39 protein-coding genes (1 of these 39 only partly in view) are annotated in these 57,671 nt (G+C 65.0%); 27 read left to right on the plus strand and 12 right to left on the minus strand.

The features are described from left to right. Positions 1-11: 11 nt before the first annotated feature. From kbl to tdh, 3 genes are all read right to left on the minus strand, one after another. Positions 12-1,211: a glycine C-acetyltransferase gene (gene kbl, locus KR767_RS14765; RefSeq protein WP_166949579.1), complete on the minus strand. Its 1,200-nt coding sequence runs from the start codon at positions 1,209-1,211 to the stop codon at positions 12-14. 85 nt (positions 1,212-1,296) lie between these two features. Then, positions 1,297-4,881 (minus strand): DUF748 domain-containing protein, encoded by a 3,585-nt coding sequence (locus tag KR767_RS14770; RefSeq protein ID WP_250876802.1) that lies wholly within the window; start codon positions 4,879-4,881, stop codon positions 1,297-1,299. Between the two features lie 142 nt (positions 4,882-5,023). After that, positions 5,024-6,058: an L-threonine 3-dehydrogenase gene (gene tdh, locus KR767_RS14775; protein ID WP_250876803.1), complete on the minus strand. Its 1,035-nt coding sequence runs from the start codon at positions 6,056-6,058 to the stop codon at positions 5,024-5,026. A gap of 160 nt (positions 6,059-6,218) precedes the next feature. Between tdh and KR767_RS14780 the strand changes: the two genes are divergently transcribed. Then, positions 6,219-8,372: a S46 family peptidase gene (locus KR767_RS14780; protein ID WP_250876804.1), complete on the plus strand. Its 2,154-nt coding sequence runs from the start codon at positions 6,219-6,221 to the stop codon at positions 8,370-8,372. 111 nt (positions 8,373-8,483) lie between these two features. After that, entirely contained in the window at positions 8,484-10,646 is a 2,163-nt protein-coding gene (locus KR767_RS14785) for a S46 family peptidase (RefSeq protein WP_250876805.1), read from the plus strand. Positions 10,647-10,745: 99 nt separating this feature from the next. On the opposite strand, the gene KR767_RS14790 is transcribed toward KR767_RS14785, so the two are convergent. The 5 genes from KR767_RS14790 to KR767_RS14810 form a co-directional block, all read right to left on the minus strand. Further along, positions 10,746-10,925 (minus strand): hypothetical protein, encoded by a 180-nt coding sequence (locus KR767_RS14790; protein ID WP_166949253.1) that lies wholly within the window; start codon positions 10,923-10,925, stop codon positions 10,746-10,748. A 184-nt stretch (positions 10,926-11,109) separates the two neighbouring features. Then, a complete protein-coding gene (locus tag KR767_RS14795; protein ID WP_250876806.1) occupies positions 11,110-11,493 on the minus strand; it encodes an immunity 22 family protein in 384 nt (127 codons plus the stop codon). 170 nt (positions 11,494-11,663) lie between these two features. After that, positions 11,664-11,867 (minus strand): hypothetical protein, encoded by a 204-nt coding sequence (locus KR767_RS14800; RefSeq protein WP_208392587.1) that lies wholly within the window; start codon positions 11,865-11,867, stop codon positions 11,664-11,666. Positions 11,868-12,013: 146 nt separating this feature from the next. Further along, a complete protein-coding gene (locus KR767_RS14805) occupies positions 12,014-12,430 on the minus strand; it encodes an HIT domain-containing protein (protein ID WP_250876807.1) in 417 nt (138 codons plus the stop codon). After that, positions 12,427-13,107 (minus strand): dienelactone hydrolase family protein, encoded by a 681-nt coding sequence (locus KR767_RS14810; protein ID WP_250876808.1) that lies wholly within the window; start codon positions 13,105-13,107, stop codon positions 12,427-12,429. Before KR767_RS14810 ends, KR767_RS14805 begins: the two co-directional genes overlap by 4 nt. Positions 13,108-13,232: 125 nt before the next feature. Between KR767_RS14810 and rimO the strand changes: the two genes are divergently transcribed. After that, positions 13,233-14,555 carry a 30S ribosomal protein S12 methylthiotransferase RimO gene (gene rimO / locus KR767_RS14815; RefSeq protein WP_250876809.1) on the plus strand — a complete coding sequence of 441 codons (1,323 nt, stop codon included), beginning with the start codon at positions 13,233-13,235 and terminating at the stop codon, positions 14,553-14,555. A 3-nt stretch (positions 14,556-14,558) separates the two neighbouring features. Continuing rightward, on the plus strand, positions 14,559-15,359 hold the full coding sequence (locus tag KR767_RS14820) for a DUF3025 domain-containing protein (protein WP_250876810.1): 801 nt from the start codon (positions 14,559-14,561) through the stop codon (positions 15,357-15,359). 286 nt (positions 15,360-15,645) lie between these two features. Here the strand turns inward: KR767_RS14820 and typA are convergent, their stop codons facing one another. Then, positions 15,646-17,493: a translational GTPase TypA gene (gene typA / locus KR767_RS14825; RefSeq protein WP_250876811.1), complete on the minus strand. Its 1,848-nt coding sequence runs from the start codon at positions 17,491-17,493 to the stop codon at positions 15,646-15,648. Positions 17,494-17,618: 125 nt separating this feature from the next. Beyond that, a complete protein-coding gene (locus tag KR767_RS14830) occupies positions 17,619-19,811 on the minus strand; it encodes a pilin (RefSeq protein WP_250876812.1) in 2,193 nt (730 codons plus the stop codon). 145 nt (positions 19,812-19,956) lie between these two features. Between KR767_RS14830 and KR767_RS14835 the strand changes: the two genes are divergently transcribed. From KR767_RS14835 to KR767_RS14850, 4 genes are all read left to right on the plus strand, one after another. After that, complete coding sequence (locus KR767_RS14835) at positions 19,957-21,699, plus strand: D-(-)-3-hydroxybutyrate oligomer hydrolase (RefSeq protein ID WP_250876813.1); 1,743 nt, start codon at positions 19,957-19,959, stop codon at positions 21,697-21,699. Positions 21,700-21,824: 125 nt separating this feature from the next. Continuing rightward, positions 21,825-22,331 (plus strand): peptidylprolyl isomerase, encoded by a 507-nt coding sequence (locus KR767_RS14840; protein WP_250876814.1) that lies wholly within the window; start codon positions 21,825-21,827, stop codon positions 22,329-22,331. Between the two features lie 227 nt (positions 22,332-22,558). Continuing rightward, positions 22,559-23,758 (plus strand): pyridoxal phosphate-dependent aminotransferase, encoded by a 1,200-nt coding sequence (locus tag KR767_RS14845; RefSeq protein WP_166949603.1) that lies wholly within the window; start codon positions 22,559-22,561, stop codon positions 23,756-23,758. Positions 23,759-23,795: 37 nt separating this feature from the next. Further along, positions 23,796-24,782: a malate dehydrogenase gene (locus tag KR767_RS14850; RefSeq protein WP_166949605.1), complete on the plus strand. Its 987-nt coding sequence runs from the start codon at positions 23,796-23,798 to the stop codon at positions 24,780-24,782. A 185-nt stretch (positions 24,783-24,967) separates the two neighbouring features. Here KR767_RS14850 and gnd read toward each other — a convergent pair whose 3' ends face one another. Further along, on the minus strand, positions 24,968-25,972 hold the full coding sequence (gene gnd, locus KR767_RS14855) for a phosphogluconate dehydrogenase (NAD(+)-dependent, decarboxylating) (RefSeq protein ID WP_166949607.1): 1,005 nt from the start codon (positions 25,970-25,972) through the stop codon (positions 24,968-24,970). A gap of 220 nt (positions 25,973-26,192) precedes the next feature. On the opposite strand from gnd, the gene KR767_RS14860 reads away from it, so the two are divergent. Genes KR767_RS14860 through KR767_RS14870 form a run of 3 tightly spaced genes read left to right on the plus strand, consistent with a single transcriptional unit; the run spans position 26,193 to position 30,649 of the window. Continuing rightward, positions 26,193-28,127, plus strand: coding sequence for a M1 family metallopeptidase (locus tag KR767_RS14860; protein ID WP_250876815.1), 1,935 nt, complete (start codon positions 26,193-26,195; stop codon positions 28,125-28,127). A 7-nt stretch (positions 28,128-28,134) separates the two neighbouring features. Continuing rightward, entirely contained in the window at positions 28,135-28,773 is a 639-nt protein-coding gene (locus tag KR767_RS14865) for a Pr6Pr family membrane protein (protein WP_250876816.1), read from the plus strand. Positions 28,774-28,816: 43 nt separating this feature from the next. Beyond that, on the plus strand, positions 28,817-30,649 hold the full coding sequence (locus tag KR767_RS14870; RefSeq protein ID WP_284732848.1) for an ABC transporter ATP-binding protein: 1,833 nt from the start codon (positions 28,817-28,819) through the stop codon (positions 30,647-30,649). Between the two features lie 216 nt (positions 30,650-30,865). Here KR767_RS14870 and KR767_RS14875 read toward each other — a convergent pair whose 3' ends face one another. Next, on the minus strand, positions 30,866-31,744 hold the full coding sequence (locus tag KR767_RS14875) for a LysR substrate-binding domain-containing protein (protein WP_166949615.1): 879 nt from the start codon (positions 31,742-31,744) through the stop codon (positions 30,866-30,868). A 97-nt stretch (positions 31,745-31,841) separates the two neighbouring features. Here KR767_RS14875 and KR767_RS14880 point away from each other — a divergent pair, with 97 nt between their 5' ends. The 16 genes from KR767_RS14880 to treZ form a co-directional block, all read left to right on the plus strand. Further along, a complete protein-coding gene (locus KR767_RS14880) occupies positions 31,842-32,744 on the plus strand; it encodes a DMT family transporter (RefSeq protein WP_166949617.1) in 903 nt (300 codons plus the stop codon). Positions 32,745-32,810: 66 nt separating this feature from the next. Next, positions 32,811-34,448 carry a serine hydrolase gene (locus KR767_RS14885; RefSeq protein WP_250876817.1) on the plus strand — a complete coding sequence of 546 codons (1,638 nt, stop codon included), beginning with the start codon at positions 32,811-32,813 and terminating at the stop codon, positions 34,446-34,448. A 221-nt stretch (positions 34,449-34,669) separates the two neighbouring features. Then, positions 34,670-36,340, plus strand: coding sequence for an asparagine synthase B (gene asnB / locus KR767_RS14890; RefSeq protein WP_250876818.1), 1,671 nt, complete (start codon positions 34,670-34,672; stop codon positions 36,338-36,340). A gap of 224 nt (positions 36,341-36,564) precedes the next feature. After that, positions 36,565-37,690, plus strand: a protein-coding gene (gene prfB / locus KR767_RS14895; protein ID WP_166949623.1) for a peptide chain release factor 2 whose coding sequence is annotated in 2 segments (ribosomal slippage) — positions 36,565-36,639 and positions 36,641-37,690 — 1,125 coding nt in all. Because the reading frame shifts where the segments join, the coding sequence is not laid out codon by codon here. A 58-nt stretch (positions 37,691-37,748) separates the two neighbouring features. Beyond that, positions 37,749-39,281 (plus strand): lysine--tRNA ligase, encoded by a 1,533-nt coding sequence (gene lysS, locus KR767_RS14900; RefSeq protein WP_166949625.1) that lies wholly within the window; start codon positions 37,749-37,751, stop codon positions 39,279-39,281. Positions 39,282-39,308: 27 nt separating this feature from the next. Continuing rightward, on the plus strand, positions 39,309-39,608 hold the full coding sequence (locus KR767_RS14905) for a YciI family protein (protein ID WP_250876819.1): 300 nt from the start codon (positions 39,309-39,311) through the stop codon (positions 39,606-39,608). After that, complete coding sequence (locus KR767_RS14910) at positions 39,605-39,868, plus strand: BolA family protein (RefSeq protein ID WP_166949628.1); 264 nt, start codon at positions 39,605-39,607, stop codon at positions 39,866-39,868. The genes KR767_RS14905 and KR767_RS14910 overlap by 4 nt, the downstream gene beginning before the upstream one ends. A 202-nt stretch (positions 39,869-40,070) precedes the next feature. Then, complete coding sequence (smc, locus tag KR767_RS14915) at positions 40,071-43,571, plus strand: chromosome segregation protein SMC (RefSeq protein ID WP_250876820.1); 3,501 nt, start codon at positions 40,071-40,073, stop codon at positions 43,569-43,571. A gap of 26 nt (positions 43,572-43,597) precedes the next feature. Then, positions 43,598-44,641 (plus strand): cell division protein ZipA, encoded by a 1,044-nt coding sequence (zipA, locus tag KR767_RS14920; RefSeq protein WP_250876821.1) that lies wholly within the window; start codon positions 43,598-43,600, stop codon positions 44,639-44,641. Positions 44,642-44,644: 3 nt separating this feature from the next. Beyond that, positions 44,645-45,280, plus strand: a complete 636-nt coding sequence (locus KR767_RS14925; RefSeq protein WP_250876822.1) for an FMN-binding negative transcriptional regulator — start codon at positions 44,645-44,647, stop codon at positions 45,278-45,280. 359 nt (positions 45,281-45,639) lie between these two features. Then, entirely contained in the window at positions 45,640-45,909 is a 270-nt protein-coding gene (locus tag KR767_RS14930) for a hypothetical protein (RefSeq protein WP_250876823.1), read from the plus strand. Positions 45,910-46,488: 579 nt separating this feature from the next. Further along, the gene (locus KR767_RS14935) at positions 46,489-49,758 is read left to right on the plus strand and encodes a maltotransferase domain-containing protein (protein WP_250876824.1); all 3,270 of its coding nucleotides are present in this window, start codon (positions 46,489-46,491) and stop codon (positions 49,756-49,758) included. Between the two features lie 3 nt (positions 49,759-49,761). Then, complete coding sequence (gene treS, locus KR767_RS14940) at positions 49,762-53,088, plus strand: maltose alpha-D-glucosyltransferase (protein WP_250876825.1); 3,327 nt, start codon at positions 49,762-49,764, stop codon at positions 53,086-53,088. Beyond that, positions 53,085-55,271 (plus strand): 1,4-alpha-glucan branching protein GlgB, encoded by a 2,187-nt coding sequence (gene glgB, locus KR767_RS14945; RefSeq protein WP_425602682.1) that lies wholly within the window; start codon positions 53,085-53,087, stop codon positions 55,269-55,271. Before treS ends, glgB begins: the two co-directional genes overlap by 4 nt. Before the next feature lie 11 nt (positions 55,272-55,282). Next, positions 55,283-57,394 carry a glycogen debranching protein GlgX gene (gene glgX, locus KR767_RS14950; protein ID WP_250876826.1) on the plus strand — a complete coding sequence of 704 codons (2,112 nt, stop codon included), beginning with the start codon at positions 55,283-55,285 and terminating at the stop codon, positions 57,392-57,394. Beyond that, positions 57,391-57,671, plus strand: partial view of a malto-oligosyltrehalose trehalohydrolase gene (gene treZ, locus KR767_RS14955; protein ID WP_250876827.1) — the start only. The gene runs 1,471 nt beyond the window's last position; 281 of the gene's 1,752 nt are visible here — the first part of the coding sequence; it begins with the start codon at positions 57,391-57,393; its stop codon lies beyond the right edge, outside the window. Before glgX ends, treZ begins: the two co-directional genes overlap by 4 nt.

A 57,671-nucleotide genomic window follows, 5' to 3' on the forward strand; every position in this document is an offset into this window, starting at 1 on the left:
CAAGGTGATGGTCAGGCCTTCAGGATGCCCAGCTTCTTGCCTACCTTGGTAAACGCCGCAATGGCCTTGTCGAGATGCTCGCGGGTGTGCGCTGCGCTCATCTGCGTACGGATGCGGGCCTTGCCCTGGGGCACCACCGGGAAGAAGAACCCCGTGACATAGATACCCTCGTCAAGCAGTTCAGCAGCCATCTGCTGCGCCTGCTTGGCGTCGTAGATCATCACCGGAACGATCGGATGCTGGCCCGGGCGGATGTCGAAACCGGCTTCGGTCATCTTCTCGCGGAAATAGCGGGTGTTTTCCTTCACTTTCTCGCGCAGTTCGCCAGCGGCGGCCAGCATGTCGAACACCTTGGTGCCGGCAGCCACGACGTGCGGGGGCAGCGAGTTGGAGAACAGGTAAGGACGCGAGCGCTGGCGCAGCATCTCGATCACTTCCTTGCGGCCGGTGGTGAAGCCACCGAGCGCGCCGCCGAGGGCCTTGCCCAGGGTGCCGGTGATGATGTCGATCTGGTCGAGCACGCCATGTACTTCAGCCGAGCCGCGACCGGTATCACCGAGGAAGCCGGTGCAATGGCATTCGTCGATGTGGACGAGCGCGTTGTACTTCTTCGCCAGGGCGACGATCTCGGCCAGCGGCGCGATGAAGCCATCCATGGAGAACGCACCGTCGGTGGTGATCAGCTTGGTGCGGGCGCCGGCAGCATCGGCGGCCTGGAGCTGGGCTTCGAGGTCGGCCATGTCGCAGTTGGCGTAGCGGAAGCGCTTGGCCTTGCACAGGCGGATGCCGTCGATGATGGAGGCGTGGTTGAGGGCGTCGGAGATGACGGCATCCTCTTCGCCCAGCAGCGGCTCGAACAGGCCGCCGTTGGCATCGAAGCAGGCGGCGTAGAGGATGGTGTCCTCCTTGCCGAAGAAGTCGGCGATCTTCTTTTCCAGTTCTTTGTGGAGGTCCTGCGTGCCGCAGATGAAGCGCACGCTGGCCATGCCGAAGCCGTGGGTGTCGAGTGCGTCCTTCGCTGCCTGGATCACGTCGGCGTGATCGGCCAGGCCCAGGTAGTTGTTGGCGCAGAAGTTGAGGACCTTGCGACCGCCCTCCAGTTCGATCTGGGCGGACTGGGGCGAGACGATGATGCGCTCGCTCTTGAACAGGCCCTGTTCACGGATGGATTCGAGTTCGCTGGCGAAACGCGTCTGGCCGGGGTAGGTCATGGTGCTGGGTCCGGGAGGGGTGGAAGACTCCCGATTGTGAGGCCTTTGCGCGCCCGGGAAAACCTTCGGGCGCGCATGGACGGTCTCAGTGCAGGCCGAAATCCACCCGGGTGGTCTTGCCGGCGTCGTCGATGCCCTTGGCATCGGTCTTGGGCGCCACCACGAAGACGCGCTTGTCGTCGACCTTGCCTTGCAGCCACTGGCGGACGGCGTTGGCCCGGCGCTCGGCGAGATGGCGCAGGGCGTCGGCATCCACCGGCATGTTCGTTTCCATCAGCGTGCGCATTTCCTCCGGCGGTTGCGACTTGGTCAGGCCGATGAAGTTTTTCGGCTTGGGGAACGAGGCATGCCGGTAGGCGCGTTCGAGATATTTCGCCTGTTCGTCGGCGGTGGGCGGCGTGGTGTCGTCGCCCTTGTCCTTCACCTGCTCGTCGTGGACGAGGTTATCGACCATGACCTTGCGCAGGCCGGTTTCGTCCTTTGCAGGATCGACGCGGCCGACGATATCCAGGCTGATCGAGGGTTTCTGGCTGAGTACCTTCACGATGTCGGCGAGCTTGGCCTGGCCGGCGGCATCCAGCACGTCGGAACCCGGAGCGAATTCCACGTAACCCAGGTCTTCCCGGCCGCCGCCGATGGAAGCGAGCAACCGGAACGGCGAGGTGACCGCCTTCACGATGAGGTTGCCGATGGCGCGCCAGACCAGCCCGCTCAGGCTGAACTGCGGATCATCGAGTGAACCGCTGACGGGAATGCGCACATCGATATGGCCCTGGGTGTCTTTCAGCAGGGCAACGGCGAGCTTGACCGGCAGATGGCTGATGCCCGGGCCTTCGATGCGGTCGCCGAAAGTGAGCTGGTCGATGAAGATGTGGTTTTCAGCCGTGAGCTTGCGCTCGTTGAGCAGGTAGTGGACATCGACGTTGAGGCGACCCTTGGTGATCGGGTAGCCGGCGTACTTGCCGGAGTAGGGCGACAGGTTGGCGAGCTGGATGCCTTCGGCCTTCGCGGTGATGTCGAGGAAGGCCACGGGTGTCAGCGGATTGATCGTGCCGCCGATATCCACGGGCGCGTTGCCGTCGAGCTGGCCTTGCAGGGTGATGTCGGCGGGCGTCGTGGCCGTGTCGGTGCCGAAGCCGCCGATCTTGCCGGTGAGGTCGGTGACGTCGGCGGTGTAGTTCGGCTTGATGAAGTTGTCGGTGTAGTTGAGGTTGCCCTTGGTCAGGCTGATGCGGCCGATGTGGACATCGGCAGGCGGCGCCTGCACGGCCGGGGTTTCTTCTTTCGGCACGGCAGGTGCGGGCGTGGCCTGCGCCTGTGTCACCGATACGGCACCCTGGGTTTCCGGATGGGCCACGACATCCTGGAGGTTCAGGCGACCGTTCGCGTTGACGATGACACGTGCATAGAAATCGTCCAGCGCGAGGCCGCCGATGGCGACATGGGGTACGTCGTCGCCGAAGCGCAACGTCATGCCCGATGCATTGAGCGAGGACCAGCGCAGGAAGTCGTCGTCGGTAACCTTGTCGAGCACGCGCACCCGGCCCAGCGTGGCATTGCCTCGGTAGGCAAGCAGGGGTGACTGGGTGCCGCGATCGGTGTACCGCACTTGTCCGTCGAGACTCAGCAATCCGCTGCCCACGCGCACGTTCAGGGGCACGGTTACCAGCGACTGGAGCGGCGCAACATCAAGGCGCGTGGTGTTGATGCGCAGGTCTGCATCCAGCGGCTGCGGTTTCACGTCACCGCTGACGCTGAAATCGCCTTTGCCCAAGGCGCCCTTGAGGTCGAGCTTGACGGCCTTGCGCATGTCGTCGGACAGGCCGTCGATGCCAAAGGCTTTGGCTTGCAACGTCACGCCGTCGCGCCTGCCGGGGGCGCGCGCGTCGTGCAGGACCACGGTGCCGTCACTGAGCCCGACGTGGGCGATGCTCCAGCGCCAGGCGGAACCATTGGCTGCCGGTGCACGCGCCGCAGGCCTGGCGGGCGGCGGCATGATGCCGGTGATATCCAGGTTGCCGTTGGCCAGGCGTTTCAGGTCGAGCGTGAGTCCGTCGAGCAACAACTGATCGACGCGCGCCTCACTGGTGGCCAGATCGACCAGCGCGATCTTTGCGGTCAGTGATTTCCAGGCTACGGGCGAAGCGCTGCCGTTGTGGGGAACCAGCTTGAATCCGTCGAGGGAGGCGTCCGCCCTGGTGATGCGGATGGCAACGGCATCGTGCCAGTCGAAGTTCAGTTCACCCCTGGCGCCCACGGAGCCACCGGTGATGTCGGCGGCGAGCAGCGGCGGCGTCAGCGGCATGAGCGCCGCCAGCGACACGTTTTTCAGATCCAGCGAGCCGGCATAGCGTTGGGCGGCGAGATCGAGCTTGCCCTGGGTGGCGATGGCGCCACCTGCGAGCCGTGCCTTGACGTCGAGCTGGGCTTCCGGCGCCTTGACCGTGCTGAAACTGCGCAGCGTGCCCTGCAACTGGTCGAGGACCAGGTGGGCGGGCGAGGGGGCGGCGAGGTCCGCGTATTCGATACGCGCATCGTCGAGAGTGAGCGTATCGATCCTGACATCCGTGGGCTTTGCGTCCGGAGTGGGCGGCGAGGGTGGCCCCGTCAGTGCGTCGAAGTTGCTCTTGCCGCCGGGCAGGCGGGCGTAACGAAGCGAAAACCCATGCAGTGCAACCTGTCCGAGGCGGTAGCGCGACGTCAGCGGTTCGAGGGCGGTGAGGCCCAGCTCACCATGGCCGAGCCCCAGCAGGGCGGAGCCGTCCTTGCCGGTCACGCGCAGGTCGTCGACGACGAGGCGGCCATCGACGACGATGCGCGGCTGGGTCTTCGTCATCTGGAAGTGCACGCCCACGCGACCGGACAGCTTGCCGTCGGGCACGGCGACCGGAAGATCCACGGGCACGAAGCCGAGGTAGCGCGGCAGTTCGAGGCGATCCAACCGCAGGTCGAGCACGGACTCACGGCTATCGGCGAAGGGCTTGGTCTGTCCTTGCAGACGCAACGGACTGCCGTCCACGCTCATCGTGAGCAAGGGCTGCACGTAGATGTCGGCGTCGCTGGGCAGGTTGGCGATGAAGGGCACGCCCAGTTCGATGGCGTCGAGCTTGTGGGTGGCATCGAGCACGCGGTCGTCGAAGTCCACGCGGCCGCCGTGCACGGCGATGTTGGACAGGGCGAAACGTGCCGGATCGGAGGGCCTGGCATCTGCCGGCGTGGCAAAGCGCTCGACGATGTCCGTGAAGTTGAAGCGCTGCGGCGCGCTGCGCTGGATATGGACGTAGGGCTGGTCGAGCGTCAGCGAATCCAGGATCGGTGCCAGCCGGAACACGGAACTCCAGGAGGCATTGGCGGTGAGCTTGCCGATATCCACGAAGGACGTCTTTGCGTCCTTCTCGCCGATATGCAGGCGTTCGACGGTGAGCCTCAGGGTGAACGGATTGAGGCTCACCCGCTCCACGGTCACCGGACGATCCATGGCAGCGCCAAGGCGGCTGGCCAGTTGCGAGCGAATAAGAGGGGGCGCGGCAAAGAAGCCGAGCAGGCCGAAAACGACCAGCGCAATGACAACGCCAAGAGCGATGCGCCGGCTTCGGCGCGAGCGATAGACACCCAGGGCGGCATCGCGCCCTTTCCGCCAGTGGATGGTCCGTTTCCTGGGTGTGTCCATGGTGAAGCCCCTCGTGTCCGTGGCCCCTGGCGGCAGTGTAATCCCTGCCAGGGCTGAAAAGAGGGGCGATAGTAAACAGCCCCGCTGAAGCGGGGCTGTAAGCCGCGACTCAGGAAGCCGCGGCGGGGGAGGGATTACGCCCTCAGGTCCAGGAGCAGACCACCTTGCCGCAATGGCCGGCGTCCATCAGGTCGAAACCCTTCTGGAAGTCGTCGATGGCGATCTGATGGGTGAGCACCTTCTGAAGCGGGAAGCCGGTGAGCACCATCTGGGTCATCTTGTACCAGGTCTCGTACATCTTGCGGCCGTAGATGCCCTGCAGGGTGAGGCCCTTGAAGATGACCTTGTCCCAGTCGATGCCGGCGCCGCGCGGCATGATGCCGAGCATGGCGATCTTGCCGCCGTGGTACATGCACTCGAGCATGTCGTTGAAGGCGCGCGGGTTGCCGCTCATTTCCAGGCCCACGTCGAAGCCTTCGATGTGCAGATCCTTCACGACGTCCTTCAGCGACTGGTTGGCCACGTTGACCACGCGGGTGGCGCCCATGTCGGCAGCCAGCTTCAGGCGGTAATCGTTGACGTCGGTGACCACCACGTTGCGGGCGCCCACGTGCTTGGCGATGCCGGCAGCGATGATGCCGATGGGACCGGCGCCGGTGATGAGCACGTCTTCGCCGATCAGGTCGAATTCGAGGGCGCAGTGCGCGGCGTTGCCGTAGGGGTCGAAGAATGCAGCCAGCTCCGAGGGGATCTGGTCGGGGATCGGCCACAGGTTGGAGGCCGGCATGGTCATGTATTCGGCGAAGGCGCCGTTGCGGTTCACGCCGATGCCCACGGTGTTCGGGCACAGGTGCTGGCGGCCGGCACGGCAGTTGCGGCAGTGGCCGCACACGATGTGGCCTTCGGCGGAGACGCGGTCGCCCACCTTGTAGCCGGTGACGCCCGGGCCCATCTCGACGACGCGGCCGACGAACTCGTGGCCGATGGTGAGGCCCGGCTTGATGGTGCGCTGGGACCACTCGTCCCATTTGTAGATGTGCAGGTCGGTGCCGCAGATCGCGGTTTTCTCGAGCTTGATCAGCACCTCGTTCGGGCCGACCTGCGGTACCGGCACTTCTTCCATCCAGATGCCCGGTTCGGCCTTGCGCTTTACCAGCGCCTTCATCGTCTGCTGCATGGTCGTTCGTATTCCGTGGGAGGGAGGGTCCGCGACGCGAACCAAACCGGCATTATAGGCGTGCCGGAAGCGCCTATCTTGTGCGCTGCGCCATTGCCAGCGAACGCCCACCCCTCTATGGTCGCAAGGATTTGCGAACCAGACAGGGGTCCCCTACACGATGCGAATCCGCACGATGATACTCAGCGCCGCGATGGCACTTGCCCTCGATGCCAAGGCCGACGAAGGCATGTGGATGCCGTCGCAGCTGCCCAGCATTGCGAAGAACCTCAAGGAAGCCGGCTTCCGCGGCGATGCCCGTGACCTGGCCGACCTGACCCGCGCACCGCTCAACGCCGTGGTGCGCGTCGGCGGCGGTACTGGCTCCTTCGTGTCCGACGATGGCCTGGTGGTCACCAATCACCACGTGGCTTTCGGCGTGATCCAGTACAACTCGCGCCCCGACCGCGACCTCATCACCAATGGCTACGTCGCCGCCGACCGGGCGGCCGAGCTGCCGGCCAACCCGGACTATCGCCTGCGCGTCACCGTCGGCTTCGACAAGGTGACCGAGCGCATCCTCGCCAACGCGAAGGGCAAGACCGGTCGCGCGTACTACGATGCCGTGGACGCCGCCAGCAAGGCCCTCGTGGCCGAGTGCGAGAAGGACGAGGGCGTCCGTTGCAGCGTGGCCAACATGTTCTACGGCCGCGACTTCTACCTCGTGAAGCAGCTCGAACTGCGCGACCTGCGCCTCGTGTACGCACCGCCGCGCGCCATCGGCAACTACGGCGACGAGATCGACAACTTCGTGTGGCCGCGCCATGCCGGCGACTTCACCATCCTGCGCGCCTATGTCGGCGCCGATGGCAAGCCGGCCGACTACTCGCCGGACAACAAGCCCTACCATCCGCCGTCGCATCTGAAACTCGCCACCGAAGGCGTGGCAGAGGGCGATTTCGTGATGCTGGCCGGTTACCCGGGCATCACCTACCGTCATCGCACGGCCGCCGAATTCGCCGACCAGGTGCAGTGGCGCCTGCCGACCACGGTCGCGGTGATGAAGGAACTGCAGGACATCATCGAAGCCCAGGGCAAGACCGACAAGGAAGCCGGCATCCGCTACGCCTCGCAGCTGCAGTCGCTGAAGAACGGCATCAAGCGATTCAGCGGCGAGTTGGAAGGCCTGGAACGCAGCGACGCCGTCACCACGCGCCGCGAAGACGAAACCGCGATGCTGGCCTGGCTGGCCACGCGCCCCGAAGCGAAGACGCTCAAGCCACAGATCGACCAGGTCATGACGCTGATCGCCCAGGGCAAGGACACGCGCGAGCGCGACCTGCTGCTGGCGGTGCTCAACACCCAGACCCAGCTGCTGCGCGGCGCACTTGCGATAGACCGCCTGTCCATGGAGCGGCCGAAGGCCGATGCCGATCGCGAATCCGGCTACCAGAAGCGCGACGAGGAACTGATCCAGAGCCAGCTGAAGCAGATCCAGCGCCGTTACGATCCGCGCGTGGAGAAGGCCTTCGTCACGGCCCTGATGACGCGCTACCAGAAGCTGCCGGCCTCGCAGCATCTCGCCGAGGTCGACAAGGTCTTCGGTCGTACGCCGGACGAACTGGCGAAGGCACTCGATGCCATCTATGCCGGCACGAAGTTCAGCGACGAAGCCGAGCGTCTGCGTCTGTTTGGCGCATCGCCGGCCGAAATCGAAAAGAGCAACGATCCGCTGCTGGTGGCCGCACGCACGCTGCGCCCTGCCTTGCTGCGCACGGATGAAGAGCGCAAGAGCCGTGACGGCGACCTGCTGCGCCTGCGCCCGGCCTACATGGAAGCGCTCATCGGTTACCGCGAAAAGCAGGGCCGGGCCGTGTATCCGGATGCCAACTCCACGCTGCGCGTGAGCTACGGCAAGGTCACGCCGCTGATCGCCCGCGATGCCGTGGCCTACGCGCCGCTCACCACCGTGAAGGGCATCGTCGAGAAGAACACCGGCAAGGCACCGTTCGATGCGCCGAAGCCGCTACTCGACGCCATCCGCAAGGGCGACTTCACTGGCTATGCCGACCCGAAGACGGGCGACATGCCGGTGGACTTCCTCAGCAACCTCGACACCACGGGCGGCAACTCGGGCTCGCCGGTGCTGAACGCGAAGGGCGAGCTGGTGGGCCTCAACTTCGACAGCAACTGGGAAGCCGTCAGCGCCAGCTGGATGTACGACCCGCGCTACAAGCGGGCCATCCACGTGGACATGCGCTACATGCGCTGGCTGATGGACAAGGTGTACCCGTCGCCGGCCCTGCTGCGCGAGCTGGGTGTTCCCGGCAAGTGATGCCGCAGCATGACCTCCGGCACATCCGTGCCGGAGGTCACTGCGCCACTGTTACTGTGTAACGGCATGCCCAGGGGCAGAGCCGTTGTCGTTCCTCCAGGAGAATCCTCAATGCGTCGACTCGCACTGGCCACCGCCCTCGCGGCGGGCCTCGTCCCCGCCGCCCATGCCGTCGAAGGCATGTGGCAGCCCGCCCAGCTCCCCAAGATTGCCGGCACGCTCAAGCAGCACGGCCTGAAGCTCGATCCCTCGACGCTCACCGATCTCACCGCCTACCCGATGGGTGCCATCGTCAGCCTCGGCGGCTGCACGGCCTCCTTCGTGTCGCCGGACGGCCTGGTGGTGACCAACCACCATTGCGGCTACGGCGCGCTTCAGTACAACTCCACCAAGGAAAAGAACCTCATCGAGCAGGGCTTCCTCGCGAAGAATTTCGCGGAAGAGCTGCCGGGTTCGCCGGACATGCGCGTGTTCGTCACCGAGGAAATCCGTGACGTCACCAAGGAAGTGAACGCCAAGGTCACGCCGCAGCTAAGCGGCAAGCAGCGCTACGAAGCCATCGACCTGGCCAAGAAAGAGCTGGTGAAAGGCTGCGAGACCGACGGCTACCGCTGCGACGTCTACACCTTCCATGGTGGCTACAGCTACCAGCTGATCAAGCAGATGGAAATCAAGGACGTGCGCCTGGTCTACGCGCCGCCGGAATCCATCGGCAAGTTCGGCGGCGACGTCGACAACTGGATGTGGCCGCGCCACACCGGCGATTTCAGCTACCTGCGCGCCTACGTGTCGAAGGACGGCAAGTCTGCCACGTATTCCAAGGACAACGTGCCGTATCACCCGAAGCACGTCATCAAGGTGAACCCGGAAGGCCTGGAAAACGGCGACTACGTGATGGTCGTGGGTTATCCCGGCCGCACCAACCGCTACCGCCTCGCGCAGGAAGTGAAGAGCTCCATCGACTGGGTGTATCCGACCCAGATCCAGCTCTACAAGGAGCAGCTCAACACCATCGCCGAGAACGGCAAGGCCAATCCGGACGTGACGGTGAAGTACGCCAGCATGGTCGCCGGCCTCAACAACTACCTGAAGAACTTCGGCGGCCAGCTCGAAGGCCTGCGTCGTGCCGACGCGGTGGCCGTGAAGCAGAAGCAGGAAGCCGATCTGGACGCCTGGCTGAAGAAGCAGGGCGGCGCCGAGAACCAGGCGCTGATCAAGGACATCGCCGAGCTGAAGTCCAAGCTCACCACCTACCAGGGCACCCGTGAGCGCGACGCCGATCTGTCGCTCATCTCGCGCACCCAGCTGTTCTCCAGCGGCGTGCGCCTGGCCAAGCTGGCGCAGCAGCGCACCAAGCCGGACATGCAGCGCGAGGCCGGTTACCAGCAGCGCGACGAAGTGCGCATCGAAGGCGCGCTCAAGCAGATGGAGCGTCGCTACGACGCCAAGACCGACCAGGACCTGCTCACCAACGCCCTGGTGCGCTACGTCACCCTGCCGAAGGACCAGCGCCTGCCGGGCCTCGACAACTGGCTGGGCAGCGCCAACACCCGTCCGGCGATCCAGGCCAAGGTGGCCGACCTCTACAAGGGCAGCAAGCTGGGCGACACCGCCGAGCGCCTGAAGTGGTTCAAGGCCGACGACAAGGCCATCGCCGCCAGCGACGACAGCATGCTGAAGCTCGCCAACGCGCTGTTGCCTGACCTGAAGAAGATCGAAGACCAGCAGGACGCCCAGGAAGGCGAACTGGCCCGTCTGCGCCCGCGCTACATGCAGGCGATCATTGCGTGGAAGGAATCGCAGGGCCTGCCGGTCTACCCGGACGCCAACAGCTCGCTGCGCGTCACCTTCGGCAATGTGCAGGGCGTGGCTCCGCGTGATGGCGTGAGCTACTCGCCGTTCACCACGGTGGAAGGCATCGTCGAGAAGGACACCGGCGAAGAGCCGTTCAACGCACCGAAGGCCGAGACCGACGCCATCAAGGCGAAGGCGTTCGACTCGTACGCCTCGAAGAAGCAGGGCACGCTGCCCGTCGACTTCCTGGCCGACCTCGACATCACGGGCGGTAACTCCGGTTCACCGGCGCTGGATGCCGAAGGCCACCTCGTGGGCCTGGCCTTCGACGGCAACTGGGAATCGGTGAGCGGCGACTGGCTGTTCAACCCGAAGCTCAACCGTTCGATCCAGGTGGATGTGCGCTATATGTTGTGGGTGATGCACCACCTCGATCACGCCGATAACCTGTTGAAGGAAATGGGCGTTCCGGCTAAGTGAGATGGCGGGCAGGGTGCGAGGATCGCACCCTGCTCCCGGGCAAAAAAAACCGCCGGGTTGTCGGCGGTTTTTTTTATGGCCAACGAGGCGATGGCATTGTCAGAAGATGAGTCCCATGAGCTTTACGAAGCCAACCGCAGCAGCAAACAGGCCGGCTGTGGCAACGAATGGATACCAGCGGGCTTCAGCGTTGATCTTCGCCGTTTCGGCCATCAGCTTTCCGATTTCGGCTCGGATTTTCTCTCGCTCGTCGCGGGTCATGGTCTGGGCGTCGGTCATCGGTTTTGTCCAAGCCTATCACTATCGAAGCGGCGAGTTGCCGGGAGTTGCTGCCTGCGAAGCAGCACTATCGCCACGATAGTGGCCGACTATTGCCGTGTCTTTCGGCCAATGGCTCGTGTGTCCGTAAGAGGCGTTAATCACGTCATTGCGCCAAAGCCGACAAAACGCAAAGTTCAGGCTGTCAGATGCTGTATCCGATGGCGCCGACGTACACGAGTTCGAATCCTTCATACGTCACTGAACGAGGCTGGGCTATCTGTTCGGTGTTGATGAAAAGCAGTGTGTTTGCATCATCCAGCCCCTTTGAGCGAGCGGCTTCGCACAGGGCCGCAGACCATTCCGAGGCATAGGAATGCGGTGCGAAGAATTCCTCAAGTGATGCCCCGGAAGAACGCTCGCCGGTCTCCATGAAGTCGTGATCGCAGAATCGCTCGCCCTGCGATGCATAGAAGGCGGAGATGGGCTCGTCGTCATCCCGGTCGTAGTGCTCGGCAAGAAATTCGTTGAATCGTGCCGTATCCGTTACGCGGCCAAGATAGAAGTGGGAGGTTTCCCGGGTGCGCATGCGATTCCCCGTCGCGATGATGCTGCATCGCCATCATCCATTTCATCCACAGCCCGTGTGGATAGTCGCTGCATAACATTGTGGATAACCCTCTCCGGGCCTTGTGCGGCAACGGCTCGGGTTGGTGTGGTCAATGTTTTACCAGCAGGGCGCGACGGATGACTCTGCGATTAGAGCAACTTCACGATGATCGCCGCGGCAACGCCCAGGGCGCTTACGACGATCGCTCCGAAGGCGACCGCTGGGTAGTACTTCTGCTCGGCCTGGATCTTTGAGGTTTCAGCGCTGATCTTCATGGTTTCTGCCATGAGCTTGCTGATGTTGGCGCTGATCTGAAGACGGTCGATGTCGCTCATGGTTCTGGCCTCGGCCATGGATGCGCTCCTAGGTTAGCACTGTTGGATCGGTCCGGTGCCGGGGTGACCCGACACCGGATGGCAGTTCCCGAGAGTACATTTCCGGCCGTGAAGTGGCTTTCGGCCGAATGCCTCGATCCCCGTAAGGATTAGGCCCGACAGATTCAGAGCGGAGCCAGCAGCGAGCGCAACGTCTTCAAGCATTCGTCCAGTGCGGTGTCCGCATGCGGCTCGGCCTTGCCGGAGCCCCACACGGGGCCGGGCCACGCAGCGTCGCCTTCCGTGCGGGCCACCACGTGCACATGCAACTGCCGGACGATATTGCCCAGTGCACCGATGTTGAGCTTGTCGCAGGGGGCGACGGCACGTAGCGCGGCGCCTGCCGCATCCACCTCGCGCCAGAGAGTGGCGCGATCGGACTCGGAAAGATCGGCAACCTCCACGAGTCCGGGCTTCCTCGGTACCAGCACCAGCCACGCAAAGCGCGCATCGCGCATCAGCAGCACGCGACACAGCGGCAGGTCGCCGACGACGACGGTGTCGCCGGCTAGCCTGGGGTCCAGGTCGAACGCCGTGTTCACGCGAGTTCGGTCTCGAAGAAGGTGCGGGTGCGTTCCCACGCGATCTTCGCGCTGGCTTCGTCATAGCTGGCGCGCACGTCGCAGTTGAAGCCATGGTCGGCCGGGTAGACCCAGGTATCCATTTCCGGCTTCAGTTCGCGATGCTTCTCGACCATCTCCGGGGGAATGGAGTGGTCGCGCTCGCCGAAGTGGAAAATGACATTGGCCTTGGCCTTCTCGGCCAGGAAGGGCACGTTGCGCGAACCGTAGTAGCTTGACGAGGGCAGGCCCAGGCGCAGGGCGGCAAGCAGGGCGACGGTGCCACCCCAGCAGTAACCCACCGTACCGACCTTCACCTTGAAGTGGTGGGCGAGGTACTTCGCTGCCACGTCCACATCCTGGGTGGGACGCAGCAGGCCGAGTTCGGAGATGTACTTCACGCCCCGGGTCATGCCTTCCTGGTCGTAGCCCAGCTCCACACCCTTCTGCACGGGGTCGAACAGGGCGGGTGCGATGGCGACGAACCCCTCGGCGGCGAAGCGGTCCGCCACGCTGCGGATATGGGCATTGACGCCGAAGATCTCCTGAATAACGACGATGCCACCGCGCACTTCCACGCCCTTGGGCGGTTCGGCGAGGTAGGCGTCCATGTGTTCGTGGTGGGGGCGAGAGGTGTCGAGGGAGAGGGTGTGGCCCATGGGGAATCTCCGGCGGGGTGAGAAAGCCTGAAGGTTACCCGGCTTCACGGGTGGTCGTCCCGCCTCGGCGGGGGGATGCCGGACCGGCTATAATGCGCGGTTTCCCCGCTCCGGTACCCACGGCAATGTCCCAGGCCGCTCAGACCCAGAAAATCGGCTTCGTCAGCCTTGGATGTCCAAAGGCTCTTGTCGATTCAGAACGCATCCTCACCCAGCTCAAGGTCGAGGGCTACGAGATCGTGCCGAGTTATGGCGCGGCCGATGCCGTGGTGGTGAATACCTGCGGCTTTATCGATTCCGCGGTGCAGGAGTCGCTCGACGCCATCGGCGAAGCGCTTCACGAGAACGGCAAGGTGATCGTCACCGGCTGCCTCGGCAAGCGCCAGGAGCTGATCCGCGAGAGCTACCCTGACGTGCTGGCCATTACCGGTCCGCAGGATTACGCCTCGGTGATGAGTGCCGTGCACAAGGCGCTGCCGCCGGCGCGTAACAAGTTCCTCGACCTGGTGCCGGACACGGGCGTCAAGCTCACGCCGAAGCACTATGCGTATCTCAAGATTTCCGAGGGCTGCAACCACCGTTGCAGCTTCTGCATCATTCCTTCCATGCGTGGCGATCTTGTCAGCCGCCCGGTCGATCAGGTGCTGATCGAGGCCGAGAAGCTGGTTAAGGGCGGTGTGAAGGAGCTGCTGGTGATCTCGCAGGATACCAGCGCTTACGGCGTGGACGTGCGTTACGCCGAGCGCGAGTGGCGGGGCAAGCAGTACCGTACGCGCATGACCGAGCTTTGCGAGGGTCTTTCCGAGCTGGGCGTGTGGACGCGTCTGCATTACGTCTACCCGTATCCGCATGTCGACGAAGTGATGCCGTTGATGGCGGAGGGCAAGATCCTTCCGTACCTCGACATCCCGTTCCAGCACGCCAGCCCGCGCATCCTCAAGTTGATGAAGCGCCCGGGCAACGTGGACAAGACGCTGGAGCGCATCCAGAACTGGCGTCGTTCCGTGCCGGATCTCACCATTCGCAGCACCTTCATCGTTGGTTTCCCGGGTGAGACGGATGCCGAGTTCAACGAGTTGCTCGATTTCCTTCGCGAGGCCGAGCTGGATCGCGTCGGTGCGTTCGCCTATTCGCCGGTGGATGGCGCCAAGGCCAACGAGCTGCCGGGCCAGATCGACGAAGAGCTGAAGGAAGATCGCCTGGAGCAGTTCATGGCGGTGCAGGCCGAGATCTCGGCGGCCAAGCTCCAGCGCAAGGTGGGCAAGACCATTCGTGTGCTCGTCGATGAGATCGATGCCGACGGTGCGTGGGGTCGCTCCAGTGCCGATGCGCCGGAAATCGACGGTGCCGTGCGCATCGATGACGGCCAGCTGCTGAAGCCTGGCCAGTTCGTCGACGTGGTGGTGGAAGAAGCCGACGCCCACGACCTCTACGGTCGCCTGGTCTGACCCATGCGGTACGTGGCGCCCACACGCGAGGCGCTGGATCGCAGCGTGCTCGCGGTACCGCCGCTGGCGTACTGGGATGAATTCAGGCCGTTCGTCGAAGGTGACGAATGGCCTGAGGTTTCCGCACTGAATGCGCTCTGGCCTGCGGGCGTGACGACGCGCTTCGTTACGCAGGATGCCACCTTGCTGGCGGATGGCCTGCATTACGAGGAGCGCATCGCGCAGCTCGGCGCCGTCGCAACGCGTGCCGCCAACTGGCATGACCTGTTCAATGCCTTCGTCTGGCTGCGCCATGGCGCGATCAAGCGTGCGCTCAACGCACGGCAGGTGAGCGAGATCGAACGCATGGGGCCCCGTGAACGTTCGCGGCCGCAGTGTGCGCTCACGCATTTCGACGAAGCCGGGATGATCGTCAGTCTTCGTGATCCGGCGATGCTGGAGGCGTGGAATCGGCATGACTGGTTCTGCCTGTTCCGGACGCATCGTGAGGCGTGGCTGTCGGGTGAGGCGCGTGTCGAGGTGTTCGGGCATGCGTTGCTGGAGCATGCGTTGACGCCGGAGAAATTGCTGGTGGGCAAGGCGTTGGTCGTCATGGGGGATGACGCTGCGGAAGTTTGCGCGAGGGCGATTGCTTCCGGGGCGGTGCTTAATGATCCGCAGGAATTGCGGCCGTTTCCGGTGTCGGGGGTGCCGGGGTGGCATGTGGATACCGATAGTGATGCGTTCTACTTCTCTGCGCCGTGTTTCCAGCCGCTGAGGGCGGGGCGCACATATCCCGCACCACTTGCCGGCATCTGCTGGTAACACCTGGGCCGTCATTCCTGCGAACGCAGGAATCCAGTGCGATGCAGTGGGTTTTCGCGATGGCGTGGCCTGCTTGGCTTCTTGAGTGCACATCGATGTGGCGTTCGGCCATGCTGGTGAACTGGGGCGCTGGGTTCCAGCGTTCGCTGGAACGACGGTGTCGGGGGTCCAAGGTGTCGGGGTTACCAAGGTGTCGCGGTTATCAAGGTGTCGGGGTTATCAGCTTGCGGACATAAAAAAACGCCGCTCTTTCGAGCGGCGTTTTTTATTGCATCGTCAGCGGAAATCAGCTGCCGCGCGATGCCTTCTTGCGGTCGGCTTCCGTCAGGTGCTTCTTGCGCATGCGGATTTCCTTCGGCGTGACTTCGACCAGCTCGTCGTCGTCGATGAAGTCCAGTGCCTGTTCCAGCGTGAACTTGGTGGCCGGGGTGAGCTGGATCGCGTCGTCCTTGCCGGAGGCGCGCATGTTGGTGAGCGGCTTCGGCTTGATCGCGTTGACGGTGAGGTCGTTGTCCTTCGCGTGGATACCGATCAGCTGGCCTTCGTACACCGAGTCGCCTTCGGCGGCGAACAGCTTGCCGCGTTCCTGGAGGGGTCCGAGCGAGTAGGCCGGGGTGTTGCCCGGGGCGTTCGCGATCATCACGCCGTTCTGGCGCTTGGCGATCGGAGCCGGGGTATACGGACCGTAGTGCTTGAACACGTGGAACAGCAGGCCCGAACCCTGGGTGAGGGTCTTGAACTGGTTCTGGAAGCCGATGAGGCCGCGAGCCGGGATTTCATACTCGAGGCGCACGCGACCCTGGCCGTCGGAGACCATGTTCTTCAGGTCGCCCTTGCGGATGCCGAGGCGCTCCATCACGCCGCCCTGGTGGACTTCTTCGATGTCGATCACGAGTTCTTCGATCGGCTCCATCTTCTGGCCGTCGATTTCCTTCAGGATGACTTCCGGACGCGACACGGCCAGCTCGTAGCCTTCGCGGCGCATGTTTTCGATCAGCACCGAGAGGTGCAGTTCGCCACGGCCCGAAACCAGGAACTTGTCGGCGTCGGAGCCGTCTTCGACGCGCAGGGCAACGTTGTGCACCTTCTCGCGGTCGAGGCGCTCACGCAGCTGGCGGCTGGTGAGGAACTTGCCGCCCGAGAGGTCCTTGTTGCCGACGAACGGCGAGTTGTTGACCTGGAAGGTCATGCTGATCATCGGCTCGTCGACGCTCAGCGCCGGCAGTGCTTCCGGCGTGTCGAGCGCGGTGACCGTATCGGAAATGGTCAGCTCGGGGATGCCCGAGATGGCGACGATGTCGCCGGCTTCGGCCGATTCCTGCTCGATGCGCTCGAGGCCGAGGAAGCCGAGCACCTGGACAACCTTGCCCTGGCGCTTCTTGCCTTCACGGTCGATCACGGCAACCGGCATGCCCTTCTTCAGGGTGCCGCGCTGGATGCGGCCGATGCCGATGACGCCGACGAAGTTGTTGTAGTCGAGCTGGCTGATGCGCATCTGGAAGGCGCCTTCCGGATCGACGTCAGGCTTCGGTGCGTGCTGCATGATCGCTTCGTACAGCGGGGTCATGTCGCCTTCGCGGGCATTCTCGTCGAGCGAGGCGTAGCCGTTGAGCGCCGAGGCGTAGACGATCGGGAATTCCATCTGCTCGTCGGTGGCGCCGAGCTTGGCGAAGAGGTCCCACACCTGCTCGACCACCCACTCAGGACGGGCGCCCGGACGATCGACCTTGTTGACCACGACGATCGGCTTGAAGCCCATCGCGAAGGCCTTCTGGGTGACGAAGCGCGTCTGCGGCATCGGGCCGTCCATCGCGTCGACCAGGATCAGCACGGTGTCGACCATCGACAGCACGCGCTCGACTTCGCCGCCGAAGTCGGCGTGTCCCGGGGTGTCGACGATGTTGATGCGGTTCTTGACGCCCTTCTTCTTGTCTTCCCAGGTGATGGCCGTGTTCTTGGCAAGGATCGTGATGCCACGCTCCTTTTCCTGGTCGTTCGAATCCATTACGCGCTCGGCGAGCACGGTACGCTCGTTCAGCGTGCCGGACTGCTTCAGAAGCTGGTCGACGAGGGTGGTTTTGCCATGGTCGACGTGAGCGACGATGGCGATGTTGCGCAGGAATTCGATCGACATGCGGTATGCGCCGGCGTGCAGCCGGATCGCCTCTTTGGTTTGGGAAGCCGCCGATTATAAAGGAATTTGGCGATTTTCGCATGACGGCCTGCGACTCCGTTCACGGAGCCGCAGGCCGCACCCATTCAGGGTTCCAGTACCGGGCCGCGGCAGGCGGCCGGAAGGTACTTCGGATCGATGCCGTCGCCTTCGCAGGCCCAGTCCACCCGGCCTTCTTCCACGCGGGGCGTGAGAACCAGCTGGCCCGAGTCCAGCTTCTGGTCGGCCTTGTGCGGCGGGGTGGCGTCCAGGGTGATCGTGATGGAGCCGCCCTGGCCGATCTCGACGGAGCCGGCGATATCGTTGCCGAGGGTTTCCGGCTTGCCCAGGCCCGCGGCGGCGTTGGTTGCCGGGAAGCGACCGGTGGCCAGGCGCTTCTTGCCAACGGCCTCCTTGACCGGATCGGCCGCGGCCAGTGCGAGGTTCACCTGGGCGCGCATCGTGTAGTTCTCGTACTGCGGGACGGCGATGGCTGCCAGGATGGCCGACGTCGCCGCGATGCTCATGGCGCCGCCGCTATCCACCAGCTCATAGGGCGTCTGCTGGTAGGTGAAGGACAGGGCGAGGGTGTCCTGGTCGGCCTCGATGGCCGTGCCCAGCACGCCCTTGTCGGGCAGGCCCAGCGTATGGGCCGAGGGCAGGGTGGCGATATCCGCCTCCGAGCCCGACATCGAGGCAAGGATCTGCAGGATCTGGATGTAGGTGTAGTAGGCGTCGCGCTGGGCGCCGTGCGTCGTGGCCGTGAAGCCGGCGAGGGTGCGGTTGCCCGGGTAGTGGCGGCTGGCGAGCCAGTCGGCCACGGACGTATCCGGCTTGGCGGCCGCGCGGTCGGATAGCGCCTGCGGCACGCCCGCCATCACGATCCAGTCGCCGTCTTCCAGCCACCACGACTTGCCACCCATGCGACCGATCAGCTCGGCCAGCGGTTTCATCGATGGTGTCGCATCGGCAGGCAGGACGTCGCTGCCCTGGGGCGGCGCCGTCACCCAGTGGACCTCGGTGCCGTCAATCTTTGAGGTGCCGGTTTTCCAGCCGCGCGGGCCCATCGCCGCCATGTGGTCGCGCCAGGCTTTCATGTCGCGGGTACGCAGGGCGTAGAAGGTGCCGGCGTCGTCGGCGAACACGACCAGCTCGGGTCCGAACCACTTGAAGTAATCGGCCAGCGCGGCCCCGTAACGGTCCTGCATCCGCTTGTCGAGCGCATGGAATTTACCGGCGGCGTCGCTGCCGAAGTCCAGGTTCAGGTTGTCCTCGAAGCGCTTGTAGGCCTCTGGGCCAGGCACGGCGAAGGTCAGCACCCAGCGTGGCTCGCCCGCGGTCTTGATCGACGGGGCGAACGAGGCCGGTGCAAGGTATTGCAGGGCGCGGGCCTGCGGTGCGTGGACGATGAGACGGATCTGGCCCAGTCCGTCGACGCTGCCGGCGCCGAAGGCAATGGCGTCGGCCTTGCTGGCAAAGTCGGCCGGCAGGCGGCCGAGCGGGTTGTCGCCGGCCTGTGCGGCGGCAACGGCGCCGACGCCGCGCACGGTCACCCAGCCGAACAAGCCTTCGCCGGAGGTGTCGATGCGCGATTCAAGCTCGCCCAGCGTGGCAGGCGCGTCCTTCGTGCCCGCGTTGCCGAAGCTGGCGATCAGCTCGTCGAGCTTTGCCGCGTCGCTGGGTTCCTTGGTGGCCTGGGTCACCCACAGGCGGCGTGTCTTCACGTCGTAGCGCACGGCGCCGCCGCTGGACAGCGTGCCGTTGCCCTGGGCGTCCAGCGGCGCTGCAAGGATCGGCGTGGTGGTGGATAGCGTGGCCAGTCGTGCGTTGACGGCATCGACGCTCGGCTGGGCCAATACCGCGGTGACGACCACGCGCGAGGCTGGCGAGGGAATGCCGACGGGGTCGATCAGTGCCACCTCCACGGGAGAGCGCAGGTCGTCCAGCAGCAGGCCGAGCACGGGGGCGATCTTCAGGTCAGCGAGAATCTTGTCCCGGGCGATGCTCTCGCGCAGTTTCGCAACCAGGTCCAGGTGTGCCTTGGTGGACAACGCAGCGTCGAGCGCGCGCCCCGTCGGCACGCCACCCAGCATCACCCATGGCGAGGGGATGCGCACATAGGACACGGTCTGGGCCGGAAGGTGCTGGCGCAGCCAGGCCGGTGCCGAGATGTCGGCCTGTGCCGCGGCCACCGCCTTCGGGTCGGCGGTGGGTGTGTTGTTGCCATCCTTGTGACAGGCGGTCAGTCCCAGGGCCGCGACGATGGCGGCGGACAGCAGGACGGTACGGCGGGCAGTCATTGCTCTGTATCCCCTAGATTCATCCGGCTCCTGCCGGGCGCGGGGAGGATAGCAGTGCGTTCTCAAGCGGGCGTGTACGCGGATCACGACTTGCCATGTCCGGTGTGCGTCGCGCATCTTCGCAGGGTTGTCAGCAGGAATCCCCATGGAAGCCCCCGACGTATCCGGCGACATCCTTCAAACCATGCACCGTCACGACGACGACCTGCTCAGCGCCGGTCTCGGTCTGCGCGGGCTTGCCGGTACGCTGGCGCCCTTCGCGAACCCTGGTAGCCCCACCCCCGCCGAACTGCGTCGTCGTGCGATCCAGTCGAGCTGGAAGGGCATTGCCGATCTGGGGCGACTGGGTGGTTTCGGTAGCGTCTATGGTGCCGCGCCCGCCGTACCGGGGCGCGAATACACGGCGTTTGCCCGCATCGCCGGGGCGCACTCGACGCATCGAGTGCTTGTGCAGGTGCCGGACGCATTCGACCGGTCGAAGCGTTGCCTTGTCGTCACGGCTTCCTCCGGTTCGCGAGGTATTTACGGTGCCATTGCGCTGGCGGGTGGCTGGGGGCTGCCGAAGGGTTGCGCCGTGGCCTATACGGATAAAGGCGCTGGCGCAGGGTATTTCGATACGGCAGACGGTACCGGCGTGGCGTTGGACGGTATGCGTCGGCGAGCGGGCGAAGCCGAGCTGGAGTTCGAGCCGGCATCGCCACCCGCCGATGCCGGCATCGGCGTGAAGCACGCGCACTCCGGGGATCATCCGGAAGCCGACTGGGGGCGGCAGGTACTCCAGGCGGCGCGTTTCGGGCTTGCCATGCTGGATCGCGCCTTTCCCGACGACGCCCCGTTTACCGCAGCGAACACCACGATCATCGCCACCGGCCTGTCCAATGGTGGCGGCGCGGTGCTGCGTGCGGCGGGCGACGATGTGGACGGTCTGCTCGATGCCGTGGTGGCGCTTGAGCCCAACGTACACGTGCCGGGGCAGGGGCGGCCTTTTTTCGACTATGGAACGGAGGCGGGCCTGTGGATGCCTGCGGCCATGGCCTCGTCGCGCTTCGATGATCTGCCATTTGCCCGGGCTGGCGTGGTCCAGCCTCCGGCATGGGCCGTGCGGGCGGCATCCCTGCGCGCGCACGGGAAAATGTCGGGCCTGTTGCCCTCGCGACTGGCCGACGAGGCCCTGGATCGCCTGATGGAACGTGGTTGGCGCGAAGAGGCTTTCGCAGCGGCGGCGTCTTCCACGGCGCTGGATCTGTGGCGGATCATTTCGGTGCCCTATGCGTCGTCTTACCTGCGCCGGGCCCTGGGCGACATGCCGCTGGGCTTTGCCTACCGGGCGCCGCCCGGCCTGCCGGGCGCGGCAGCCATCCGGGCGGCGTGGTGGTCGGATGGCGCGGGACTACCGCCCGGGCCGGGCATCGTGCTCGACGGTGGCACGGATGTCTCCCTGGACCCCGTTCTGCCCGGCCAGATGGCCTTGCGCCATCTGTGGGAGGGGCAGGGGGACGATGCCGTCATGCTGAAGGCGGCCGTGGCGGAAACGGCCGTGGCGATGCCGTGCGAAGACCTGCCGATATGCGTCGTGCACGGGGCAGCGGATGGCCTGATTCCGGCCGCGTTCGCTTCCGACCCCTACGTGCGCTGGTTGCGGGCGGCGGGACGGGCACCGGTGTACTGGCGAGTGCCCCATGCCCAGCACTTCGACGCGTTCCTGTCGTTTCCCGATTTCGGTGATCGCTTCGTGCCCCTGCTGCCTTATGGCTACGCTGCGTTGGACCGGGTCTGGGCGCATGTTGCACAGGGCCGGGCCTTGCCGGAGGATGCGGCGGTGCGCGATGCAAGGCCCCGTGGCCCCGGCCCACTGACCCCCGGCGCCCTGGCTTTGCCGCCCGCATGAAGGTTTCATCACATTTGCTTGCTTGAAGTCTTGGGTCCGGACCGCCATCTTCGGTAGCCTTTGCAGTCCCCCGCGTCGGCCATGGTCGTGGCCGACAGGATTTTCAACGAGTTACAGGAACCGCGATGACCATCAACGTCACCATGAAGACCAACAAGGGCGATATCCACCTGCGCCTGCACGACGACAAGACCCCGGTGACGGTGGCGAGCTTCGTCAACCTGGCCAAGCGTGGCTATTACGACGGCCTGTCGTTCCATCGCGTCATCGCCGACTTCATGATCCAGGGCGGCTGCCCCGAGGGTTCGGGTCGTGGTGGTCCGGGCTACCGTTTCGTTGACGAGTTCGACGCCAGCCTCAAGCACGACAAGCCGGGCATCCTGTCCATGGCCAACGCCGGCCCGGGCACCAACGGTTCGCAGTTCTTCATCACCCACGGCCCCACCCCGTGGCTCGACGGCAAGCACAGCGTGTTCGGCGAGATCGTGGGTCCGGAAGACAAGGCCGTGGTCGATGCCATTCGCCAGGAAGACACCATCGAGAAGGTGATCGTCGAAGGCGACGTCGATGCGCTGCTTGAAAAGCAGGCTGCCCACGTGGCCAAGTGGAACGAAGTGCTCGACGCGCGCTGATCCTTCCGCCGCTTGCGAGGCAAGAAAACGCCGCCCCCGGGCGGCGTTTTCGTTTATCCAGGGCATGCCCGCTTCTGTAGGAGCGCGCCTTGCGCGCGACCGGATGTGCCGCAGCGCATGGAATGTTCCCGCCAACCCGGTCGCGCGCAAGGCGCGCTCCTACAGGGGTGGCGATGTGCGTGCTAAAATGGGGACCTTTGCTTCATCCCCCACAAGCCGAGGAACCGATGCCGAAGCTCGCCACGCGTATGGGCCGCGCCAAGCCCAGTGCGATCATGGTCATTGCCGAAAAGGCCAAGCGCCTGAAAGCGGAGGGCCGCGATATCGTCAGCTTCTCCATCGGCGTCCCCAACTTCCTTCCCGGCGAGCACGTCTACGCCGCCGCCCGCGAGGCCCTGGAGAAAGACTCCGGCCAGTACGGCAGCAACCGCGGAGCCGATGCGCTGCTGGATGCCTTCCTGAAGCACATCGAGGCACTGGGTCTCACCGGCTACGGCCGTGAAAACATCAGCACCGGGGTAGGCGCCAAGCAGATCCTCTACAACCTGGCCGAGGCCATGCTCGACGAAGGCGATGAAATCGTCTTCCCGGCACCGTACTGGACCAGCTACCTCGACATCGCCGAGATCGTCGGCGCGAAGATCAACATCCTGCCGTGCCCGCCCGAGCAGCACTACAAGCTCATGCCGGCGCAGCTCGAAGAGGCCCTCAAGCGCAAGCCGCGCGTGTTCCTCTTCAACAATCCGTCCAATCCCACCGGCATGGTCTACACGCGCGATGAAATCGCCGCGCTGGCCGATGTGCTCGTGAAGTATCCAGATACGTGGATCATCACCGACGACATCTACAACACCATGGTGTTCGACGGAGTGGGTTACCACAATTTCGTGCAGCTTCGTCCTGAACTGCGCGATCGCACGGTGTTCACCGATTCGCTGTCGAAGACCTACGGCATGCCGAGCTGGCGCGTGGGCTTCATCGCTGCGCCGGCCGAAGTGGCCAAGGCGGTCACCACGCTCAATTCCAACCACATCACCAGCCTGCCCGAAGTGGCCACGGCCGCGGCCATCGCCGCGCTGTCGGGTCCGCAGGATATTCCGGCGAAGATGTGCAAGGAGTTCGCGGCCAAGCGCGATCGCGTCTACGACGCACTGGTGTCCATCCCGGGCGTGGTCTGCCCGCGTCCGCAGGGTGCCTTCTACGCGTTCCCCGATATTTCCGTCGCCTTCGGCAAGAAGCACAACGGCGTGGAAATAACGGACGACGTCACCTTCTGCGCCGCGCTGCTCGAAGCCAAGGGCGTGGCCTGCGTGCCGGGTTCGGCCTTCGGCGAGCCGCGCTCGCTGCGCATTTCCTATTCCTGCCCGGACGAGGCGCTCGACAAGGGCATGGCCCGCATCGTCGAGTTCTTCGCCGAGCTTTCCTGATCGTCAGTCCACAGCGATATCCCCGAGGAGTCGAAAGATGAAAGCACCCGTTCGCGTTGCCGTGACCGGCGCAGCCGGCCAGATCGGCTATGCCCTCCTGTTTCGTATCGCCGCCGGCGACATGCTGGGTCCCGACCAGCCGGTCATCCTGCACCTGCTCGAAATCACCCCGGCGCTGCCGGCCCTCCAGGGCGTGGTGATGGAGCTCAACGATTGCGCGTTCCCCACCCTCGCTGGCGTGGTCGCCACCGATGACGTCAACGTCGCCTTCAAGGACGTCGATTACGCCCTGCTCGTCGGCGCGCGTCCGCGCGGCCCGGGCATGGAGCGCAAGGATCTCCTCGAAGCCAACGGCGCCATCTTCGGTCCGCAGGGCAAGGCCCTCAACGACCACGCCAAGCGCGACGTGCGCGTGCTGGTGGTCGGCAATCCGGCCAACACCAACGCCCTCATTGCCCAGCAGAATGCCCCGGACCTCGATCCGAAGTGCTTCACCGCGATGGTCCGTCTCGACCACAACCGCGCGCTGTCGCAGCTGGCCGAGAAGACCGGCACGCACTCCACCGACATCAAGAAGCTCACCATCTGGGGCAACCACAGCTCCACCCAGTACCCGGACCTGCACACCACCACGGTGAAGGGCAAGCCGGCGCTGGAGCAGGTCGAGCAGAGCTGGTACGAAGGCGACTTCATCCCGACGGTGCAGCAGCGTGGCGCGGCCATCATCAAGGCCCGTGGCGCTTCGTCGGCCGCGTCGGCTGCGTCGGCCGCCATCGACCACATGCGCGACTGGACCCTGGGTACGGGCGAGGGCGACTGGGTCTCGATGGGCATCCCGTCGGACGGTTCGTACGGCATCGAGCCGGGCGTGATCTTCGGCTACCCGGTGACGGTCAAGGATGGCAAGTACGCCATCGTGCAGGGCCTGGAGATCAACGCGTTCTCGCAGGCACGCATCGACGCCACCAACAAGGAACTGCGCGAAGAGCGCGCCGGTGTCGAGCACCTGTTTGCCAAGAAGTAATTCTTCGCAGGTGTAATGAAAAAGGCCGCATCTCACGATGCGGCCTTTTTTTTGTTTTTTGTAGGAGCGCGCCTTGCGCGCGACCGGCGTGACATTACCTACTTTGCTTCTGTAGGAGCGCGCTTGCGCGCGACCGGAGGTGACGATGCATCCGGTCGCGCGCAAGGCGCGCTCCTACAGTGACATCAGGAGTGCTCGCCTTCCTTCGGCGGGGTGCCACGGCCTTCGATGTGTCCACCGAAGCCCATGCGCATCGCGGAGAGCAGGCGCTCGGCGTAGGTGTGATCCTGGCGCGAGCGGAAGCGGGCGAAGAGGGCGGAGGTGAGCACTTCGGCCGGCACGGCTTCCTCGATGGCGGCGTTCACCGTCCAGCGGCCTTCGCCGGAGTCGTTGACGAAGCCGGAGTAGTTGTCCAGTTCCGGACCCTTGGCCAGGGCGGATGCCGTGAGGTCGAGCAGCCACGACGACACCACGCTGCCGCGACGCCACACTTCGGCGATGTCGGCCATGTCGAGGCTGTAGCGCTCGCGTTCCGGCAGCTGCGTGCCATTGCGGTTCTTCAGGATGTCGAAGCCTTCGGCGAACGACTGCATCATGCCGTACTCGATACCGTTGTGGATCATCTTGACGAAGTGACCCGCACCGGCCGGGCCGGCATGCATGTAGCCGTTCTCGACGCGCGGATCGCGGCCTTCGCGGCCTTCGGTGCGCGGGATGTCACCAGCGCCCGGGGCGAGGGTCTTGAAGATGGGATCAAGGTAGTCGACCGTGGGCTTGTCGCCGCCGATCATCATGCAGTAGCCGCGATCCAGGCCCCACACGCCGCCGGAGGTGCCGACGTCGACGTAATGCTGGCCCTTGGCAGCCAGTTCCTCGGCGCGACGGGCGTCGTCCTTGTAGAAGGTGTTGCCGCCGTCGATGATGATGTCGTCCTTGCCCAGCAGGCCGGACAGGGTCTGGATGGTGTTTTCCGTGATCTCGCCAGCCGGCAGCATCACCCAGACGACCTTGGGCGAGGGCAGTGCCTTGACCAGTCCTTCGAGCGACTCGACAGCTTCGCCGCCGTCCTTCGCCAGTGCGGCGCGTGCGTCAGCGTTGTTGTCGTAGACGACGGTCTGGTGACCGTCCCTCATGAGGCGGCGGGCGATGTTGCCGCCCATGCGGCCCAGACCGATCAAACCGATTTTCATGCGTGGGGTCCTCGATGGATTCAACGGGGGGAATATGCGGCTTGCGGGGTGGTATGCAAGCCATAGGCGGGATTATCGCTCCAATCGCGCATGGATCGGAAAAATATCGAGCCCTTGTACAGGAGCTGGGGCGAAAATTTCGTCATGCTCCCTGACTTCCGGCACAGTAGGCGCTTCCGGCATGACGGGTACGCTGGGGTGTCGTCTACAGGGTGTCCCCATGAAAACCGCAGTCCGCCTCTCCCTCGCCGCTCTTGCCATCGCGGGGGCGCTCGGCGCCTCGGCCGCGACCTACGACCCGCGCGAGACCTTCGCCCCCTTCGCCTGGCCGCAGCCGGTCACGGCCTATCGCTCCGGCAGCGGCATGCCGGGCCCGCTTTACTGGCAGAACCATGCCGACTACGACCTGGCCGCCACCCTCGACCCGGTGAAGAACACGCTGGTAGGCAAGGCCACCATCCGCTACACCAACAACAGCCCCGATGCGCTCGACGTGCTGTGGCTGCAGATGGACGAGAACCGCTTCACCGCCGACGCGCGCGGCAACTTCACCTCGGGCAAGAAGATGCCCACCCGGCACACCGATGGCTATCGCATCGCCACCGTCACGGTGGAGCAGGGCGGCAAGGTGGAGAAAGCCAGCTATGTCGTCTCCGATACGCGCATGCAGGTGCGCCTGCCGCAGCCATTGGCAGCACATGGCGGCAAGCTGTCGGTCACCATCGCATATTCCTACGACCTGCCCGGTGACTTCGGCGGCCGTACGGGCTTTGCGCCGTCGAAGAACGGCAACATCTACGAGATGGCACAGTGGTATCCGCGTATGTGCGTCTACGACGATCTGCGTGGCTGGGACACGGCGCCCTACCTCAACAGCGAGTTCTACCTCGAATACGGCGACTTCGACTACGCGATCACCGTGCCCTCGGACATGATCGTCGCCGGCTCCGGTGAGCTGGTGAATCCGCAGGACGTGCTCACGACCACCCAGCAGCAGCGCCTGGCGAAGGCGCGCGACAGCGATGCCACGGTGATGATCCGCACGCCCGCCGAGGTCACCGACCCGGCCAGCCGTCCGAAGCGTGGTGGCACGCTCACCTGGAAGTTCCGCATGAAGAACACGCGCGACGTGGCCTTCGGCGCATCCACTGCCTATGTGTGGGATGCCGCACGCATCAACCTGCCCGAAGGTCGCAAGGCCCTGGCCATGTCGGTCTATCCGGTGGAAAGCTCGGGCAAGGAGTCGTGGAGCCGTTCCACGGAATACATGAAGGCCTCCGTGGAGCACTTCTCCGCGAAGTGGTACCCGTATCCGTATCCGGTGGCAGTGAACGAGGGCGGCTCCGCCGCCAGCGGCATGGAGTATCCGGGCCTGGTCTTCGACCCCATGGAAGCTTCGCCCAATGAGCTGCACATGGTCACGGCCCACGAGATCGGCCACACCTGGTTCCCGATGATCGTGGGCACCAACGAGCGCCGTGACGCCTGGATGGACGAGGGCTTCAACACCTTCATCGACGTGTACGAGGCCGATGCGTTCAACCGTGGCGAGTTCGCCCCCAAGCGTGACGGTGAATACGCACCCAAGGGCGGCAACCCGGTCGACGAGATCCTGCCGCTGCTGGCCGACTCCGAGGCGCCGCCGCTGCTGATGGGTGCGGACATGGTCAAGGAGAAGTACCGCCACCCGGCCACCTACTTCAAGTCGGCCCTGGGCCTGGTATTGCTGCGCGAGGAAATCATCGGGCCGGAGCGCTTCGACCCGGCCTTCCGCAAGTACATCGCCACCTGGGCCTACAAGCACCCGACGCCGTCCGACTTTTTCCGCCTGATGGAGAGCGAGGCGGGCGAGGACCTGTCCTGGTTCTGGCGCGGCTGGTATGCCAACAACTGGCAGCTGGACATGGCCGTGACGGGGGTGGACGGCAACACCGTGACCATCGAGAATCGCGACCAACTGGTGATGCCGGCCACGCTGCGGGTAACCTTCGACGACAAGAGCACCCGCGACGTCCGCATCCCCGTGGAAACTTGGCAGCAGCACACCTCGTTCGGCGTGGTGGTGCCGGGCAAGGGGCGCATCGTCGCCGCCACCATCGACCCCGACCATCGCATCCCCGATCGCGACCGTTCCAACGACACCTGGCCCCGCTGATAACCGCATGTCACCCCGTAGCGCCGCATCCCACCTCTTCGCCATGATCGTCGCCGCGGTGGCGTGGCCTACCTTGCTGTTGCAGTACTGGCTCACCATCTGGACCGGCCCGCTGGGCGAGGTGACCGTCCGCTACTTCAGCTTCTTCACCATCCTGTCGAACGTGCTGGTGGGGCTGGTGTCGGCCGCCTCGGTCATCGGCGGCAACTGGGCGCCCCTGCGCGTGCTGCGCACGCCGGGGGCACGCGGGCTGGCGGCGGTGTCGATCATGGTCACCTGCCTGGTCTACGCCACCATGCTCCAGGGCCTGTGGCATCCGCTGGGCGCGCAGCTGCTGGCGGACCGCTCGCTGCATTACGTGGTGCCGTTCCTCTACCTGGCCTGGTGGATGGCACTGCTGCCGCACGGCACGCTGTCGTGGGGGCATGCCGCGCGCTGGCTGCTGTTTCCCTTCGTGTTCGCCGTGTGGACCTTCGCCCGCGGCGCGCTCGTGCACGAGTACCCGTATCCCTTCCTCGACGTAGATCAGCTCGGCTATCCCCAGGTGCTGTTCGACTGCCTGATGGTGGGTGCGCTTTTCGTCGTGCTGGGGCTGGTGCTGATCGCCACCGACCGCGCGCTGGCGCGCCGGATGGCCCTTACCTGAGCCTGCACGTGCCGGCGACGGCAGGCGGGCATACAATGCCCGCATGATCTATCGCTGGTTCGAATCCCTCATCGACATCTTCCGCGAGGCGCCCGAGGGCACCCCGCCGAAGGGTGTGCTGCGTTTCTACGCCTACTATCTGCGCCAGGTCTGGAAGATCTTCGCCTGGGCATTGTTCGTGGGCCTGGCGGTGGCCCTCATCGAAGTCGCGCTGTTCGACTTCCTGGGCCGCGTGGTGGACATGGCCCAGAACACGCCGGCTGCCCGGTTCTTCCCTACGCATTGGAAGACACTGGCATGGATGGGCTTCGTGGTGGTGGTGCTGAGGCCGCTTTCCATCGGGCTGCACGACCTGCTGGTGAACCAGTCGCTGAACCCGGGCATGACCAACATGATCCGGTGGCAGCAGCACCGCTACGTGCTGAAACAAAGCCTGTCATTTTTCCAGAACGATTTCGCCGGCCGCATCGCCAACCGCATCATGCAGACGGCACCGTCGCTGCGCGAGTCGGCGGTGCAGGTGGTGGATGCGCTGTGGTATGTCACGGTGTATGCCGGTACGGCGATCTATCTTTTCGCCAAGGCCGACTTCTGGCTGGCGCTGCCGCTGGTGGTATGGATCGCGGGCTACGTGGGCATGCTGGCGTTCTTCGTTCCCCGGGTTAAGCAGCGCTCGTGGCTGGCTTCCGAGGCGCGCTCCAAGGTCATGGGGCGGGTCGTCGACGGCTACAGCAACATCATGACGCTGAAGCTGTTTGCACATACCAACCGCGAGGAGGCCTACGCCCGCGAGGCGATGATCGAGCTCACCGGCAAGGTGCGCAACCAGAATCGCATGATCACCTCGATGGACGTGTCGATCACCACGCTCAACGGTTTTCTCATCGCAGGCACCAGCCTGCTGGCGTTGTGGCTGTGGTCCCGCGGCACGGTGTCCACGGGACAGGTGGCGCTGGCGGTGGGCCTGGTGATCCGCATCAACAACATGTCCGGCTGGATCATGTGGGTGGTCAACGGCATCTTCGACAACGTGGGTACCGTGCAGGACGGCATCACCACCATCTCGCGCGAGCGCACGGTGGTGGATCACCCGGATGCGCAGCCGCTGCGCGTGGAGCGGGGCGAAGTGCGTTTCGACGACATCCATTTTCACTATGGCAAGGCCGGTGGTGTCATCGGCGGGCTCGATCTCATCGTGCGGCCGGGCGAAAAGATTGGCCTGGTCGGCCCGTCGGGGGCGGGCAAGTCCACGCTGGTCAACGTGCTGTTGCGTCTTTACGACCTGGAAGACGGGCACATCTATATCGATGGACAGGACATTGCCCGCGTGGGGCAGGAGTCGCTGCGCTCGCATATCGGCGTGGTCACCCAGGACACCTCGCTGCTGCATCGGTCCATCCGCGACAACCTGCTTTACGGACGCCCCGATGCGAGCGAGGAAGACATTCTCTCCGCGGTGCGCAAGGCGCGGGCGGACGAGTTCATTCCCACGCTGGTAGACGGCGAGGGCCGTACGGGTTTCGATGCCCATGCCGGCGAACGCGGCGTGAAGCTGTCCGGCGGCCAGCGCCAGCGCATCGCCATCGCGCGGGTGCTGCTCAAGGACGCGCCGATCCTTGTGCTTGACGAGGCCACGTCGGCGCTCGATTCCGAGGCCGAGGCGGCGATCCAGGAAAGCCTGGAAACCCTGATGCAGGGCAAGACGGTGATCGCCATTGCCCACCGCCTGTCCACCATCGCACGCATGGACCGCCTGATCGTGATGGACAAGGGCGCCATCGTCGAAAGCGGCACCCATTCGGAGCTGATCGCAAAGGGCGGCCTCTACGCAAGACTCTGGGCCCACCAGACCGGCGGCTTCGTAGGCGTCGAATAACCCTGTAGGAGCGCGCTTCGCGCGCGACCGGTTGTCGCGAATGGCTGGATGGCTCCGCTTTGAACGGTCGCGCGCAAGGCGCGCTCCTACATCGGGTGTGGGCCCAGGCACCGGGTTCGCGCATCCCCTGTAGGAGCGCGCTTCGCGCGCGACCGGTTGTCGCGAATGGCTGGATGGTTGCGCCCCGAACGGTCGCGCGCAAGGCGCGCTCCTACATCAGGCGCGGGGTTCCAGGGCTTCGCGTTCGATCCATGCGATGAAGGCCAGGGCGGCTGCCGTTGGCGGGCGGTGTGCCGAATGCACCACGTAATAGGCGTAGCGCGTCGGTAGCTCCGGGCCCGGCAGGCGCACCAGGCGTCCGTCGCCGATGTGCGCCGAAGCCAGGCGCGTGCGCGCCAGCACCGCCCCGAGCCCGGTGGCCGCCGCATTCAACCCATCCGCCGAGTCGCTGATCGTGTGCATCGTGCCGCCGCGCGGATAGCGGACATTGGCCGCACGGAACCACTCACGCCACCCTTCCGGTGCGATATCGGTAAGCAGGGGCAGGGTGCCCACGTCTTCAGGGGTACGCACACGCGCCGCCAGCTCCGGCGAGGCAAGCGGTTGCAGCGAATCGTCCATGAGAAAGCGTGACGTCAGCCCGGGCCACTGGCCGAGGCCATAGCGAATACCCAGGTCCGGCCCTCCCTCATCGAAACGCACCAGCGAACGATCCGTATCGATCGACAGCCGCACGGTGGGATGCGCTTCGACGAAGCGGCGCAACCGGGGCATCAGCCAGCTGGCCCCCAGCGAGGGCAGAACGCTGATCCGCACGCCATTGTCCCGGCGATGCTGGCGCAAACCGTCCAGCACCGATTCGACCTCGGCCAGCGCCGAACCGGCGGCATCCGCCAGCAGGCGACCCTCCGGGGTGAGCACCACGCCACGGGCGTGGCGCTGGAACAGGCTGACCCCCAGCGAGGACTCCAGCTTGCGCACGTGATGGCTGACCGCGCTGGCGGTCAGGTGAAGCTCCTCGGCGGCATGAGCGAAATTCTGGTGCCGGGCGGCGGAGGCGAAAGCGGCGAGGGCGGGTAACAGGGCAGATCGCATGGAGGCATGAATCATTTAAATGGCTGGCTTGCAAAGAATGCGCTTGCCAGACGTAAGGTTCCAGCGAAAATGAGCCTCAGCCACAAATGAGGTTCACATGTCGTCCGCTACCAGCACTCCTGCCAGCCCTCTTCCCGGTGTGGAAGATCGCGACTGGCGCACGCCAGCCGAACTGATCGCGCTTGGCGCCACCTGGGGCGGCTCGTTCCTGTTCATGCGCGTGGCCGCCAACGACTTCGGCCCGTTCCCGATGGTCGCCACCCGCCTGCTGTTCGGCTCGGTCATCCTGCTGCCCCTGCTGTGGCGTGCCCGCAACAGCATCCGCCTGTCCCACGTGTGGAAGATGCTGCTGGTGGGCGCGCTCAGCGCGGCCATTCCCTTCAGCCTGTTTGCCTGGGGTGCCGAGCGCGCTCCGGCGGGTATCGGTGCCATCGCCAACAGCACCACGGTGCTCTTCGCCGCGCTCATCGCCTTCATGTTCTTCGGCGAGAAGATCGGCACCCGCAAGGCCATCGCCCTGGTCGCCGGCTTCATCGGCGTGGTGATCCTGGTCAGCGGACGCGTTGCGGGAGACAACATCGCCCCCGCCGCGCTGGCGGCCGTGGCGGCATCGCTGTGCTACGGCATCGCGGCCAACCTCATCAAGCGCTACCTGTCCGACCTGCCCCCCACGGCAGTGGCAGCCGGCAGCCTGTTCGCCGCCCTGATCCTGGTGGCACCTCTCGCTGCCCTGACCTGGCCGGCCGCGCCCATCCCGATGAAGTCGTGGGCCTGCGTGATCGCGCTGGGCGTGCTCTCCACCGGCCTCGGCTATGCGTTTTACTTCCGCCTGATCCAGCGCATCGGTGCGCCGCGTGCGGCCACGGCCACCTATCTCGTGCCGCTGTTCGGGGTGGGCTGGGGCTGGCTGTTCCTGGGCGAGGCGCTGTCGCCGAGCATGGCCATCGCGGGCATCATCATCCTGGGCAGTGTGGTTTTCAGCCAGAAAAGCAAGGGCTGACAGAACCCTTTCGCCGGGAGGGCAAGGCGTGGAATAGTTCGGGCTTCCATTTCCAAGGGGTCCGCCATGACGCGCCTTCGCCACCTCCTCGCCTTCGGCGTCACCAGCTTTATCGTTGGCTTCGCCGCGCAGGCGCAGGACACCACGACGGCGCCGGCCGTCGGTACCGCCTCCACCGCAAAGCCCGAGGCGCTTGCCGACTTCGACGCCTACGTCGATGCCACCCGCAAGCAGTTCGACGTGCCGGGCATCGCCGTGGCCATCGTGAAGGATGGAAAGGTCGTACTCGAAATGGGCTCGGGCGTGCGCAAGCTCGGCGAGCCGGCGAAAGTGGATGCGCATACGCAGTTCGCCATCGCATCCAACACCAAGGCGTTCACCGCCGCCTCGCTGGCGATCCTCGCCGACGAGAAGAAGCTGGACATGAATGACCGGGTGGTGGATCGCCTGCCGTGGTTCCAGATGTCCGACCCGTACGTGACGCGCGAAATGCGCATCCGCGACCTGCTGGCCCACCGCAGCGGTCTCAGCCTCGGCGCCGGTGACCTGCTGTACTGGCCGGCCACGTCGTATACCTCGGAAGAGGTGGCGCAGCGCCTGCGCAACGTGCCCATCACGAACAGCTTCCGCGCCGAGTACGCCTACGACAACATCCTGTTCGGCGTGGCGGGCCTCGTGATCGAGAAGGTGTCAGGCATGTCCTGGCACGATTTCGTGAACCAGAAGATATTTGCGCCCCTGGGCATGACCGAATCGCGCTCCGATGCGCCGACCCACATCGGCCCGGGCGACGACATCGCCACCGGGCATGCCAAGTTCGACTTCAAGGACCTGAAGCCGGTCGCACCGATGTCCTGGAACAACAACCAGACGGCAGGCGGCATCTATACCAGCGTCCACGACCTCGGCAAATGGATGAACATGCAGCTGGCCGGCGGCACGTATACCGATGCCAGCGGCAAGGAGCAGCGCCTGTTCTCCGCCGCGCGGCAGAAGGAAATGTGGTCGCTGATCACGCCGATCCGCATCCCCGAGCCGAGCGTGCCCGAACTGAAGTCGGCCAAGCCGAACTTCTCCGGTTACGGCGAAGGCTGGTTCGTGTCCGACTACCGTGGTCACAAGCTCGTGTGGCACACCGGTGGCTGGCCGGGCATGGTCTCGCGCCTTACCCTCGTGCCGGACCTCAACCTCGGCGTGGTGGTGCTCACCAACCAGGAGAGCGGAGCGGCCTTCCAGGCGGTGACCATGCGTGCGCTCGACGCCTACATGGATGCGCCGAAGACCGACTGGATCGCCGCCTATGCGGCCAGTGTGAAAAAAGCCGAGGCCAACGCCGACGACAGCATGAAGAAGCACGAGGCATCGCGCATGAAGAATGCGAAGCCGTCGCTGCCGCTGGATGGCTACGTAGGCACGTATCGCGATCCCTGGTACGGCGATGTCAAGGTGGACAAGGAAGGCGGCAAGCTCGTGATGTGCTTCACGAAGACAGCGCAGCTCGCCGGCACACTGGAGCCGTGGCAGCATGACACTTTCATTGCGCACTGGAACGACCGCTCGCTCAACGGCGATGCCTTCGTCAATTTCGCCCTCGATCCCGACGGCAAGATCCGCGAGGTGCGCATGGAGCCGGTCTCGCCGCTCACCGACTTCAGCTTCGATTTCCAGGACCTGCGCCTCGCCCCTGTCGATCCGGCCAAATAAGCGCCTACGCCCCTGTTGCAACGCAGCGCGAATCATGGTCTAGTCGACCCATGATTCGCATTGCCGCCAATAACGCCAACAATAATAACGCCCGGAATATCGGGAGGGTCGGCGTGTAGGCGGTTGCAACAGAAACCACCGAAAACACCAAAGGCCCGCCCTCACCAGGCGGGCCTTTTTCTTTGCGCGTTTTGATCCACCTACTTGAGGAGAGAAAGGCCATGTGTTCGATCTTCGGAATGTTCGGCCTCGCCCCGGGCGACGATCTGGTCGCCCTTCGCGTGCAGGCCATGGAGTTATCGCAGCGACAGCGTCATCGCGGGCCCGACTGGAGCGGTGTCTACGTGGATGATGGCGCGATCCTCGTGCACGAGCGCCTGGCCATCGTCGACCCCGCCAGCGGCGCCCAGCCCCTGCGCTCGCTCGATGGCGAGCTGGCACTCGCGGTGAACGGCGAGATCTACAACCATCGAGAGCTGCGCGCTGCCAGTGATTACGCGTTCACCACGGGCTCCGACTGCGAGGTGATCAACGCGCTTTATCGCGAGCACGGCACCGATTTTCTCGGCAAGCTCAACGGCATCTTCGCGTTTGCCCTGTGGGATGCGAAGCGTCGCCGCTATCTCATTGCCCGGGATGCCTTGGGTGTGTGCCCGCTTTACTGGGGGCATGACCGGGCAGGGCGCCTTTGCGTTGCATCGGAAATGAAGTCGCTGGTTGGTGTCTGCGCGGACGTTGCGCCGTTCCCGCCTGGTCATTACTACGACAGCGAGCGCGGCGAAGCGGTGCGTTACTGGACCCCTGCATGGCGCGACTACGACGTGACGGCGGGACACGGCATTGAACCGAAGGATTTGCGTGCCTCGTTCGAAGCGGCCGTACACCGCCAGATGATGACCGATGTGCCTTACGGCGTGCTGTTATCGGGTGGCCTCGATTCCTCGCTGGTGGCGGCCGTGGCGGCAAGCTTCGCGCGCAAGCGCATCGAGGACGACGACCGCGGCGAGGCCTGGTGGCCGCGCCTGCATTCCTTTGCGATTGGCCTTGAAGGTTCGCCCGACCTCAAGGCGGCCGAGATCGCCGCCGAGGCGCTGGGTACGGTGCATCACGGATTCCGTTACACCTTCGAGGAAGGGCTGGATGCGCTGCCCGAGGTGATTCGTCATATCGAGACCTACGACGTCACCACGATTCGCGCGTCCACGCCGATGTTTCTGCTGGCGCGCCGCATCAAGGCCATGGGTGTGAAGATGGTGCTGTCCGGCGAAGGCTCCGACGAAGTGTTTGGCGGTTACCTGTATTTCCACAAGGCGCCGTCCGCACGCGAGTTCCACGAGGAAACCGTGCGCAAGCTCGATGCCCTGCATTTCTATGACTGCCTGCGCGCGAACAAATCCATGTCCGCCTGGGGGGTGGAGGCGCGCGTGCCCTTCCTCGATACGGAATTCCTCGAAACCGCGATGGCCTTCGACGCCGAGGCGAAGATGGTGGCGCGCAAGGGGATCGAGAAGGGCATTCTCCGCGAGGCCTTCGACGGGGCACTGCCCGATTCGATCCTGTGGCGGCAGAAAGAGCAGTTCAGCGATGGCGTGGGCTATGGCTGGATCGACGGGCTGAAGGCACATGCCGAGTCGATGGTCTCCGACCGCGAATTCGCGGCAGCGGCTGCACGCTTCCCGGTCAACACCCCGGCCACCAAGGAGGCGTACTTCTACCGGACGATCTTCGAGAGGCACTTCCCCGGCGAGGCCTGCGCCAACACGGTGCCGGGCGGCAAGTCCATCGCCTGCTCCAGCCCGGCAGCCCTGGCCTGGGACCCGGCCTTCGCCTCGGCGGCGGATCCCTCGGGCAGGGCGGTCCGGGGTGTCCACAAGGAAGCCCTGGAGGTCTGACCAAGATGCTGTTGTAGGAGCGCGCCTCGCGCGCGACCGGACCAGGGCGATGATCTCCGGTTCAGTCGGCTCCTCGTTCTGGCCCGGTCGCGCGCGAGGCGCGCTCCTACAGGGGGGCGCTGCAGCTGGCGCGCAGGCGCGCTCCTACAAGTGAGGGTCTGGTTTTGCTAAGATCGGGCGTTTCGTCGGCGCGCTCCCGCGCCGCACCATCAGGCAAGCCAATCATGATCGAGACCAATCCGATCCTCGCGCAGATCGCGGACCTCAAGGGCCGCGTCGAGTCGCTTAGGGGGTATCTTTGACTACGCCGTCAAGAAAGAACGGCTAGAAGAAGTCAACCGCGAGCTGGAAAGCCCCAGCGTCTGGGACGATCCCAAGCGCGCCCAGGACCTGGGCCGTGAACGTGCCCAGCTCGATACCATCGTCACCGGCATCGAAGAGATGAGCGCCAGCCTCGACGATTCGAAAGAATTGCTCGACATGGCCGCCGCCGATGGCGACGAGGACACCCTGCAATCCGTCATCGACGACCTGAACAAGGTCGACGCCCGCGTGAGCAAGCTCGAATTCCAGCGCATGTTCTCGGGCAAGCTCGACAGCGCCGCGGCGTTCGTGGATATCCAGGCGGGTGCCGGCGGTACCGAAGCCCAGGACTGGGCCGAAATGCTGCTGCGCATGTACCTGCGCTGGGCCGAGTCGCGCGGCTGGAAGGCCGAGCTGATGGAAGTCTCCGGCGGTGAAGTCGCGGGCATCAAGTCCGCCACCTTCCGCGTGGAAGGCGACTACGCCTACGGCTGGCTCAAGACCGAGATCGGCGTGCACCGCCTGGTCCGCAAGAGCCCGTTCGACTCCGACAACCGCCGGCACACCAGTTTCACGTCGGTGTTCGTCTCGCCGGAAGTCGATGACGACATCGAGATCGACATCAACCCGGCCGACCTGCGTACCGACGTGTACCGTTCGTCGGGCGCGGGCGGTCAGCACGTGAACAAGACCGAATCGGCGGTGCGTATCACGCACATCCCCACCAATACGGTGGTGGCGTGCCAGACCGAGCGCAGCCAGCATGCCAACCGCGACCGCGCGATGAAGATGCTGAAAGCCAAGCTGTACGAACTGGAAGTGCAGAAGCGCAACGCCGAGAAGGACGCGCTGGAAGCCACCAAGTCGGACATCGGCTGGGGCAGCCAGATCCGCAACTACGTGCTCGACCAGTCGCGCATCAAGGATCTTCGCACGGGCATCGAACGCTCCGACACCCAGAAGGTGCTCGATGGCGACCTCGATGAATTCGTGGAAGCCAGCCTGAAGGCCGGCCTCGAAGCCGGTTCCAAGCGCGTCGACGCGTGATCCACCTCCGGGGGCGCATGAGCGCCCCCGTTTCCTTACCAAAGCAGCTACCCAGGCCATGACCGAAAACACCCACGCCGACACTCCCGCGACCGCCGCCGACGAAAACCGTCTCATCGCCGAGCGCCGCGAGAAACTGAAAGCGCTGCGTGCGCAGGGCATCGCCTACCCGAACGACTTCCGGGTGGACAGCTTCGCCGGTGACCTGCAGGCCGAATACGAAGACAAGGACACCTGGACCGCCGAGGCCATCGAAGCCGCGCCGCGTCAGGTGGCCGTGGCCGGCCGCATCATCCTGATGCGCGGGCAGGGCAAGGTCAGCTTCGTGCAGATGCAGGACGGCACGGGCCGCATCCAGCTGTTCATCCACCAGGGCACGCTGGGCGAAGACGCCTACAACGCGTTCAAGCGCTGGGACCTGGGCGACATCGTCGGCGCCACCGGCATGCTCATGCGCACCAAGACGGGTGAGCTGTCGATCAAGGTCGAGTCCATCCGCCTGCTCACCAAGTCGCTGCGTGGCCTGCCCGACAAGCATCACGGCATGGCCGACGTGGAGCAGCGCTATCGCCAGCGCTATGTCGATCTCATCGTGACCGAGGAAGCGCGCCGCACCTTCGTGCTGCGTTCGAAGATCGTGAGCCACGTGCGCCGCTGGCTCGAAGCCGCACCGCGCCGCTTCATGGAAGTAGAAACCCCCATGATGCACGTGATCCCGGGCGGCGCCACCGCGCGTCCGTTCACCACGCATCACAACGCGCTCGATATTCCGCTGTTCCTGCGCGTGGCGCCGGAGTTGTACCTGAAGCGCCTCACCGTGGGCGGTTTCGACCGCGTGTACGAGATCAACCGCAATTTCCGCAACGAGGGCGTGTCCACCCGGCACAACCCCGAGTTCACGATGCTTGAGCTGTACCAGGCCTATGCCACGTACCACGACATCATGGACATCACCGAAGGCCTGATCCGTTCGGCCGCCACCGACGTCATCGGCAGCACGGTCATCGAATGGGACGGTGCCAGCATCGACGTGGGCCCGGCGTTCCGCCGCTGGCGCATGGAAGACGCCGTGCTGGAGCTGAATCCGGAGATCAAGCCGGGCGAGCTGCGCGATCGTGAAGCCATGGCCGCGCACGCGAAGCGCCTGGGCATCCAGGTCAAGCCGTCCTATGGCTGGGGCAAGCTGCTGCTCGAAATCTTCGAGGCCACGGTGGAACACACCCTGGTGCAGCCCACCTTCATCACCGATCACCCGGTGGAAGTCTCGCCGCTGGCTCGCGAGAGCGATACCGACAAGGGCATCACCGACCGCTTCGAGCTGTTCATCAACGGCAAGGAAATCGCCAACGGCTTCTCCGAGCTCAACGATTCGGAAGACCAGGCAGCCCGTTTCCAGGCCCAGGTGGATGCGAAGGACGCCGGCGACGACGAAGCCATGCACTTCGACGCCGACTACATCCGCGCCCTCGAAGTCGGCCTGCCGCCCACCGGTGGCCTGGGCGTCGGCATCGACCGCCTCGTGATGCTGCTTACCGGTTCGTCGTCCATCCGCGACGTCCTGCTGTTCCCCACCATGCGTCCCGAGGCCTGATCGGCCTCGTCACCCGGAGTTTCCCCGATGTACTACGTCATCGTTGCGCTGGATCATCCGAACTCGCTGGAGAAGCGCCTCGCCGCGCGTCCGGCCCATGTGGCACGCCTGAAGGCGCTGCAGGAAGAAGGGCGACTGAAGCTGGCCGGCCCGTTTCCGGCCATCGACTCGGAAGACCCGGGCGAGGCAGGCTTCGACGGCAGCATGATCGTGGCCGAGTTTTCCGATCTGGCTGCGGCCAAGGCCTGGGCCGCGGTCGATCCGTATGTCGAGGCCGGCGTCTACCGCGAGGTGAACGTCCGCCCGTTCCGGGTCACCCTGCCGTGACGGCCCAGAAGGTCGAGCGCATCCGGCAGCTGCTGACGGAGGCGCTGGCCCCCGTCGAGCTGGATGTGATCGACGAAGGCCACAAGCATGCCGGGCACTCGGGCGAGGGCAAGGGCCACTTCTTTGCCCGCATCGTCAGCCCGGCCTTTGCCGGCAAGAACCCCATCCAGCGCCACCGCCTGGTCTACCAGGCCCTGGGCGACATGATGCCCGACGGCATCCACGCCCTGTCGATCGACGCCAAGGCCCCCGGCGAATAACCTGTAGGAGCGCGCCTTGCGCGCGACCCGATTCACCTGTGAAGCGCTCGCGCGCAGGCGCGCTCCTACAATCAATAGGTTATAATTCCTTTTTCGCGTTGTTTCGCGTATTGCACCCGGATGACCCCTTTGGCAAAGTGACCGATCTGCCAGGGGGTGGCTCCTGCCCGGAGCTCACGGCCGCGTCCCAACGGAACCAAACATGCGTCTGACCACCATCAAGCTGGCGGGATTCAAGTCCTTCGTAGACCCCACCACGCTGCACCTGCCTACCAATATGACCGGCGTCGTCGGTCCGAACGGCTGTGGCAAGTCGAACATCATCGACGCCATCCGCTGGGTCATGGGCGAGTCGGCAGCCAGCCGCCTGCGTGGCGATTCCCTCACCGACGTCATCTTCTCCGGCTCCAGCGCGCGCAAGCCCGTGGGACAGGCGGCGGTGGAACTCATCTTCGACAACAGCGATGGCACGATCCAGGGCGAGTACGCGAGCTTCGCGGAAATCTCGGTCAAGCGCATCGTCAGCCGCGACGGCCAGTCGTCCTATCACCTGAACGGCGCACGCTGCCGTCGTCGGGACATCACCGATCTGTTCCTCGGCACCGGCCTGGGCCCGCGTTCCTACTCGATTATCGAGCAGGGCATGATCAGCCAGATCATCGAGGCGGCCCCGGAAGAACTGCGCACCCACCTGGAAGAAGCCGCCGGCATCTCCAAGTACAAAGAGCGCCGCAAGGAAACCGAGAGCCGCATCAAGGCCACCCGCGAAAACCTCGACCGCGTGCGCGACGTGCGCGACGAGGTGGACAAGCAGCTCGACCACCTCAACCGCCAGGCCCGTGCCGCCGAGCGCTGGAAGGGCTTCAAGGAAGAACAGACCCGCCGCGAGGCGGAGCTGCGCGCCCTCGAATACCGCACCCTCGACCGCCAGCGCCAGGGCGAAGGCTCCGGCCTGCGCGAGGCCGAGCTGGAAATCGAGAAGCACACCGCCTCCCAGCGCCAGGTCGAAGCCCAGCTCGAAGCCGTGCGCGATCGCCATCATGGCGCCAGCGAACACCTGAACCAGGTGCAGGCCGAGGTCTACAAGGTGGGCGCCGAGATCGCCCGCGTCGAACAGCAGGTGCGCCACAACCGCGACCTCGCCGAACGCCTCACCCGTGCCCGCGCCGATACCGAGCGCGAACACGAAGAACTGCAAGGCCATATCAGCACCGACCGCGAGCAGGTGGAAACCCTGCGCATGGCGCTGGCCGAGGGCGAACCCAAGCTCGAATCGCTGCAGCAGATCCAGGACGAAACGGGCGAGGCGCAGCGCGCCACCGAGTCGCGGCTGGCCGACTGGCAGCAGCGCTGGGACACGCATACCCGTGGCGCCTCCGAATCCACCCGTGCGGCGGAAGTGGAGCGCACCAAGCTGGCCTACCTCGACCGTCAGGCGGTCGACCTGTCCCGTCGCCGCGAGGCGCTGGAAACCGAGCAGCGTGCCACCGACGTGGCCTCGCTCGATGCGGCCGCCGAACAGCTCGACACCGAACACGAGACCCAGCGCGAGCGCGTGGAACAACTCGGCACCGTGCTCGACCAGCACAAGGTGGCCCACGAGCGCGTGCAGGACGAAGAGCGCCAGGTGCAGTCCACCCTGAACGACGCGCGCCAGCAATTGCAGACGGCACGTGGCCGTCAGGCCTCGCTCGAAGCCTTGCAGACCGCCGCACTGGGCCAGGAAGAATCCGCCGCCACGGGCTGGCTGAAGCGCCTGGGCCTGGAAAGCGCCCGCCGCCTGGGCGAATCGCTCCAGGTCGACGCCGGTTACGAGTCCGCCGTGGAAACCGTGCTCGCCGGCCTGCTCGACGGCGTGCTGGTGGATTCGCCCGAAGCACTGGTCCCCGAATTCGCCGGTCTCGGTCAGGCCGACGTGGCCCTGTTCGCCTCCGCGCAGGGTGGCCCCGGGGCTGCCGGCACGCTGGCTGCGCATGTGCGTGGCCCGGTCGCAGCCATCACCTTGCTGGGCAACGTGTTCGTCGTCGATACGGTCGAGGATGCCGCCGCCCGCGTGGGTTCGCTGTCGTCGCCGCAGTCTGTGATCACCCGCGATGGTGCGTGGATGGGGCCGGGCTGGGCCCGCGTGCTGCGCGCGCAGGGCAATCAGGTGGGCGTGCTCGCCCGCGAGCGCGACATGCGCCAGCTTGCCGAGCAGATCGAAACCCTCGAAGCCACCATCGAAGAACGCACCGGCCAGCTGGAAGACTTGCGCACCAGCAAGTTCGAAACCGAACGCCAGCGCGACGACGCCCAGCGCGATCTCTACGCCGCGCATCGCCGCCTTTCCGAGCTGGCTGGCCAGTTGCAGAGCCAGCGCGGCAAGATGGAAACCGCCCGCGCCCGCGCCGAGAAGATCGGCGGCGAGCTGTCCACCCTCGTCGAACAGCTCGACGAACTGGAAGGGCAGACCCGCGAAGCCCGTGGCCGCCTCGACGAGGCCGTGGGCCACATGGGTGATCGCGAAGACGAACGTCGCGGCCTCGAAAACGAGCGCCGTGAACTGCTCGAAGCCCGCGAAGAAGCCCGCATCAATGCGCGCGAAGCCGCCGACCAGTCGCACCAGCTGGCCCTCAGCATGGAGTCCAAGCGTTCCGCGCTCACCTCGCTGGAACAGGCGCTGGCGCGTCTCGATGCCCAGCTGCGTCAGGTCGTAGCCCGTCGCGACGAGATCGACGAACAGCTTGCCGCCGGTTCCGACCCCATCGTGGAGCTGGAAGAAGAACGCCAGACCTATCTCGACCAGCGCCTGCTGGTGGATCGCCAGCTCGTGGAAGCGCGCCGCGCCGTGGAAGACTGCGATGCGGAATTCCGCCGCCTCGACCAGGAACGCCAGCGCATCGAGCAGGTGATGAACGCGGTGCGCGAAAACGTCTCCGAGAAGCGTCTCGCGGCGCAGGCGCTGCAACTGCGCGCCGAACAGCTCGCGCAGGCGATCACGGCCTCGGGTCTCGAACTGGAAGGCCTGCTTGCCGAGCTACCCGAAGACGCCGAACCCAACCGCTGGCAGCAGCAGCTGGTCGACCTGGCGCAGAAGATCGCCCGCCTGGAACCGGTGAACCTCGCCGCGATCCAGGAGCACGCTGAACAGTCGCAGCGCAAGGAATACCTCGACTCGCAGCTCACCGACCTGGGCGCCGCGCTGGAGACCCTCGAAGGCGCGATCAAGAAGATCGACCGCGAGACCCGCCAGCGCTTCAAGGAGACCTTCGACCGCGTCAACGCCGGCGTGCAGGAACTGTTCCCGCGCCTGTTCGGCGGTGGCCACGCCTATCTCGAACTCACCGGCGAAGACCTGCTCGACACCGGCGTCGCCATCATGGCCCGGCCGCCCGGCAAGCGCGTGTCCAACATCACGCTGCTGTCCGGTGGCGAGAAGGCCCTCACGGCGGTGTCGCTGGTGTTCGCCATCTTCGGCCTCAACCCGGCCCCGTTCTGCCTGCTGGACGAGGTGGACGCACCGCTGGACGAGGCCAACGTCGGTCGCTTCTCCGCGATGGTGCGCGAGATGAGCGAGAAGGTGCAGTTCATCTTCGTGAGCCACAACAAGGCCACGATGGAAGCCGCTCACCAGCTTTGCGGCGTTACCATGCGCGAACCGGGCGTCTCGCGCCTCGTCCAGGTGGATCTGGCCGAAGCGTCGAAACTGGCCGGCGTCGCCTGAGCACTACCCAAGGAACCGTACACATCATGACCCCCGCCATCGGTCTCGCCTGGAACCCCGCCGTCGGTATCCCGATGCTTTTCGTCGGCATCGTCGTGCTCGTGCTGCTCTGGCTTTTCGGCCAGCCGCGCAAGGAGCAGGGGCGCCGCAAGCCGGTACAGGAGCAACCGGAACGTGCGCGCGAGCGCCGTGAGCCGGTATTCGGCGAGGGTGGCGAGCCCGAGGGTGAAGCATCCTTCAGCAGCCACGATTCCTTCAGCGCCCGCGACGACGACGCCAACGACCCGCTGTTCAACCCGTCGCCGAAGCAGGGCGAGCTCGACGTCGACCTGCGTGCCGAACTGGAACGCCTGGGCGCCTCGCTCGTGGGCGAGCGCACGGCGTCCGCCACTCCCGTGATTCCCGACGAGCCCGCACCGCGTCACTCCCAGCGTACCGAGCCACGCATCGATCTCGACCTGCCGTTCGATCTCGACGAACCGGTTGCCGCTCATCCGCCTGCCGCACCGGCACCTGCGCCCGCACCGCCTCCGCCGCCTGCGCCGGCTCCCGTCGCTGCACCGGCACCGGCACCGGCCAAGGCGCCGCCGCGCTCCGACCTCGGTCGTCGTCCCACCAGCGCACCGGTCGAACGCATCGTTACCCTTTATGTCGTCTCGCGCGAAGGCGTGAGGTTCAGCGGCGCCGATCTGGTGGTGGCCGCCGAAAAGGTGGGCCTGGAGTTCGGCGACATGGGCATCTACCACCGTCTGGTGGATGGTCACCCCGAGCAGGGCCCCATCTTCAGCGTGGCGAACCTCGTGAAGCCGGGCAACTTCGACATGACCCGCATCGCCACCCTGCAAACGCCGGGCCTGTCGTTCTTCATGGCGCTGCCGGGCCCGATCAACGCGCTGGACGCCTGGGAGGCCATGCTGCCCACGGCGCAGCGCCTGGCCGAACTGCTCGACGGCCTGGTGCTGGACGAGGAGCGCAATGCCCTCGGCCGCCAGCGCATCGCGCACATCCGCGATGAGTTGCGCGGCTGGGATCGCGGTCATGAAGGCGAAGAGATCAAGTTCGGCCAGTAAGTCATGTACACGCCACGCGCTTTCGTCGAGGAACGTCTGCCCGTACTGCACGAGGCGATCCAGCAGATCGCCTTCGGCGCACTGGTGACGGCAGGCGAGGGCGGCATCGAGGCCAGCCACCTGCCGTTCGTGCTGGAGCCCGGTGAAGGGCCGATGGGCACGCTGTATGCGCATGTGGCGCGACCCAACACCCACATCACGCGACATGGCGGCGAAGTACTCGCCATGTTCGCCGGCCCCCATGCCTACATCTCGCCCAACGGCTATCCCGGCAAGGCTGAGCACGGTCGCGAGGTTCCCACGTGGAACTACATCGCCGTACATGCATACGGCGTGGCCGAGACCTTTACCGACGCAAGCCGCCTGCGCTGGCTCCTTGACCGGCTGACGGAACGCAACGAACGCGAATCAAGCCAGCCGGTGCCATGGCGCGTGGACGATGCACCCGCCGACTACCTCGAAAAAATGTACCGCGCCATCGTCGGCATCCGCATTCCCATCACCCGCATCGACGGCAAATGGAAACTGGGCCAGAACCGCACCGACGAAGATCGCATCGGCGCCGCGACCCTGCTATCCCAGCGCCCCGGCGACAACGAGCAAGCCATCGCCCAGGCGATGCTCTCGATCAAACCGTGACACCCGCTCTTGTAGGAGCGCGCCTCGCGCGCGACCGGTTGAAACGCATCGCTCCGTAACGAAACGACCTGTGTAACTCTGCGCTCCGCAGGGCTCGGCGTTGATGCGTTCCGCTTGGTAGCAAGGGCTCGCCTATCGGCCTCGCACCCGTCGCCTCTCCCCACGTGATCGCAGGCTGTTGTAGGAGCGCGCCTGCGCGCGACCGGTTATCGCGAATATGTTCATCGTTTCGATTCATCCGGTCGCGCGCAAGCACGCTCCTACAACGCTATGTGGCTACCGGAGGGGCGATCAGCCTTGCGATGACGCTTCCCCTGTAGGAGCGCGCCTCGCGCGCGACCGGTCAATACGAGGTGTTGATGATGTTCGCGACAACCGGTCGCGCGCAAGGCGCGCTCCTACAGAGAGGCGTGGTCGCGATGGTGTGGATGCATCCGAAGGACGAAACGACGTTCGTGTTGTTTCGCCTCGCGATGACCGGAATGGGGTTGGCGACATCGGATGTGGTGGCGTTCTGGGTGTTGTCGCGGTGGAAGGTGCAGGGTGTCATTCCGGTGGATGCATCGATGAAACGCGGCGTTGTTGCTTCTCCGAATCGCCGATGCGATCGACTTCCACCCCTTTGGTAGCACCGTTGCGTTGTAGGAGCGTGCTTGCGCGCGACCGGATGAATCGAAACGATGATGACGTTCGCGATAACCGGTCGCGCGCAGGCGCGCTCCTACAACACGCCGCGATGACGTGGGGAGAGGCGGCGGGGGCGGCCCTTGGCGCGACTTGATGGAGGTGAGGGGAGTGGGCGGAAAAGGCCCGAAGGGGGCCGGCCAGGAAGGCCGGCCTTTTTCGCCGAGGCAGGAGCCGAGTCGAAAAACCCCGCCCGCTCCCCGTGCCCGAAGGGGCGAAGCCATAAGACACTGAGCCGCGCAGCGACTCTCCTTTCCCGAGGGACGCCGCAAGCCGGAGCGCCAAGGGCCGCCCCCGTCGCCTCTAAGCGACCACGCCACAGGCGCCGAGCGCGAGGCCGACAGGCGAGCCCACCCAACAAAGCAAGACCCAACACAAAAACCACACTTCAGCGACACACGTTCACGCTCTCGCAACACCCCGATGCGTCACTGTGAGGGCTCCTCCGCGTGCCCGGGTCATTGGCACGATGCACACATACGGCCCGGCATGCTTGTGTCTACCCTGCAAGGAACACGAGTCACATGTCGGTAAGCACGCGTGCGCCTTTTCGTATTTATTACCTGCATCCGCGGCTCGCGGGGCCGCTGACCGCATGGAACGCATGGATCGAGCACGCGGCGTCGCTGGGCTTCGCGCAATTGCTGGTCGCGCCGCCGTTCGATGCATCGGCATGCGGTGACATTTTCGTGACACGCGATGTCGAGCATCTGGATGCGTCGATTGCCGATGGCGATGCCGAAGCAAGGCTAGGACAAATCGCAAAAGCCTGCCGGGCGAGAAAGCTTGAGCTATGGCTCGACCTTCCGCTGGATGAACTCGCTTCCGATGCGCCGCTTCGCCAGGAGCACCCCGAATGGTTCCGGGCGGTTGCCGCGCAACACGGTACGCCCGACCCACGCTGGACGCCCAGCGAAAGCGAGAGCGTGCGCTGGCGGCTCAATGATCCGGATGTGGCGGGGGCTGCCACGCAATGGTGGATCGATCGGCTGCGCCGCTGGGTGGCTGCGGGTGTCACGGGGTTTCGCCTGCTGCACCCACAGCGTCTGCCTGCCTCCCTGTGGAAGACCCTGATCGATGCCGTCCGGCGCGATGTGCCGGACGTGGCCTTTCTTGCATGGACGCCGGGGTGTACGCCCGAGCAGGTTGCCGCGATGCGTGGCGCGGGCTTCGATGCAACCGTCTCGTCGGCAAACTGGTGGGATTTCCACGCGCCATGGTTTGCGGAAGAGTCACAGCGGCTTGCCACGGTGGCTCCGGCGCTCGCCTGTGCGGAAGAGCCTTTCGGTCAGCGGCTGGGCGATGAACTGGGTGAGGAAAACCAGCTCGATCATGCCTACCGGCGTGCGACCGCGTTTGCCGCGACGTCGCCGGCAGGCTGGCTTATGCCGATGGGCTTTGAATTTGCGGTGCACGAAGCGCTCGACGCGCGCCGTGGCGATGCGATCGACCCGGCAGCACTGAAAGCCAAAGGACTTCTCGATCTTACCGACACGGTGAAGGCCGCGAACGCGATCGTTGGCGAGCATATGGGCCTTGCACCTGCGATTGGCGTGCATGGTGGCGTGGCATCACTCCTGACTGTTCATGGCGCCGACCCGCGCACGGCGTCGTCTGCCACGCTGACCCTGGTCAATGCCTCGCTGGATCGCGAGGTCGCGGTGCAGGCGGCCGATGTATTCGTTGGCGCGGCCAGCCATTTCGGTCCCTGGGTGGCGCCGGACGGGCACCGGCTCTTCGGTCAGGGCGAAAGTCTTGTGCTTGCACCGGGAGCTGTCATGACGCTGGATGCTTCACCTTCTGCACCTGTGGTTCGCAAGATCGGCGCGAGCGCGAAGAAAGACCTTCTCCAGGTGGCCACCAGGGGGCCGCGCGTCGTGATCGAGTCGGTCCAGCCCAGCGTCGATGGCGGCCTGTTTCCCGTAAAGCGCATCGTAGGGGAGGCGGTGACCGTCACGGCGGATATCTATGTCGATGGGCACGACGTGCTGGCTGCGCGCCTGTGCTATCGCGCACAGGACGAAAAAGCCTGGCGTGAAGTGCCCATGGTGCCGGTGAACAACGATATCCATACGGGCAGCTTCACACCCACTCGCATCGGCCGGTACGAGTTTCGTATCGAGGCGTGGCGCGATCCGTTCGGAACTTACCACCACGAGCTGGAACTCAAGCACGAGGCGGGCGTTCCCATCGAGCTGGAGCTGGAAGAAGGACGGCGGCTGGTAGAAACGCGCGCGGCATCGCAGTCGGGCGCGAAAGCCAAGGCGTTGCGCAGTCTTTCCGCTGCCGTGAACAAGGCCTCGGGAGACGAGCGCGTGGCGCTGTTGCTCGCCGACAACGCGGTTGAGCTGATGACCGCCACTGACCCGCGCGAGCGGGCCACGGCGACGGATGCCTTCGTGGTGGAAGTCGACCGCCGCGAGGCGATGTTTGCCAGCTGGTACGAGCTGTTCCCGCGATCGATGACGGAGTCGAAGCAACACCACGGCACCTTCCGCAACACCATCGGGCGCCTGCCGGCCATCCGGGACATGGGTTTCGACGTGCTGTATTTCCCGCCGATCCATCCCATCGGCAAGGCCTTCCGCAAGGGGCCCAACAATACGCTTACGCCGGGCCCGGACGACCCCGGCAGCCCGTATGCCATCGGCTCGCCCGATGGCGGGCACACTGCGATCCATCCGCAGCTCGGCACGCTGGACGACTTTCGTGCGCTGCGCGACGCCGCCCACGAGCATGGGCTGGAACTGGCGCTGGATTTTGCCATCCAGTGTTCGCCGGATCACCCGTGGCTGAAAGAGCATCCGGAATGGTTCGACTGGCGCCCCGACGGCAGCATCAAGTACGCCGAGAACCCGCCCAAGAAATACCAGGACATCGTCAATGTCGATTTCTACGCAGACGGCGCGGTGCCTTCGCTGTGGCAGGCGCTCTGCGACGTCGTGCTGTTCTGGGCAGGAGAGGGCGTGCGTACCTTCCGCGTGGACAATCCGCATACCAAGCCGTTCCCTTTCTGGGAGTGGATGATTGCACGCGTTCGATCCAAGTATCCGGATGCGTTGTTCCTGTCCGAGGCCTTCACCCGGCCCAAGCCGATGTACCGGCTGGCCAAGGTGGGTTTCAGCCAGTCGTATACCTATTTCACCTGGCGCAATTCGAAGCAGGAGTTCATCGATTACCTGACCGAGCTGACGACCACGGCGCCGAAGGATTTCTTCCGTCCGAATTTCTTCGTCAACACCCCCGACATCAATCCGTATTTCCTGCAGACGTCGGGACGCCCGGGGTTTTTGATCCGTGCGGCGCTGGCTACAACCCTCTCAGGGCTGTGGGGCATGTATTCCGGTTTCGAGATATGCGAATCGGCACCCATGCCCGGGAAAGAGGAATACCTCGATTCGGAGAAGTACGAAATCCGCATTCGCGATTTCAGCGAGCCGGGCAATATCGTTGCCGAGATCACCCGGCTCAACCAGATTCGCCGTGCACACCCGGCCTTGCAGACGCATCTTGGCGTGCGTTTCCTGCTGGCGAACAACGATCAGGTGCTGTTCTTCGAAAAGCGTCGCGGCGACGACCTGGTGCTGGTGGCCATCAGCATGGACCCGCATAACGCACAGGCCGCTGATCTCACTCTCCCCCTGGATGACTGGGGCCTGGCGGCCGACGCCACGCTCGACGTCCACGATCTTCTGCATTCCCAACCCATCGCCTGGCGTGGTCCGGCTCAGCATGTGTGGCTTGGCCTCGGCCAGCCCTATGCGATCTGGCATGTACGGCTATCCGGAGTCTGATCCATGGCAACACGCGGCAAAGGCAAGAAGCAGGTCAAGGCGCCGGATTTTTCCAGTGATCCGCTCTGGTACAAGGACGCGATCATCTACCAGGTGCACCTGAAGTCGTATTTCGATGCGAACGATGACGGCGTGGGCGATTTCCAGGGCCTGATCGACAAGCTCGACTACATCGCGGACCTGGGCGTGAATACGCTCTGGCTGCTTCCGTTCTATCCCAGCCCCCGCCGGGATGATGGCTACGACATCGCCGAGTACAAGGCGGTGCACGAGGACTACGGCAAGCTGGCCGATGCGAAGCGCTTCATCAGCGAAGCGCACAAGCGTGGCCTGCGTGTCATCACCGAGCTGGTCATCAACCACACCTCCGACCAGCATCCGTGGTTCCAGCGCGCACGGCAGGCGAAGAAGGGCTCGGCTGCCCGTAATTTCTATGTCTGGTCGGATACGGACCAGGCCTATGACGGCACGCGCATCATCTTTCTCGACACCGAGAAGTCGAACTGGACCTGGGACCCGGTGGCGGGACAGTACTTCTGGCATCGCTTCTTCTCGCACCAGCCGGACCTGAACTTCGATAATCCTGCGGTGCTGAAGGCCGTGCTCGACGTGATGCGCTTCTGGCTCGACATGGGCGTGGATGGCCTGCGCCTGGACGCCGTGCCCTACCTGATCGAGCGCGAAGGCACCAATAACGAAAACCTGCCCGAAACGCACGCGATCCTGAAGCTGATGCGTGCCGAGATCGACCAGCACTACCCGGATCGCATGCTGCTGGCCGAGGCCAACCAATGGCCCGAAGATACCCAGGACTATTTCGGCAACGGCGACGAATGCCATATGGCGTTCCACTTTCCGCTGATGCCGCGCATGTACATGGCGATCGCGCGGGAAGACCGTTTTCCGATCACCGACATCATGCGGCAGACGCCGGCCATTCCGGAAAACTGCCAGTGGGCCATCTTCCTGCGCAACCATGACGAGCTGACGCTTGAAATGGTTACGGACAACGAGCGCGATTACCTGTGGCAGACGTACGCCGCAGATCGCCGTGCCCGCATCAACCTCGGCATCCGTCGTCGTCTTGCGCCCTTGCTGGAGCGCGACCGTCGCCGCATCGAACTGATGAATGCGTTGCTGTTGACCATGCCGGGCACGCCGGTGCTTTACTACGGCGACGAGATCGGCATGGGTGACAACATCCATCTTGGCGACCGTGACGGTGTGCGCACGCCGATGCAGTGGTCGGTGGACCGCAACGGCGGTTTCTCGCGTGCCGATCCCGCCAGCCTCGTGCTTCCGCCGATCATGGACCCGCTCTATGGCTTCCAGGCGATCAACGTCGAAGCCCAGCAGCGCGATCCGCATTCGCTGCTCAACTGGACGCGCCGCATGCTGGCCGTGCGCAAGCGCTACAAGGCGTTCGGTCGCGGCACGCTGAAGTTCCTGTATCCGGGCAACCGCAAGGTGCTGGCTTACCTGCGCGAGTTCGGCGACGAACACGTGCTGTGCGTGGCCAACATGTCGCGCACGCTTCAGGCCGTGGAGCTGGATCTCAATCTTTTCGAAGGCCAGGTGCCGGTCGAGATCGTTGGTGGCACCTCGTTCCCCCCGGTGGGGCAGCTGCCGTATCTGCTGACGGTGCCGCCTTACGGTTTCTATGCGTTCCAGCTGCTGCCTAACGCCCAGATGCCCGACTGGCACGAAGTGCCGGCCGAAACCCTGCCGGACTACGAGACCCTCGTCTTGCGCGGTGCGCTGGTCGAAGGGCCCGTGATGGAACACCACCGGGGTGTGATCGAGAAGCAGGTGCTGCCGGGTTATCTGGCGGTGCGCCGCTGGTTTGCGTCGAAGGATCGCGGCATCGAGCAGGTAAAGGTGCTGCATGCCGCTCCGTGGCCTGATCGCGGTGACGACCTGATCTTTACCGAAATCGAAGCCACGCTGGCCGATGGGGGCAAAGAACGCTACAGCCTGCCGGTGGGTATCGTCTGGGAAGACGAAAGCCCCACCGCACGGCAGCAGAACCTGACCCTTGCACGGGTACGCCGTGGCCGTCGCATCGGTATTCTCACCGATGGTTTCTCCCTCGATGCCTTCGCTTCCGGCCTGCTGATCGGGCTGCGCGCCGGAACGGCACTGCCGATCCATGGCGGCACCATCCGTTTCGAGAAGACGGATATCTTCGACACGACCGAGTTCGACACGGAGATCGAGAGTCGCTGGCTGACGTCGGAGCAATCGAACAGCTCGATGATTCTGAACGATGCCGGCGTGGTGAAGCTGTTCCGGCGCACGTCGGCCGGCATCAATCCCGAAGTGGAGATGGGCCGGTACCTCACCGAGCACGGCTACGCCAATACGGCGCAGCTGCTTGGTGAGGTGGTGATGATCGGCGATGGCGGCGAGCGCACGACCGTTGCCGTACTACAGGGTTTCCTGCGCAACCAGGGCGATGCATGGCGCTGGACGCTGGATTACCTGCGCCGCAGCTACGACGAATACAACCATTCCAGCCATGCCGCCGAAGACGCGCGTCGCAATGAGATCGAGGCGGGTTATGACGCCTTTGCCACGGCGGTAGGCACCCGGTTGGCCGAATTGCACGCCTTGCTGGCCCAGCCCACCGATATCCCTGCGTTCGCCCCCGAGCGTGCGAGCGATACGACGGTGGCCGGCTGGGGTGCAGGTGTTCGCGAGCAGGTGGCGCGTGCGCTGGCCTCGGTCGACAGCACGGGCGGCATGCCGGATGAACTGGTGGCGGACGTGGAGGCCTTGCGCGGACTGGCCTCGACGCTGGACGAACGGATCGCCAGGCTGGCGAAGGCCGGGCAGGGTGCGCCGATCACGCGCACGCACGGCGACTTCCATCTTGGTCAGATCCTCGTCGTCCAGGACGATGCCTACATCATCGATTTCGAGGGCGAGCCGGCACGCACGCTCGACGAGCGTCGTGGCAAGAGCTCGCCGCTGCGCGATGTGGCCGGTTTCCTGCGCTCGCTCGACTACGCAGCAGCCATGGCACGGCGCGGCGAGGATGGCCTGGCACCGGTGGAGGACGAAGGTTTCGCCGTGTACCTGGCCCGCTTCCGCGAGCGTTCGTCGCGGGTGTTCCTCGACGCTTATCGCCGGGTGCTGGATGAAGCCCCGGTGCGCTGGATCGATGCCGACGCGCTTGCGTCTGTGCTCGAACTTTTCGTGATCGAGAAGGCGGCTTACGAGGTGAGCTACGAAGCCGCCAACCGACCCGGCTGGCTCGATGTTCCGCTGCGCGGCCTGCTTCAGGCGGCGCGCGGTGACACCGCCCAGGAACTGAAGGAGGATACGTGATCGACTCACGGACCTATGGTCTCGACAACCCGGCGGCGATCGATGCGCTGGTCGAAGGCACGCATGGCGACGCGTTCGCCGTGCTGGGCCCCCATGTCGTGGACGGCCGTCGCGTCGTTCGCACCTTCCAGCCAGGTGCCGACGGCGTCGAACTCATCGATGCCGGCGGCCGGGTGCTGAAAGCGCTGGACCGGCTCCACGATGCAGGGCTGTTCGCAGGCGATACGGGAGACGCTTCCGGTTACCGTCTGCGGGTGCGCTGGCCGGACGCCACGCAGGACACCCACGATCCCTACGCGTTCGGTACCTTGCTCGACGAAGACGATCTACACCGCTTCGCGGAGGGTACGCATACGGGGCTGTTCCGCTTCCTGGGCGCGCACCCTTCGGTGGTCGATGGCGTGCATGGCGTGCGTTTCGCGGTCTGGGCGCCGAATGCCCGACGGGTGAGCGTCGTCGGTGACTTCGACAGCTGGGACGGGCGCCGTCATCCCATGCGCAAACGCGTACCGGCCGGTGTCTGGGAGCTGTTCGTGCCCGGCCTGCTGCCCGGCGCCCGCTACAAGTACGAGGTGCTGGGCGCGGATGGTTCGCTGACCCAGCGCGCGGACCCCGTGGCGCTGGCCGCCGAGCTGCCACCTTCGACGGCATCCATCGTGGCTGACCCGGCGGCCTTTCACTGGACCGATGAGGACTGGCTGCGCCGGCGCGGCGCGCTGCACCATGCAGGCTCGCCACTGTCGATCTACGAACTGCATGCCGGTTCGTGGTTGCGCGGCCAGGATGGGCGTGAGTTGCACTGGGACGAACTGGGCGAACGCCTGATTCCCTACGTGGCGGGCATGGGCTTTACCCATATCGAGTTGCTGCCGGTTTCCGAGCACCCCTTTGGCGGCTCCTGGGGCTACCAGCCGCTGGGCCAGTTCGCGCCTACCTCGCGTTTTGGCACGCCCGAGGCGTTTGCGCGTTTCGTCGATCGCTGCCACGAGGCCGGCGTGGGCGTGATCGTGGACTGGGTGCCCGCGCATTTTCCGACCGATATCCACGGCCTTGCGCACTTCGACGGCACGCCGCTGTATGAGCATGCCGATCCTCGCGAAGGTTTCCACCAGGACTGGAATACGCTGATCTTCAACCTGGGCCGCAACGAGGTATCGGCTTTCCTTGTGTCCAGCGCCCTGGCATGGCTGGAGCGTTTTCATGTGGACGGCCTGCGCGTGGATGCCGTGGCCTCGATGCTTTACCGCGATTATTCGCGCAAGGCCGGCGAATGGGTGCCCAATATCCATGGCGGCCGTGAAAACCTCGAATCCATCGCTTTCCTGCGCCGGGTCAACCAGCTGGTGGTCGAGCGTCATCCGGACTGCATGACCATCGCGGAAGAATCCACGGCATGGCCGGGCGTCACGCGGCCGGTGGAGGAGGGCGGCCTGGGTTTCACCTTCAAGTGGAACATGGGCTGGATGCACGATTCGCTGGAATACATGTCGCGCGATCCCATCCATCGCCGCTGGCACCATGGCGAGATGACCTTCAGCATGATCTACGCGTACTCCGAGCGTTACGTGCTACCGCTGTCGCATGATGAAGTAGTGCACGGCAAGCGCTCGCTGCTGGGCCGCATGCCCGGCGACGAATGGCAGCGCTTTGCCAACCTGCGTGCCTATTACGGCTTCATGTGGGGCCACCCCGGCAAGAAGCTGCTGTTCACCGGTGGCGAGATCGCCCAGCCGCACGAATGGAACCACGACGCCCAGATCGCCTGGGATCTGCTCGACCATCCCCTGCACCTGGGCGTGCAACGGCTCGTGCGCGACCTCAACCGCGTTTACGCCGACACGCCCGCGCTGTACGCGCTGGATGCCGATCCGCGCGGATTCCGCTGGGTGATCGGCGATGACGCGGACCAGAGCGTCTTTGCATGGCTTCGCTTTGCCGAAGGCGAGGCGCCTGCCCTGGTCATCAGCAACATGACTCCTGCGCCACGCCATGGGTTCCGCATCGGCGTGCCGCAGGACGGTCGCTGGCGTGAGGCGATCAATTCCGATGCCGACGCCTACGGTGGCTCAGGCGTGGGCAATGAAGGCGAACGCCATGCCCAGGCGGTGCCGTCGCACGGTTTCGACCACTCGCTGGTCGTCAGCCTTCCACCGCTATCCACGGTCATTTTCGTGGCCGACTGACGAGGACCCCGATGCCCGCTCTTCCCGAACGCATGCAGTCCGGCTCGCCGTATCCCCTCGGCGCGACCTGCGACGGCATGGGCACCAATTTCGCCGTGTTCTCCGCGCATGCCGAGCGCATCGAGCTTTGCCTGTTCGATCCCTCCGGCAAGCGGGAGATCGCACGTTACGAGCTGCCCGAGTGCACGGATGAGATATGGCACGGCTACCTGCCACGGGTGCGTGGCGGCACGCTGTACGGCTTCCGCGCCTATGGTCCTTATCTGCCGGAAGAAGGTCACCGGTTCAATCCGAACAAGCTTCTGCTCGATCCCTACGCAAGGCTGCTTCACGGGCAGGTTCGCTGGTCGGACGTGCTGCACGGATATCGCGTGGCGTCATCACGGGCCGACCTGTCTTTCGACCGTCGCGACAGCGCGGCGGCCATGCCGAAAGCCGTCGTCGTCGATGAACCGATGCACTGGAACGGCGGCCATCGCCCACATACACCGTGGAATCGCACGGTGGTCTACGAGACCCACCTGAAGGGTTTCACGCGCAACCTCAAGCGCATCCGTCCGCATGAGCGGGGCACGTTCATTGCGCTGGCCGACCCTTATGTCATCGAGTATCTGGTGAAGCTGGGGGTGACGGCGGTCGAACTGCTGCCGGTACACGCCTTCCTGCAGGACCGTCGCCTCACCGAGATGAAGCTGCGCAATTACTGGGGCTACAACACCCTGGCGTTCTTCGCGCCCGAGCCGGCCTACCTGGCGGAAGGTGCGCTCAACGAGATACGCGCCGCCGTGCAGGCGCTGCATGCGGCAGGCATCGAGGTGATCCTCGACGTGGTGTACAACCACACCTGCGAAGGCAGCGAACTGGGCACGACGCTGTCATTCCGTGGCCTGGACAACAAGAGCTATTACCGGTTGATGCCGGACGATCCGCGTTACTGCATCAACGACACCGGTACTGGTAACACCGTGAATACGGCGCATCCGCGCGTGCTGCAGCTGGTGATGGATTCGTTGCGCTACTGGGTGCAGACCTTTCATGTCGACGGCTTCCGTTTTGACCTGGGCGTAAGCCTGGGGCGCGAGGAGCATGGTTTTGATCCCAACAGCGGCCTGTTCGACGCCATGCGCCAGGACCCGGTGCTCAACAGCGTCAAGCTGATTTCCGAGCCGTGGGATATCGGCCCGGGTGGCTACCAGCTGGGCAACCATCCCCCGGGCTTCGGCGAGTGGAACGGCAAGTTCCGCGATGACGTGCGCCGGTTCTGGAAGGGCGATTCGGGCATGCGTGGCACGTTGGCCGGGCGTTTGCAGGCATCCGGCGAGCTTTTCGACCACCAGCGCCGCAAGCCCTGGTCATCGGTGAACTTCATCACCGCGCATGACGGCTTCACGCTGGAAGACCTGGTCAGCTACAACGACAAGCACAACGAAGCCAACGGCGAAGACAACCGCGACGGCGGCAACGACAACGAAAGCTACAACCACGGCGTCGAAGGCCCCACCGACGATCCCACGATTCTTGCCACGCGCGACCGGGTCAAGCGAGCCCTGCTGTCGACCCTGTTCTTTTCGCACGGCACGCCGATGCTGCTGGGCGGCGACGAGTTCGGGCGCACGCAGCATGGTAACAACAACGCGTACTGCCAGGATAACGAACTGTCCTGGTACGACTGGAAGCTGGCCACCTCCGATCGCGGCAAGGAGCTGACCGATTTCACGGCAAGACTCGTTCGCCTGCGCGACCAGCATCCCACCCTGAGGGCCGCACACTTTCTTCGTGGGGACACCGAGGTGGTGCCCGGCATAAAGGAGGTCAGCTGGTTCGACGAAAGCGGCTCGGAAATGACCCAGGAAACCTGGGACTACACGGAGGGCCGTCTGCTGGCCTTGCGCCGTGCGCAGTCCCAGGGTGATAAGCGGGCCGATCTCACCCTTATCCTCATCAACGGCACGCCGGACATGCATGTGTTCCAGTTGCCGCAGCCCGCGGTGGCCTGGCGCGTGCGCTCGGACAGTTCGAAACCGGGGGCTCCCGAGAAGGCGTGGCCGGAGGCGTCGATCGAGGTGGAAGGGCATAGCGTCATCCTGCTGGCGGCTTCCGCACGGGTGGAGCCGGCGGCATGACGAGCCGGTTCGTTCACGCCATGCCTTACGGCGCGAAGCCGCTGGGTGACGACAAGGTGCGCTTCCGGTTATGGGCGCCCGATGTGGAGACCGTGTCCATCGAGTGCGACACGGGTCATCGCGCGACCATGCGTGCGCTGGACGATGGCTGGTTCGAATGTGTCTGCCCGGCCCCGTTCGGTTCGGGCTACCGCTTCCGGGTGGGCAAGGATGTGGTCGTGCCCGATCCCGCTTCGCGTCGGCAGCGCGAGAGTGATGTACATGGCTACAGTGTTGT

The organism is Luteibacter anthropi, from assembly GCF_023699965.1.
Lineage (GTDB): Bacteria > Pseudomonadota > Gammaproteobacteria > Xanthomonadales > Rhodanobacteraceae > Luteibacter > Luteibacter anthropi.

Excerpts from the sequence above, each read along its gene's own strand:
- kbl (WP_166949579.1), bottom strand. The coding sequence starts at position 1,211 with ATGACCTACCCCGGCCAGACGCGTTTCGCCAGCGAACTCGAATCCATC.
- KR767_RS14770 (WP_250876802.1), bottom strand. The coding sequence starts at position 4,881 with ATGGACACACCCAGGAAACGGACCATCCACTGGCGGAAAGGGCGCGAT.
- tdh (WP_250876803.1), bottom strand. The coding sequence starts at position 6,058 with ATGCAGCAGACGATGAAGGCGCTGGTAAAGCGCAAGGCCGAACCGGGC.
- KR767_RS14780 (WP_250876804.1), top strand. The coding sequence starts at position 6,219 with ATGCGAATCCGCACGATGATACTCAGCGCCGCGATGGCACTTGCCCTC.
- KR767_RS14785 (WP_250876805.1), top strand. The coding sequence starts at position 8,484 with ATGCGTCGACTCGCACTGGCCACCGCCCTCGCGGCGGGCCTCGTCCCC.
- KR767_RS14790 (WP_166949253.1), bottom strand. The coding sequence starts at position 10,925 with ATGACCGACGCCCAGACCATGACCCGCGACGAGCGAGAGAAAATCCGA.
- KR767_RS14795 (WP_250876806.1), bottom strand. The coding sequence starts at position 11,493 with ATGCGCACCCGGGAAACCTCCCACTTCTATCTTGGCCGCGTAACGGAT.
- KR767_RS14800 (WP_208392587.1), bottom strand. The coding sequence starts at position 11,867 with ATGGCCGAGGCCAGAACCATGAGCGACATCGACCGTCTTCAGATCAGC.
- KR767_RS14810 (WP_250876808.1), bottom strand. The coding sequence starts at position 13,107 with ATGGGCCACACCCTCTCCCTCGACACCTCTCGCCCCCACCACGAACAC.
- rimO (WP_250876809.1), top strand. The coding sequence starts at position 13,233 with ATGTCCCAGGCCGCTCAGACCCAGAAAATCGGCTTCGTCAGCCTTGGA.
- KR767_RS14820 (WP_250876810.1), top strand. The coding sequence starts at position 14,559 with ATGCGGTACGTGGCGCCCACACGCGAGGCGCTGGATCGCAGCGTGCTC.
- typA (WP_250876811.1), bottom strand. The coding sequence starts at position 17,493 with ATGTCGATCGAATTCCTGCGCAACATCGCCATCGTCGCTCACGTCGAC.
- KR767_RS14830 (WP_250876812.1), bottom strand. The coding sequence starts at position 19,811 with ATGACTGCCCGCCGTACCGTCCTGCTGTCCGCCGCCATCGTCGCGGCC.
- KR767_RS14835 (WP_250876813.1), top strand. The coding sequence starts at position 19,957 with ATGGAAGCCCCCGACGTATCCGGCGACATCCTTCAAACCATGCACCGT.
- KR767_RS14840 (WP_250876814.1), top strand. The coding sequence starts at position 21,825 with ATGACCATCAACGTCACCATGAAGACCAACAAGGGCGATATCCACCTG.
- KR767_RS14845 (WP_166949603.1), top strand. The coding sequence starts at position 22,559 with ATGCCGAAGCTCGCCACGCGTATGGGCCGCGCCAAGCCCAGTGCGATC.
- KR767_RS14850 (WP_166949605.1), top strand. The coding sequence starts at position 23,796 with ATGAAAGCACCCGTTCGCGTTGCCGTGACCGGCGCAGCCGGCCAGATC.
- gnd (WP_166949607.1), bottom strand. The coding sequence starts at position 25,972 with ATGAAAATCGGTTTGATCGGTCTGGGCCGCATGGGCGGCAACATCGCC.
- KR767_RS14860 (WP_250876815.1), top strand. The coding sequence starts at position 26,193 with ATGAAAACCGCAGTCCGCCTCTCCCTCGCCGCTCTTGCCATCGCGGGG.
- KR767_RS14865 (WP_250876816.1), top strand. The coding sequence starts at position 28,135 with ATGTCACCCCGTAGCGCCGCATCCCACCTCTTCGCCATGATCGTCGCC.
- KR767_RS14870 (WP_284732848.1), top strand. The coding sequence starts at position 28,817 with ATGATCTATCGCTGGTTCGAATCCCTCATCGACATCTTCCGCGAGGCG.
- KR767_RS14875 (WP_166949615.1), bottom strand. The coding sequence starts at position 31,744 with ATGCGATCTGCCCTGTTACCCGCCCTCGCCGCTTTCGCCTCCGCCGCC.
- KR767_RS14880 (WP_166949617.1), top strand. The coding sequence starts at position 31,842 with ATGTCGTCCGCTACCAGCACTCCTGCCAGCCCTCTTCCCGGTGTGGAA.
- KR767_RS14885 (WP_250876817.1), top strand. The coding sequence starts at position 32,811 with ATGACGCGCCTTCGCCACCTCCTCGCCTTCGGCGTCACCAGCTTTATC.
- asnB (WP_250876818.1), top strand. The coding sequence starts at position 34,670 with ATGTGTTCGATCTTCGGAATGTTCGGCCTCGCCCCGGGCGACGATCTG.
- lysS (WP_166949625.1), top strand. The coding sequence starts at position 37,749 with ATGACCGAAAACACCCACGCCGACACTCCCGCGACCGCCGCCGACGAA.
- KR767_RS14905 (WP_250876819.1), top strand. The coding sequence starts at position 39,309 with ATGTACTACGTCATCGTTGCGCTGGATCATCCGAACTCGCTGGAGAAG.
- smc (WP_250876820.1), top strand. The coding sequence starts at position 40,071 with ATGCGTCTGACCACCATCAAGCTGGCGGGATTCAAGTCCTTCGTAGAC.
- zipA (WP_250876821.1), top strand. The coding sequence starts at position 43,598 with ATGACCCCCGCCATCGGTCTCGCCTGGAACCCCGCCGTCGGTATCCCG.
- KR767_RS14925 (WP_250876822.1), top strand. The coding sequence starts at position 44,645 with ATGTACACGCCACGCGCTTTCGTCGAGGAACGTCTGCCCGTACTGCAC.
- KR767_RS14930 (WP_250876823.1), top strand. The coding sequence starts at position 45,640 with ATGATGTTCGCGACAACCGGTCGCGCGCAAGGCGCGCTCCTACAGAGA.
- KR767_RS14935 (WP_250876824.1), top strand. The coding sequence starts at position 46,489 with ATGTCGGTAAGCACGCGTGCGCCTTTTCGTATTTATTACCTGCATCCG.
- treS (WP_250876825.1), top strand. The coding sequence starts at position 49,762 with ATGGCAACACGCGGCAAAGGCAAGAAGCAGGTCAAGGCGCCGGATTTT.
- glgX (WP_250876826.1), top strand. The coding sequence starts at position 55,283 with ATGCCCGCTCTTCCCGAACGCATGCAGTCCGGCTCGCCGTATCCCCTC.